We start from the raw sequence: 57,671 nt of genomic DNA, 5'->3' as shown, positions 1-57,671 counted from the left end.
GCGGATGTGTTAGATCAATTGTTAAAGCCTGAAGTACAAGAAGCTCTTACTGTTCTTGTAGATAATTTACCAAAATTATCTGAAATGGTAACGGTGCTTACAAAAACTTACGACGTTGCGCAATCATTATTAACTGACGACGTATTAAAAGAAGATCTACTTGGTGGAGTAAAAGAATTTATCGAGCCAGTAGAAGGAACAGTAAAAGGTCTTGCAGCTACTGCAATCGAAGCAAACGATCGTGCAGAAGCAAATGCTTCTAATTCAATCGGTTTATTCGGTTTATTACGCATGCTTAAAGATCCACAAGCTCAAAAACTATTCCGCTTTGCACAAGCGTATTTAGACATTACAAACGAAAAACAAAAATAATTTTCATTAAAAAGTGTGGACGGAGGATCGACTATGTCAAAACATATTTTAATTTTAGGCGGCGGTTACGGTGGTTTATTAACTGCAATGACAGCTCGCCAACACCTAAGTGCGGATGAAGCAAAAATTACAGTAGTGAACCGTTTTGCTACTCACCAAATCATTACAGAATTACACCGTCTAGCTGTAGGCGGCGTTTCTGAACAAGCGGTAGCTTTACCACTTGATAAATTACTTAAAAACTACAACGTTGATTTAAAAATTGCAACGGTAAAAGAAATCTCACCAGATCAACGTGAAGTATCTCTTGAAGATGGTACAAAATTAAGCTACGACTACCTTGTTACAGCTTTAGGTAGTGAAACTGCTTACTTCGGTATCCCTGGTTTAGAAGAGCACAGCTTCGTTCTTAAATCAGTAAATGATGCAAACCGTTTACGTGCGCACGTAGAAGCTTGTATCGCTGAATACAGCAAAACAAAAAATAAAGCTGACGGTACAATCGTAGTTGGCGGTGGCGGATTAACAGGTATCGAACTTGTTGGTGAATACGCTGACTTAATGCCAAGCCTATGTCTAAAACACGGTGTTGATCCAAAAGAAATTTCTCTATACTGTGTAGAAGCAGCTCCTACAGTTCTTCCAGGCTTCCCTGCTGAATTAGTAGAGCGCGCTCAATCAAGCTTAACAAAACGTGGCGTTACATTTGTTACTGGTACACCTGTAACAAAAATGGATGCTACAACTGTTGAACTTAAAGACGGCAGCAAAATTGAAACAAAAACAATGGTATGGACTGGCGGAGTTCAAGGTAACTCTGTAGTTGCTAACTCAGGTATCGAAGTAAACCGCGGTCGTGCACTTGTAAATGAATTCTTACAATCTACATCTCATAAAGATGTATTCCTTGCTGGTGACTCAGCGGTTGTAATGGGTCCAGAAGGTCGCCCTTACCCACCTACTGCTCAATTAGCTTGGCAAATGGGTGAAGTTGTAGGCGTGAACTTAGCAGTAGCTATTCGCGGCGGAGCAATGGAATCATTCGTTCCTGTCTTCTCTGGTACACTAGGAAGTCTTGGACGCAAAGATGCAATTGGTACAATCGGCGGAAACAAAACGCAATTAAAAGGTTTACCAGCATCACTTATGAAAGAAGCAAGTAACGTTCGTTACTTATCTCATATTAAAGGATTATTTGCATTAGCTTATTAATCCGTCTTAAAACGAAAGAGGAATTCTCCTCTTTCGTTTTTTTATTTACATAAGCCAAGAAATAAGAAGCGGCAGCGTAATCAACGACAAAATAGCACTAATGACAAAAGCAGATGCGGTTTCGTTTTCCAAACTTTCAAACCGCAAAGCAATCATCGCAGCTACAGCAGACCCAGGAAAAGCTACCAGTAAAATAGCTTTTGTCACTTCATCTGAAGACAATCCTATCCATACTGCAATTCCGAGCATAACGATGGGTTGAACCGCTACTTTTAAGACAGCGATCCCAAGCGCGCCTTTACTGAAGTTAATTTTTCCAATTCCAATCGTTACTCCTACCGCAAACAAAGCTGCTCCCGATGTGATACTTCCGATTTGATCAAGCATATCCTGTAAAAGTTTAGGTGACTGAAAGCCGCAAAGCGTTAAAATCACTCCAATTAACGGTACACATGCCAAAGGCTCAGATAGACCATGCAAAATAGAATGAACTGTTACTTTGAATAAACTTGTTTTCTCTTCCCCTTCTTTTCGCCCCCGTTGTCCAACGGTTCCTAAAATCGTTGCCAGCGGATCTAAAATCGCGTTTACCACTATTCCTGTTATAGCAATTGGAATCGCTACGGCGCCTGCACCAAACAATCCTCCGAGTACTGGAATGCCCATAAAAGCAAACGTTGGCTGAGCTGAGTTTAGGGCAAACATAGAAGAAGAAGTTAACGTATGCTTCCCTGCATACTTCACGACGAGCAATATAATGAGGTAAAACCCGACGATTCCTAAAATCAGCGCTACTAAAAACGGCCATTCGTCTATGAGTGTTTTTCTTGGCGTTGTCGTTACACCTACAAATAGGTGTGCAGGAAGCGCAAACTTCGTTACTAATGTGTTGAGCCCCTTAGACGTTTGCTTATCAAATTTTTTAAAGTGCCCTGCTAAATAACCAAGCAAAATGACAAAAAAGATAGGCGCGAGAATGAGAAAAATTTGACCTATGCTCATTTATCATTCACCTCATTCATTTTTTGCCTTAACCGGTCTATAAACAGGCTGCCATACCGCTGCTTCTACAAGTTTAGTTACATTTTGTTCGATAACAGTTGCTACGTTATCTTTTACAGCAGCATCGGCAACTGCTACAGCAACCGCCTTTGATACTTTTTGAAGATCTTTAATGTTGGGAAGAAGCGTATCTCCTTTTGTATCTGTTTCTGCTATACGCGCTACTGCATTGGCTGCTTCTGCAAACATAGATTCAGTAAACTTTTGAGCGCAAACCACAATTGTACCTAAACCAAGACCCGGAAACACAAACGCATTATTAGCCTGTCCAATTTCATAAGTGTGCCCGTTATATTCAACGGGTTCAAATGGACTCCCCGTTGCAATAAGGGCTTTTCCTTCCGTCCATTTTATAATATTTTCCGGAACAGCTTCAGCAAGTTTAGTTGGGTTTGAAAGAGGCATAATCACCGGGCGCTCTACATGTTTTGCCATTTCTTTAATAATTTCTTCGGTAAAAGCATCCGTGACGCCTGACGTTCCAATTAAAATCGTTGGCTTCACTTGCTTGACAAGCTCTAACAGTGAAATTTTATTTTCATCGTCTTTTTCCCATTCTTTAATCTCTTCATTTTGGCGAACATACGGCTGTTGAAAAGGAGCTAAATCTTCCATATCTTCGGTTAACAGACCTCTGTAATCATATGCCCAAAAACGATCATACGCTTCTTCTTCAGATAGCCCTTCAAGCATCATCGCACTATGAATACGATCAGCATTCCCAATTCCAGCAGATCCCGGTCCAAATACAACAACCCTCTGATCTTTTAGGGGCGTTCCTGTAATACGCACCGCTGTTAAAACGGCTGCAAGAGTAATTACTCCCGTTCCTTGAATATCATCATTAAACGTTAAAATTTTATCGCCGTATTCTTTCATAATGTGACGCGCGTTAATATTCCCAAGATCCTCCCAATGAAGAAGCGCTTTAGGAAACTTGGCCGTTATTTCTTTTACAAATTGAGCGATAAAACGATTATAGTCTTCTCCTTTTACTCGTTCATGACGATTTCCTAAATACAAAGGATCTTCAAGAAGCTTTTTGTTATTGGTCCCCATGTCAAGAACAACAGGCAGTACGCGGCTTGGGTCAATTCCTGCTGCAGCTGTGTAGACCGCTAACTTTCCAACTGCAATATTTATCCCTCCTACACCCCAGTCCCCGATGCCGAGAATACTTTCTGAATCCGTTACAACAAGCAAATCAATATCTTCGCCGTCGAGTCCTAAGTTTTCAATCGCATCACTTAATCGATCCGCTTCATTTACGGATAAATATAGTCCGTCAGGTCGATGGTATTCATGGCTGTATTCTTGGATGGATTGACCTACAGTAGGCGTGTAAATAATGGGAAGCATTTCACTTAAATGATCGGTTAATAAACGATAAAATAAGACAACGTTCCGGTTATGCAGATCATTCAACGAATTATTTTTTTGAAGATCATTCGGTGCTTTTTTGAACTGCTCATATGCTCTTTTTGCCTGTTCTTCTAACGTTAAAACCGTTGGAGGAAGAAGTCCCTGCAGATGAAGGTTTTCTCTTTCTTCTTCAGTAAAAGCGGAACCTTTATTTAAATAAGAAGTGGATAAAACTGATTTTCCTTTTAATGAAGTTGAAATTGACCCATCTTTTTCTACTTTATATGCTCTCATGTTTTTTTACCTCTTTTCCTAAACAATTAGATAGGGTTAGGTTCAGCAAAGAGATATATTTTTAACCATTTATTTTTAATGAAAACAAAAAAGAGATTGAGCCATAACTACATCAATCCAGTCTAAAGACGAACAAGCCGGATAAATGAAACCTGTGTTCAACCTAACAATAAAAAAATCCGAACGATTCATCGTTCGGATCTTCCTTACACGAAAATACGTTTTTCCCCGCCTCGTTTTTTATACCATGCTATAGTCTTCCTGCTCACTTTCTGAGTAATTAGGTGGCTGTATATGTGAAGGCACAAGACATTCATAGCTTTCCCCTTCTAGCCTATCCTCCAGCTCTTGTTTGGCTTGATTAATCAGCTCTTGATTTTCTATCATTTCAATCGCCGTAGCCGCGATGGCTTTTCCAGCCAATAACATCGCATCGTGGGCATACTCCGTTTTCCCTTGAGCAACAGCTTGCCATGTATGAAACGGCGTAGCATAAGCCCACGTTGCGGTCACGCACTGTGCAGTTGGAACATTCCAGCTAACGTCTGCGACATCAGTTGATCCTGTCATGAAGGAAACATTTTTAGACATAGGAGCAATTTGGTTGAAGACTGGATGATCCGCTAAAGCTCTGTCTAGCAGTGAACCCACTTGTTTTTTTGCTGCTTCTTTATCTTCAGCGGATGTAGACTCGTAAATAGCTTTGGCAAAAGCTATTTCTTCATGTTTCACTTCAGCCAAATTTATCTGCATCATTTGCTTATGCATCAGTTGCTCCATTGTTTGATTTGGAATTAGATTAGCGCAGGCTCCTTGAATTTCCTGTTCCATTTGTGTTTCAGTCATTAAAGCCGCTCCCTTTGCAATTTTCACAACCCGTTCATAAAGTTCTTTTACTTGAGATGGCTTCGGAGCACGAATTAAGTACATCACTTCCGCTTCTGCTTGAACAACATTAGGAGAGATGCCTCCGCTGTTTGTAATGGCATAGTGTACGCGTGCTTCATCTATCATATGTTCACGCATATAATTTACACCAATATTCATCAACTCTACAGCGTCTAAAGCGCTTCTGCCAAGATGAGGACTAGCAGCTGCATGACTGCTTCTTCCTTTAAATTTAAAAGTTGCTTGCATAACCGCATTCGATGACGTATGCATGACACCATTAACGGTAGCGGGATGCCATGAAAACGCGAAGTCTACATCTTGAAAAAATCCTTCTCGTACCATATATGTCTTTCCGTAACCACTTTCTTCGGCTGGACATCCATAGTATCGAACGGTCCCCGGGACATTTTTTTCTTTTAAATATTCTTTGACAGCAAGCGCAGCTGCTAGTGAGCCTGCGCCAAGTAAATTATGTCCACATCCATGGCCATTTCCATTTTTTTTGACTGGATCTGCTACTGCGCACTTATCTTTTTGACTCAGCCCGGTAAGCGCATCGTATTCACCGAGAATAGCGATGATCGGATAACCGTTCCCGTAACTTCCAATAAAACCTGTTTCAAGGTTAGCAATATGTGTACGAAGCGTAAACTCTTCTTTTTCTAACATGTCGCAAATCAGCTGTGCCGACTTATACTCTTCAAACCTCGTTTCTGCATATTCCCATATTTGATCACTGATTTGAGTTAGCTCGTTTCGCTTTTTTTCAATAAGTTGTTCGACTTCTTTAATAATATCCATGAGACACTCTCCTTTTTCTTCATTATTTAACAGCATTTTGTGCGTCCACTACCACTTTTGCAGGTCGAATCGAAAACAACGAAATAGCACAGACAAGAGCGCAAATAATTAATAAAGCAAATGCTGCATTATACGAACCGCCAAACGATTGTACTAAAAAGCCAATGAGCATCGGTGTTAATACGCCGGCTGCTTGAGCTCCTGTATTGATAAAACCATTTGCTGAACCGACCACTGATTCAGGCAGCATTTTTAAAGGAGCTGAAGCGATTAAAATCACATTAAACGAAAACAGCAAGGTGACTGCACTTTGAAAAACGATAAACATGCCTACGCTAGGTGAAATGGCCATGAAGCAAAGAAAAATACCCATCAGTAAACCAAACACCGCCGCTATCGTCTTGTCTTTTCCATCTGGAAGCTTGTCTAAAACAAAGCCGCTAACAAACATTCCTATAATGCCTACAAATGCTGGGATAGCGGAAAGAAAACCGATGTTCGTTAAATTCAAATGTCTTACTTCGGCTAAATATGTAGGCATCCACGACATGAGCCCCCAGTTAATGGCGTAGATACTGAAGTATGCAATAAATAAATTCCAAATCATCGGAGTTTTGATAATTTCTTTTAATGTCATCTGCTTAGCAGGAATAGCAGAAGCCTCTCTTTCTTCCCCCTGCTGCTTTTCTTTTAGTAAAAAAACAAACAGAACCGTAATAGCAAGCCCTATGGCCCCTATGATATAAAAAATGCTTCTCCAGCTTATCGTTTGCATCAGCTGAGTCGCTAGAATCGGGGTAATCACGCCCATGATGGTACCTGACGATAACAAAAAGGACATGGCTCTACTGCGTTCTTGCTGAGGAAACCACCCTGCGATTCCTTTTGATGCAGATGGAAAATAACTCCCTTCCCCTAAACCAAATAAAAAGCGAATGATAATAATAGAAGCAAAAGACCAGGCCATTCCGGTAAAAACCGTAAACAAAGACCATAAAAGCACGGCGATTGTAATGACTTTTTTAAATCCAAAGCGGTCTGCTAGCCACCCCCCAGGTATTTGCATCAGTGCGTATCCTGCAAAAAAGCTGCTTAAGATGATGCCTGTAGAAGAAGCATTCAGATGTAGATCTTTCGAAATATCTAAAATAGCGTAATTAATAATAAAACGATCTAAGTTTCCAAGCGACCAGCCTAAAAATAATAAAAATAAAATGACGTATTTCCAGTTCGACCTTGCTAGCATAAATGCACTCATCTCCTTTTTATTCCATTTAATGTAATGTTTTGTAACAAATCAATTTGTTATATAAATATTAAAAAATTCTGACTATTTTTTCAATGTGTATTTCTATATAATAAGAACTATAACTATGTATTTTTTTACATTAAGTAGTCTATAAGGGGTTGTTAACATGAGTGATTTATTAGCTAATATGAAAGGTTATCTTACATCTATTATCAAAAATAGTCCTTATCAGATTTGGACAAGTATTGATTCTGCAAATTTTAACGTGATTTTTTCCAGTTCTTCATGTTCATCCCTGACTTACACTCCTCCCACTAGCCTACATAACGGCAGTGATTCCTTTCAAAAGCATATGGCATATGAAGAGTTCGAGGAAATTTACTTATCCTTTCCAAATCGCTATGCGTTTGTTGTTCGCATATTTACTAAGCATGACTGGACACCCCCACAAATAAAACAGCTATCAGCTAACTTTTCTCCTTATGTGCTGCAAAAAAAGCTAGAGCGGCATGAGCACATTTTAAACGTGCTTATGAAAAGCATTAAGGAAATCTCACTTTTACAAGACTCAGATTATCTATTAACAAGAATTCTGGAAAATGCTCTTTCTGTTATTTCTGTTGCGGATATGGGCGTGCTGTGGATGTTTGATTCTTCCACTCAATTTCTTTTGCCTCGCGCCTGGTCAGGGGGTCCAAACAGTGAAATTCAAAACATGAAAATGAAAGTTGGGGAAGGAATTATCGGAAAGACATTTAAGCATAATAAAAGCTATATGTATACGAACTTAGAGGATATATTACGCGATTCTTCTACTATGACTGACGATAATATTCATTATCTTAATCAGTCCTATACGTTTACAAACATTCAATCTATCATTTCTGTCCCAATTTGTATGGAAGAACAAACGGTATGCGTACTCATTATTTATCAAAACGGCACAACCCCTCTTTTAAATGAAGAGGATAAAGAATTGTTAGAAAGCTTTTCCGATCAAGTATCGATTGCTCTCTTAAACTCAGCGCTTTTTGAAGATGTAAAAAAACAAAATGAACTTTTAATACGCCGCGATCAAATTCATCGCACCTTCATGAATGTTTCACTTCAAAGTAAAGGAATTGAACCAATACTTACCGAATTGCGCCGAATGGTTACATCTCCTGTCACCATTGTAGATTTTGTTGATAATAAGACCTATGGCTTCTTGAAATTCTTTGATATAGACACAAAAACAGCTGAATTTCACACACATTTTCTTTCACATACAAAGCCTTGTTTTTATACTATTGAGGCAAACAATGAGGCAAACAGTGTTTATATTCACCCCATACACGGCATTGACACGCTCTTAGGGTTACTTATTATGCAGGCAAATCAAGGAGATCTTTCCTCTCTAGATCAAGTGGCACTCGAACAAAGCAGCTCTGTTATTGCATTAGAAATGCTGAAAAAACAAACGTTAGTTGATTTATTTTACAAGCGAACACATGAATTATTTAGTGAATACTTATCGTGTTATGACACCACTTTGCTGTATCAAAAAGCAGCTGAGCTAAACATTGATACAAAAAAGCATATTCTAGTCGCTCTCATTACCATTCGTTCACAAGCGGACCTGCAGCTCTTAAACTTACACCTTCATCGCCTTGTATCTGACATCAAATCGGTTTTCAGCTCAAAAGCACCGGTCGTATACGGATTCGACACCAAAGTAACCATTGTATTTACGCTTGACCCTTATGAAAAACATCATGCTATTATCAAACAATTAGAAGATTTACTCTCAAAATGGCGTTACTACAATGAATGTCATGTAAAAACAGGGATTGGAAGTCGGTATTCTCATTTTACTCAAATAGGAAAAAGTTATAGTGAAGCTGAAAAAGCTATCTCTTACCTTCTGTCTCAGCAGCAAGATGGATGCATGTTGTATGAGGAAATAGGAATTAACCGGCTATTTATTAATCAATCGAAAGAAGAAGTAAAAACCTTTATTGATGAAGTATTTCTCCCTCTTAAGAACAATCATTTGAATGATGAACCTTTAGAACAAACGTTAGAAGCCTACTTCGATAATAATCGCTCTGCTTCACTTACAGCTAAGCAGCTTCATATTCACGTTAATACACTTTATCAGCGCTTAAAGAAAATCGAAGACAAAATGAACATATCATTTACAAATAGTGAGCACCTATTAAAAGTCCAGTTAGCGTGCTATTTGAAAAAATTTCACTACAGCTAAAAAACCGATTCTTATTTTTAAGAATCGGTTTTTTCAGTAGAAAGAACAGCTGCAATTGATTGCTTCCAGCGGCTTAGTACCTGTTTGGAATCATGAAGCTGAAATTGAATTCCTGATGTTAGAACAGCATATTTTGCGTAATCTTCTTTAACAGCGGCTACTTCTCCTGTAAATAACTCATAGCCTGATAACACAGGAGCTTCTTTTTTCAGCCAAAATTTAATGTAATAAGCTTTCCCTTCAACAACTAATGTAACGGTTGCCTTATGATTCTGTATCATGTTTTTTGCAGACGTTGTACCCTTCCATACTAACAGCTTGACGCGTGAAGAGCTAATAGCTACCAGCTCTCCTGCGCTAATCATTGCTACATGAGGAAAACCCTCGGATGTCACTGTAGATAGCAACATCGCATCACGCTGTTTTCTTTCTAAGTCTTTTCCATTTAAAAATACGCGCACGGCTTTTGGCAGCTCTGCTTTATTCATTTTACTTACCGCCTTTGCTTAGTAAGATCGGGGTGGCACAGGAGGCACGTGCGTTGCCAGCGGTACGTCTTTTGGATTGGCTTTAAATGGTCGAGGGTATTTTTCAGGATTGGTGATGGTCTCAGGTTCAGAAGAACGCCAGGTAAACAAACACACGTCGCATAAATAAATTTCCCAGGCTCCTTCAACTGGTGATTTAGATACTACGTTTGCTTGTTTGGTTTCACATCTTGGACAAGTATGCATGTCGATTCCTCCTTGTTTATTTTTGCATCATATTCGTTAAGATTTTTTCCCATTTTTCAGTTTCAAGTGGTGTATCTAAAGGCTGCGAATAGTGGCCTCTTGTTTCCGGTGCAACTGGTGTTGTAGCATCCAAAATCATTTTATCTGTAATACCAGCCGGCTCAGATCCTGGATCAAGTGGCAGAACTGAAAGATTAGGCACTGTTATGACATCATGTTTTGGGTGCATTTTTGTCGATAGCGCCCACATGACTTGCGGTAAATTAAACGGATCCACATCTTCGTCTACTAAAATAACTAGCTTGCAATATCCTAATCCATGCGGCGTAGTCAATGCCCTCATACCAACCGCCTTAGCAAATCCTCCGTATCGGCTTTTCGTTGAAATGATAGCAACGAGACCATGAGTATACATCGCATTCACCGCTTCAATCTCTTCAGGATATGCTTCTTTTAGCTGCTGATATAAAGGAACGCTTGTATTGATTCCAATTAAATAATCTGTTTCTGTCCAAGGCATACCGATATATAGACTTTCAAAAATAGGATCTTTGCGATGGTATACGCGATTGATTTTGATAACAGGCATGCTTCTGCCACCGGAGTAATGACCTGTAAATTCACCAAAAGGACCCTCATACTCACGTTCACCAGCTAAGATTTCTCCCTCTAAAATTACTTCTGCTCCCCAAGGTACATCTAAATCAGAAAGCTGAGACTTCACAATTCTGTATGGCTCACCTTGAATAGCTCCTGCCATTTCATACTCTGATTGATCGTAATGAAGCGGCGTAGCGGCTGCTGTGACAATCGCAGGTTCACATCCTAAAGCAATTGATACAGGGAGGTTTTCACCTTTTTCTTCGGCTTGTTTTAAGTGAATGGCAATATCATGCTGTGGCACAGGTTGAATGCCTAGACGGTCTTTCCCTTTAACCTGCATACGATATATACCTACGTTTTGCTTGCCAAAGTTCTCCTTATCATGCTGATCACGAGAAATGACGCACGCTTTATCTAGATAATAGCCGCCGTCTCCTTGATTTAAGCGAAACAATGGCAAAAGGTCGAATAAGTTGATATCATCTTTAATTTCACACTCATGAAATGGCGCTGTTTCTTCTCTTTTTACTTTGACAGGAAATTTTTCATATCTCCGAGCAAATTCAAAGAACTGTTCTTTTACAGGAGTTGATTTAGGCAGTCCCATCATTAACGCGTGATTTGACCAGGAACCCATTACGTTTAGGGCTACCTTTGCATTGTTGTACCCATAAATATTGGTAAATAATAATCCCGGCGTTTGGTCTCCTAAATTACTGATAGCTTGACCTGCTGAACCTAAATCTGGATCAGGCTGCACTTCATCTGTAATCGTCAGTAGCTGCCCTTCTTTATGTAGCGTATTAAGGAAATCTCTAAAGTCTTTATAAGCCATGTTTATTTTCCTCCTTGTGATAAATGTTTAATTCCATTCCATCTTTTTGCCTCAGGAAGCTCAATTCCTAATTGATCTAACGTTCGAACAGCAATATGAGTGACAATATCATCAATTGTCTCAGGTTTGTTATAAAATGCCGGCATAGGAGGCACAAGGATAGCGCCCATTTTTGAAAGATCCAGCATGTTTTCTAAATGAATCGTATTCAAAGGTGTTTCTCGAGGAAGTAGCACCAGTGGCTTTCTTTCTTTTAACATCACATCTGCTGTTCTCGCTATTAAGTTATCTGCTAGTCCCATTCGAATAGATGCTAATGTTTTCATGCTGCAAGGACTTACAATCATTCCGTCTATACGGAATGAACCGCTCGAAATTTTTGCTGCTTGGTCTTGATATGAATAACAATAATCTGCTAGCGCTTCTACTTGCTGAACGCTATAAGGTGTTTCCAGCTTAATTGTGGCATGAGCCCAAGGCGACATGACTAAATGCGTTTCAACAGAAGCCTTCTTCAAAAGCTCTAAAATTCGAATACCTAAAATAGCTCCCGTGGCTCCTGTGATTCCTACAGCTATTTTCATTTCTCTTCCTCCTCTCTGCTTTGGTTACACATTTAACTTTACACTCATTTTCTATACAATTAAAATATTGATAAAGTATATAATAATACCTTTAAAGTATGGAGTTGAATACAGTGGAATTAAGACAGCTTCATTATTTTATTGTCATAGCTGAAGAATTAAATGTAACTAAAGCAGCAAAGCGCCTGCATATGGCTCAGCCTCCTTTAAGCAGACAGCTAAAACAGCTCGAAAATGAGCTCGGCCTTTTGCTTTTTGAACGAAACAATAATAAGCGCTTATTGTTAACGGCAGAAGGAGAGCTTTTTTTAAACCGAGCGAAAGAAATTGTGCAAAGGGTCGAAAAATCAGTATTGGAAGTACAGGAATGTAAAAGTATAACAAATGAAAAGCTTGAAGTCGGCTGTACGATCTACTGTGCATCAACGGTTCTCGATAAGCTAACTCTTATCCAAAAACAGTATCCAAACAGTACTTTTAATATCTATGAAAACGAACCAGCTCATTTAAACGAGTTGTTGACGGATGGAAAGATTGATGTAGCAGTCACTACTACTGACTTACCTTATAAACATGTCAAAACAAAAACACTTGCACCAGATGTTTTTGTTGTAGCCGTTCCTAAAGAAAGTGGTTATGCAAAAGAAAAGATTTCAGTCGCTGAAATTGCTTCTCTCCCTCTTATTCTTCTTCGCTCAAACCGGGAAATAAGCATATACAATCGCATTATAAAGGAATTTGAAAAGATGGGTATAACACCTAACATTTTATGCGAATGCCATGATTCAGCGATGCTTCTTAATTTAGTATGTCGTGGCCTCGGTGCTGCTATTGTTCCTTATTCGATGCTATCTTCTTTTTCACTAGAACATATTAAAATTTTAAACATAGAAGATAATCCATTTGTAATAGAACCTTTAGTTACGTGGCGTACCGACAGTTATCTTCCTAAAATCGCCCAAGAATTTTTAAAGCTTTTTTAAATATAAATGCACAAAAAAAGACTTTGCTAAAATAGCAAAGCCTTTTTTGTTCTATATCCATATATGTGATTACATTAACCAAGAAATTAACAGCGGTAATGTAACAAGTGACATAATGGCACTAAGTACGAATGCTGAAGCTGTTTCACCAGCTAAGCTGTCAAAGCGAACTGAAATCATCGCTGCTACAGCTGAACCTGGGAACGCTACTAATAATACTAATTTTACGATGTCAGCTGATGATAGACCCATTGCTGTTGCAATTCCTAACATTACAAGCGGCTGAATAGCCACTTTTAAAATCGCAATACCAAATGCCGCTGGGCTAAATTGAATTTTACGGATACCAATTGTTACCCCAACTGCGAATAGTGCCGCACCAGACGTAATTGAACCGATTTGGTCTAAGCTGCTTGAAAGTAAATCTGGAGCTTGGAATCCAAATAACACTAATACTACTGCGATTAACGGAACACAGGCTAACGGCTCAGAAAGACCATGTAAAATTGATTTAATCGTTACTTTAAATAAGCTTTCTCCTGCATCATTTTCGCTTTTTTCACGTTGTCCAACCGTACCAATAATAGTTGCTAAAGGATCAAGCATCGCGTTTACTACAATACCCGTAATGGCGATTGGAATCGCTACTACATCCGCACCAAACAAGCTACCTAATACGGGAATACCCATAAACGCAAACGTTGGCTGCGTAGAGTTTAAAGAGAACATAGACGCGCCTGTTAGTGAGTATTTGAATACATATTTTGCAACAAGTAAGAAAAGAACATAAAATCCAATAATACCAAGAACTAATGCTAATAAAAACGGCCATTTTTCAATAAGCGTTTGTTTTGATGTTGTTGTAATACCAACGAATAGATGTGCAGGTAACGCAAATTTTGTTACAAGCGTATTTAACCCTTTAGATGTTGTTGCATCAAACTTTTTAAAATACCCTGCTAAATAACCTAGCAAAATAACAAAAAAGATTGGGGTTAAAATAATAAAGATTTGACTAATTTCCATTTTTGAACACTCCATTGTTTAGATTAGAATCAATCATATAAATTTGCTTTTTTAGAAAGATAATTATTTTCTAAGGCTTGTCTATGGATATTGTTTACGTCAGGCCATTCATCTCCCCTTTTGCTAAACATCTCTACAAATATGAAGTAACGTATAATGGTTCATGAAAACGCATGGACTTTGTTTTTCTGCAATCATTTATTTACTTCGAAGCTGTTCATTTATTTAACATCAAATCACACAAAACTTGTCATACAATACAGTAACTATACAACCTTAGTAAAAACTTGTCATACAATCATGTTGTTGGCTTACTTAGGCTGAAAAAAAACACCTTCAAATGAAAGATGCTTAATCTTGTGATGAAAGAAAGCTACTTCTGATTGATGAGGAAGAATCTCTAAGAGTTTGAAACTCTCAGTTAAAAAGTTCCATAATTTCACAAAGTTTTTACAAACCGTCTTACTTATTTGTATACTGCTTTCTGTGACGAATTTATGAACATGTTTTAACTTAACATTTGTAGGGCAATTATTCAATTACATTGCTTAAAATTTTAATGAAAAAAATATTTTAATCCTGCTTTTTTTACATAAAAAGGATTAATATAGTCACAAAGACCTACATATTGACGGTTAAAAAGAAGATGATTCATCTATCACCTTCTTTTGCTCACTTAATTTAATAATTACATTTCGATCATAACGTTACTTTATTTTAGCATCAATAATGGAAAAATTGTGTTCTTCTGAAAACCACGTTTTAATTTTTTCTTTTGCTTTCAGTTTAACACCTTCATCAATGTACATGGCAACTTGAATCAATGCAAGCCCTAGAGCTCCTAAATCATCTGTAAATCCAATTCCTGCTGCGAAGTCTGGAATTAAATCTAGAGGAAGAATAAAGTAACCTAACGCTCCTATAATAACTGCTTTTGCTTTTGGCGGAATATCAGGCTTTTGCAGCGTATAGTATAAAAGCAATACGGCATAAACAACGTTTGCTCCCGCTTTTTTACCAAACTTTTTAAGCTTGTCCCAAAATTTTTCTTCCGAGTAATATTTGGCTGTTTCCTCTGTACGAACGGGTACAATTTCTTGTTTCTCTTCCATATCGATCACCCTTTCATCACCATATGTACTTATTATAAACGATTATCTCTACCGAATTCCATTGAGAGCTTAAACTCCATAAACCTGCACAAAGCAGGCTTATGAACTTTTTAATGAGTAATGCTTCATAACGATGGTAACTAAGTCATTCAGCGCTGTTTCACTTTTAGAATGATTTTCAAACTGCTGAATGAGATCCATATGTTCAAGCAGCACTTCGTAATTACCCGTCATCTTTCTCAGAACTTCATATGCGGAACTATTCAAATCCACTTGTATTTTCAAATCCTCCAGCTGTACTAGATACTCATTCCAGCGCTGGTCTTGTTCTAGCAGCAGCCATACAATTTCTTTTATCGCCTTCCGCACATTGGACTCCATCTTTTCATCTCCTTTGATACACAGATATAACAAAGTCTATGAAAAAAACGAGCTTTTTCATTCCCGTATTGAGCAAAAAGAGTTCCTTTTATTTTATAACAAGTCCGCTTAAAAGCTCTTCCCATACTTTGTCGTCGCGCAGCACATCCATTGAAAAAATAGGTGCATGTAAGACACATGTATAAGGCAAGTCCCAGTTAGCTTCGGACAAAAGTTCTTTTTCACTGTTTGTCAGCAGCAGTATATAGAAATCGTTTTTGAACATTCCCTTTAAAGTATGCTCTAATTCTTTCGCTTCTTCATACGTTCCACCCATACGAATAAACAATATACAAGAACTGGTCTCCATCGACGTTAAAAATCGCTCCGTTCTCCGCTCATACTTTTCTTTGACTTCATTATACGAAAGCCAGTTATTTTCTGTATTAATAGACGACGGAAAATCATGAGCAGAATCAATTTGATACACCTTATCACGCAGCCTAAGCGTAGAACCATCTCCGAAAGAACTTATATAGGTTAAGTGTTCATACAAAAATAAGTCTTTACAGCGATTTTTCAACAGCTGATTGACATGAGAAAGAGAAATGCTAATACACCAATCAATCACGCCGGCTTGTTTTCGCAAAGAATATTTTTTCATGTATATCCCTGGAAAACAGTTATAGCCTAAGCTATATATCATATCGTACTGCTTGCTTTTTAGTTCATTTAAAGTAACCATGTTCATCATCCCTTCTACTATAAAATATGACAGCTTTTTATAGAAAGAGGCGGCTTCTGCCTTATACCGTACAAGCTTTTTGCTTCTTGGAATCTTGTGTAACTAAAGAACAATAACGTAAAGGAAAATAACCGAAGCAAAATATTTTGGAACTCGAAAGATTATTGTTAAAATACTTGTATTCCATTGAAATAACAAGGCCTATGAAGTCTTTAAAGAAAGAAGATGAAATTGATGAGTAAAGCATTAAAAGATATTCCGATTTCCGTGTTAGATCTTTCTCCTGTAGTTGAAGGAGGAACTGTATCTGACTCACTTAGAAATACATTAGATTTAGCTCAGCACGCTGAAAAATGGGGGTATAACCGCTATTGGCTAGCTGAACATCATAATATGACAGGTATCGCAAGCTCCGCTACATCTGTTGTAATTGGTCATGTCGCTGCTGGCACGTCACGCATTCGCGTAGGCTCTGGCGGCATTATGCTTCCTAACCATTCTCCGCTTGTTATTGCTGAGCATTTTGGTACGCTTGAATCACTATTTCCAGGACGTATTGATTTAGGCTTAGGAAGAGCGCCAGGGACAGATCAGCTGACAGCGCAGGCGCTGCGACGCGACCGCAGAAGCGACGGCAGTGACTTCCCAGAACAGCTAGCTGAACTGCAGGAATACTTTAAACCTGCTTCAGAAAGTCAGATGCGTGTTAAAGCTGTTCCCGGTCAAGGTTTAAATATTCCGATTTGGCTCCTTGGCTCAAGCGGTTTTAGCGCACAGCTTTCTGCACAGCTAGGCTTGCCATTTTCATTTGCAAGTCACTTTTCGCCTAATAATACAATGACAGCTCTTAACATGTACCGTCGTTATTTTAAGCCGTCCGACGTGTTAGAGAAACCATATGCAATGTTAGGTGTAAACGTAATCGCTGCTGATACAGATAGAGAAGCTGAACGCTTGGCTACTTCTATGCAACAGCAGTTTCTAAATTTAATTCGAAACACACCGGGTAAACTAAAAGCTCCTGTGGATAATATGGATGAACTATGGACTGACTTTGAAAAAGCTTCTCTTCAACAGCAGCTGGGCTCTTCTATTGTCGGAAGTCCTGAGACGATTAAAGTCAAGCTTGAACAGTTTATTGAAGAAACAGAAGCAGATGAACTGATGATTAACGCTCAAATTTACGATCACAAAGCTCGCCTTCGTTCGTACGAAATTGTTTCTCAGCTGTTCAAATAATAAAAAGGCCGGACACGTCCGGCCTTTTTATTTGCTTTCTACTGCTTCAAGAAGTAAATCTGCAAGATGAACGGCCCTTACACTTTCTTCTACTCCTTCTCTGACTACGCCTAGCTTCATTTGAATGAGACAGCCCGGGTTTGCTGTTACAATCGTATGTGCATGGGCTTCTTTTACTTTTTCCATTTTATAATCTAAAATTTGCATAGACATCTCTTGTTCCGTTAAGTTATAAATACCCGCTGAGCCGCAGCAATGATCCGCATTTTCCATTTCATTAAACACCGTTCCGTTATTAATCGCTTGGATCAGTTTTCTCGGTGCGCTGGACGTTTTCATCACGTTTCTTAAATGACACGAATCTTGATACGTAATAATTTGACTTGGAAGCGATAACTTTTGTCTTTCTACAAACTGCTGCTGCAATAAAATCTCTGAGAAATCTTTGACTTTTGCAGAAAAGACCGCTGCTCTTTCTTTCCATTCCGGCTCATCTTTTAATAGATGATCGTATTCCACTAACAGCGCACCGCAGCCGCCTGCATTAAGAACAATATCATCCGCTTGAATAGATTCAAACGCCATAATATTTTGTTTTGCTAACTTTTTTGCCTGATCTTTTTCTCCGCCGTGCGCATGCAGGGCGCCACAGCACGTCTGCACTTCTGGTATAACGACCTTACACCCCGCTTTTTGTAAAAGTGCAATCGTCGCGTTGTTTGTTTCCATAAACATCGTGTCCATTAAACACCCTGTAAAAAAAGCAACCGTACGCTCTCTTGTTCCTTCTGCTTCAAATAAAAAAGGACGTTTCTTCATTTCTTTTTTTGTTGGCACAGGTGGAAGCGTTTTTTCCATTTGTGCTAAATTACCGGGCAGGACGTTTAATATATTTGTTTTTTGAACAGCTTTTTGCAAGCCGCTTCTTTGATAGAAAGCAAGCAGAGAATGTACATTTTTTAATCGTTCTTTATGCGGAAAAAGCTGTTCAAACACCATATGCCTGAGCGCTTTTACCGGCCATTTATGTCGTTTTTTCTGCTGAATAATATCACGCGCTTCTTCTAATAAGTGTCCGTACTTCACACCCGAAGGACAAACAGGCTCACACGCTCGGCAGCCAAGGCAAAGGTTCAATTGTTTTTCAACGGATTCATCCGGTTCAATAAGCCCATCTACAACTCCTTTCATCAAAGCAATTCTTCCGCGCGGTGACGCTGCTTCATATTGATTGGTTTGGCCATACGTCGGACAGCTCGGCAAACAAAAACCGCATCTCATACAATTCATTAACTCGTCATAATCTAACCGTTCTTTAAACGCTTGCTGAATGTCTTTTGTTGCCGTCATGAACGAACCACCACTCTTTTTCTCGTGTCTTTAGCAAAAATTTTCCCTGGATTCATAATTCCTTGCGGGTCCAAAGCATACTTAATTGCTTTCATCGCAGCTACTCCTTCTCCGCCCATCTTCAATGCTAAATACGGTGCTTTCATTTCTCCGACTCCGTGTTCACCTGTAATCGTTCCTCCAAGCTCAATGGCTTTATGAAAAATTGTTTCAAAAGCTTGTTCGACTCGGTGAAGCTCCTCTTCGTCACGCGCATCTGTTAAACAAGTCGGATGCAGATTTCCGTCTCCCGCATGACCAAACGTACAGATTTTAACGTTGTATTTTACAGCAATTTCATTAATCGCTTTGACCATTTCACTAATTTTAGACCGCGGGACGGTTGCGTCTTCTAAAATCGTCGTTGGCTTCATTCGTGCTAAAGCAGAAAGAGCTGATCTTCTTGCTGTACTTAACGCTTCTGCTTCTGCTTGCGAAGCCGCTACTTTCACCGATACAGCCTTTCCTTCGCTGCAGATGCGTGAAATCATTTCAATATCGCGCTTCACCACTTCTGGCGGGCCATCTTGTTCAATCAATAAGACAGCGTTTACATCAGTTGGAAGCCCAACTTGGGCAAAATCTTCTACTACTTCACACGTCGGCTGATCTAAAAATTCAAGCGTAGCCGGAATAATCTTATTGGCGATAATTGCTGAAACCGTCTTAGCAGCTGCGTCCATGTCTTCAAACAGCGCAAGCAGAGTTTGTTTTGTTTCAGGTATTGGAATGAGCTTTAAAATCGCTTCTGTCACGACGCCCAGCGTTCCTTCAGAACCAACAAACAAGTTCGTTAAATCGTAGCCAGCTACATCTTTAGCTAACTTGCCGCCCGTCTTTATGCAGTCGCCGTTTGCAAGAACTACTTCAAGACCAAGAACATAATCTTTTGTCACGCCATATTTTAAGCCTCGTAATCCTCCTGAACATTCATTGATGTTTCCTCCAATAGTTGATATTTTCATGGAGCTTGGATCAGGAGGATAAAATAAACCTTTTGCCTCTACAGCGTTAATTAAATCTAACGTAATAACACCCGGCTGAACGGTAACCGTTAAATTTTCTTCATCAACTTCTAAAATTTTATTCATCCGGTTAAAGGTAAGAACAATTCCTCCTTGCGTGGGACACGTTCCTGCGCTTAAATTTGTACCTGAACCTCTTGGAACAATGGGCACGTGATCTTCGTTGCATATCGTTAAAATTCTTTTCACTTGTTCTTTGTTTTCAGGCATAATAACCGCATCAGGAAGCGACTGAAAGTTAGGTGTTGCGTCATAGGAATACACGAGTCTTGCTTCACTGCTATCTTGAAAATTGGCTGATCCTACAACTTCAATGAGCTTTGCTTTTGTTCGTTCATTAAGCATAACGTTCCTCCTTATATGTATCTCTTACTCTTATTATAGTTACAGAAGCAACGAGGGACTATAGATAAAGAACTAAAAAAAAGCGCTTTAAAAACTCTTTTTTTGTATGTTTATCCAACGAAGGACGCACTTCACTCTAGTAAAGATAGCGCAAGGTAAAAAAGCGTAATACCTTTTACGCTTTTAGGATCAATATCTGTGAGCTCTTTTATTTGCTTCAAGCGGTAATGAAGCGTATTAATATGAATATGTAAATCAACTGCCGTTTTTTTTAATGATTGATCATTGGCCAAATAGCACTTCAGCGTTTCAAGCAGCTCTTTTTCTTTTAAAAGAGTGGAAAGCACTCGACTCAAGAATTCCTTTTTTACAGGTTTAGAAACGTCTTCTAAAATCATGTCCATCAGCAGCTCCTCATAAAAAACAACGGTTTGACGTTTTGAAGCCACTTTAAGCGCTTTTTTCGCTTCTTCATATGAAGCATGCAAATTAAATTGCTCCGCTGGCTTTCCTACACCAATAGTGATCATAACTTGGTTGTTTGCTTGAATGTACTGCTGACATTTTTTTAATTCTTCTTTAAATCCATGCCTTGCCTTTTCACCTACCGCCTCTTTCAGTAAAAGCAAACGATCATATCCCCAGTTTGCGATATAATCTCCGTCAGCTTTATGACTTTCAAACCAGTAGCGAATTGTTTCTTGTACCTGCTGCTGCTTATTTTTCGAAAGAGATGAATCAATTTGAAACAGCGTGCAGCAATAAGCACTGTCTGCTTGTACTCCTAAAATATGGCCTCGTTCAATAAATTCTGCATCTACCTGCTGGCTATAAATCCATTCACGAAAAAAAGCTTCCACTCCTTTATTTTCCCATTCCTTTGTTTCTATGTAATATGCCTCACGAATAATTAACTCTGTTAATCTTCGAATAATATCTGCAAAAGGCTCAACGGCTTCTGGAGTACCTGTAATGCCAATAACCCCAATAATCTCTCCTTGATAACTGATAGGCAAGTTAATACCAGGCTTAACTCCTTTTAAATCCGCTGCTTCTTTTTTGGATATATATAATTTTTGCTTTCTTTGCATCACGTTCCACGCGCCTTCGTGAAAAAAACCAACCCGTTTTTCTTCTGTTGACGCAATAATAATTCCACTTGGATCTGTTACAATTACATGTTCTTTCATCACAAGCTGCACTTCTTTTATAATTTTCTTCGAAAGTTCAGACACAAGCTGCACGTTGTTTACACCTCACCTATCATCATGTAAAAGAGCTGAAAGAATTCTTTTCTCTCAGCCCGCTTTTTTATTATGCGTTCACTTTTTCAGCTTTTTTTAGCACGTTAAAAAATTCTTTCATAAATTTAGGTAAATCTGGCCAAGCTTGTCCGGTTACTAAGTTTCTGTCTACATGAAGCGTCTGTTCAACAAATACTGCACCCGCCGCTTCTACTTCCGGACGGCAAGCAGGATACGCTGTCACTTCTCTGTCTTGCAGATACTCTCTAACCGTCGTTAACACGAGCTGACCATGACAAATAACGCCTAAAGGTTTGTTTTCTTTTAAAAAATGAGCGGCAATTTCCTGAACTTTTGTGTTCATTCGAATATATTCAGGCGCTCGTCCTCCAGGAATAATAAGTCCGTCAAAATCAGCGGGATCCACTTCATCTACAGAAGCGTGAGAATCAATTTTATATCCCGTTTTTTCTGTGAATGTTTCCATTTCTGGAAGAAAATCATGAACAACCGTTTGGAGCTTCTTTTTCACTGGAGAAGTAATGGTACACTGAATATCTTCTTCTAAACAGCGATAATACGGATAAAAAACTTCTAAAGCCTCCACGGCATCTCCTGTTAAAATCAAGACACGTTTACTCATCTTTTATCACCTTTTCTTTTAATGTCGTCATTTACTTCTTCTCGCAAGCTGCTTTCCATTCCTGCTTTTCCCCTAGGAATAATAAAAAAAGCAGGGCCTTCATTCCTTATCAGGAATGTCAGCCTTGCTTTTTATCTTGTAATCTTTTTAATTCAGCTGTTAATTCAATAAACCAAGCTTCGTCTTTCGTTAGCAGCGCGAGATCAATTAATGAAAGAATTTGCTCTTCGTGCGCCGTTTTTTGAAGGGGCAGCTTTTCTATTTTTTCATCCATCATGCCAATGGTTGTGCCGACCATTTTTTCATCATCACTTTTCACAACGTTGATTAGTGCTGCTTTTTTAGATGGATTAATCGTTTTAATATATCCGTATATAAGTTCACCGTCGCGAGACTTTCCTTTGACCCAGTCGCCTACTTTTAAATTTCCTTCAAATAGCTTCACAGTCATTCTCCTTTCTTCATAAACACGCTAAAAGTTAATGTAACAGCATATAGTATTCTAGAAAGTAGTGTAATCATAATACTTACAGTTTAGAAAGTCAAAGAATCTGTTTTAGAGCAAAAATCTTGATATACAACTAAATCACTGCAGCAATAAAAAGATCCGAACAATTCATCGTTCGGATCTTTCTTCAACGAAACTACTTTTTTCTCAACGTCTTTACTGGTTATACGAGTCCAGTTAAGCTGTAGATTCCAATAATTAAGAAACATGCAAGCGTTTTTATAATAGTGATGGCAAAAATATCTCGGTAAGACTGCTTGTGGGTTAACCCGGTAATAGCAAGCAGTGTAATAACGGCTCCGTTATGAGGAAGCGTATCCATACCGCCTGATGCCATCGCTACAACTCTATGCATAACTTCAGGAGGAATGTTGTACTGATTAATAGCTTCTACATACTTATCTCCCATCGCACTAAGCGCAATTCCCATACCTCCAGAAGCAGAGCCTGTAATACCCGCTAAAATGTTTGTCGTAACGGCTCCATTGACAAGCGGATTTGTAAAGGTATGTGAAATACCATCGCGAACGGTTGCAAAGCCAGGAAGAGATGAAATAACGCCTCCAAAGCCATACTCAGCTCCCGTGTTCATCGCAGCGAGAAGCGCTCCGCCAATACTTGCGTTAAGACCCGCTTGGAAACCGGTGGTCACTCTCTTCCAGTCATACGCAATCGTTGTGATAATTCCAATAACAAGTGCCAACTCCACTGACCAAATACCAACAACTGCGGTTAAATCTACTTTTCCGAACGCTTCAAGGCCAATTTTGGCAAAATCAAAACCGTCTGGGTACCATTTTGGAATAGAAACAGTAAAAAATTTGTTTGCCACCCCTACAAGCACAAGCGGAACAAACGCTAAAATCTGTCTTGCTACGCTAGGTTCATATTTAGGTTCTGTAGAAGGTACAGACTCTTTTTCTAGCTCTGCAGCAGCTGCTAGTTCATTATTAAACCCGTAGTAGCCTTCTCCAGCTTTTCTTGCTTTTTTGCTTCGGCTTTCTAAATACCAAAGACCTAAGCTAAAGACAATAACCGATCCGATAATCCCTAGTGTCGGAGCAGCATAGATGTCTGTTTTAAAAAAAGTCGTTGGAATAACGTTTTGAATCTGCGGTGTACCCGGAAGTGCATCCATGGTAAACGAAATAGCTCCTAATGCAATCGTTCCCGGTACTAATCGTTTTGGAATATTCGCTTCGCGGAATAAGTTAGCTGCAAACGGATAAACTGCAAACGCAACAACGAATAAACTTACGCCGCTGTAGGTTAAGATTGCTCCCATTAAAACAATCGCCAAGATCGCACGTTTAGCCCCTACGACTTTAACAATTGTTTTCGCAATCGACTCAGCGACTCCAGACATTTCAACCATCTTCCCGAAAACCGCTCCTAATAGAAAGACAGGGAAGTAGTTTTTAATAAACCCAACCATTTTCTCCATAAAAACGTTTGAGAAAAACGGGAGTGCATAGCTTGGTTCCGTTAAAATAACGGCTAGCAGCGCACAAAGTGGAGCAAACAAAATAACTGAAAATCCGCGGTAAGCAACCAGCATCAAAAGCCCCAGAGACAGCAAAATAATCAGCAAATCCATAACGTTTCCCCTTTCATCCCTTATTCAATTTGTCTTATTTTTTATAAAGTGCAGACTCAAACTCATATTCATAGCACGTGTAATAAAGCTGAATAACTTCTTCTGCCGTCGGTACGATCGGATGATTAGCAGGACTTCCGCTTTGAATCGCATCCGCTGCCATTTTCTCAACCGCCGCGTAAAACAGCTGTCGATCAATGCCCCACGATTGAAGATTAGGAATCTCTAAGTCGATACAAAGCTGCTTAATGGCTTCAATTAACACATCTGCTCCTTCTTTTTTTGTATATGATACGTTCGGAAAAAGAGCTTGTCCTATTTCACCTAAACGATCGATTGAAGCCTCTTTTGTATAGTCCAAAACCGCAGGCAGGAGCATCGCATTAGAAATACCGTGCGGCACATGGAATAACGCGCCAATAGGTCTTGACATACCGTGCACTAGCGCAACGGATGAATTTGAAAACGCCATCCCCGCAAGCATAGAAGCATAGGCCATTTCGTTCCTTGCTTGAACATTTTCTCCATTTCTGTACACAAGACGGATATTTTTCATGATTAACTCAATTGCTTGAAGCGCAAGTGAATCTGTAAAAGGATGTGCTTTTTTAGACAAATACGCTTCCACTGCATGACTGAGTGCATCAATTCCTGTAGCTGCCGTTACGTGTTTTGGACATGATAGAGTTAATAACGGATCAACAATGGCTGTATCAGGCAATAATTGAGGCCTTGCGAGCATCATTTTTACATCGTACGCCGTGTCTGTAATAACTGTCGCTTTCGTCACTTCTGAGCCGGTTCCGGCAGTCGTAGGCACCGCAATCAAAGGAAGAGGGCTACCTTGAAAATCTTGTTGATTTTGAAAATACGTTCGTAAATGCCCTTCATTAGTCATCATCACGGCAACCGCTTTCCCAGTATCGATACAGCTGCCTCCCCCTAAAGCAATAACCACATCGCACTGCTCCGTTTTGCATACGGCAAGCGCTTCATCTAGATGAATATCCGTTGGCTCTGAATTTACGCCTGTATACACGGCACAGTCCATGCCAGCTTCTGCTAAGTAACGACGGCAAGCTTCTACATTGCCTGCTTTCAGCATAACGTCATCACTTATAAGCAATGCCTTTGTCCCAAGCAGTGCAGCCTGTTCTCCAATTTTAGAAAATGATCCTTCTCCATATAAAACCGTGCGTGGTACAAGTAATTCATAAATTGCCACTGTTTTTTCCCCCTTTGTTATCTCGCTGACAATCTCTCCTTCCGTCTTTTCATGCTGACTTATGTAAGCGATTTCATTTATTTGTGCAAAAAACCAACATGAACTTCGTTTTTCTCCCCTATTTATTCTCTTTTTGTATACCCCTTTCCTCTTTCATTCTAAAATTTCATCTTATATTTTTCAATCTTTTTTTGTAACTTTTTAAAAATTACAAAAAAAGCCAGAGGTATTCTCTGACTTTACCATTTAAATAAACTTTTGAACAGTATTATTTCGATTTAATTTATAAATCGATAGCAGGAAAAAAACAAGTGCAAAAGCTAGTAAAATGCTGATATTTAACCATAGACTGCTTAAAGCGGCTCCTTGTTGAACACTTTTCAACGTGCTTAATACCCACGTTTGAGGAAGAAAATCAGCTATTTTCTGCATCACATCCGGCATAAATTCAGGAGGGAAAAAGCACCCTGACAGTAAACAAGTTGGCGTGATGATAAGCGTCTGAAGACCATTCGCTGCTTTTGAACTTTCTGTAAAAGCGATAATTACAAGCGACAAGCCGATGGCTACTAGCCCAAACAGAACTAAAATGAAAAACAGCTGCCACACGGGAATGTTCATATCTACGTGAAAAAGAGTTGTAATACAAACAAGTGTAATCATTACTTGCAAAGTTAATAAAATCATATTTGTCATAACATTAGATATCACGTATTGCCTTGCGCTAACTGGCGAAGCTAGCAGTCTAAAATACGTGCGCTGCTCTTTTTCTTTTGTGATAAGAGCCGATAGATTTACGGCAGAAAAAAGCATAAACATAATTAAATACCCAATTGTCTGCTTGACAATATTTTGATCGGTTCCTTTGTCTTCAAGGGCGTGCGTAGAGACGTGGAATGGCGCTTTTTGATAATTCTCATACATTTGTTTAAACGCAGCATCGTCGCCGCCTGCTGCTTGATTAAGCGCAGAAACATTATCAATATATTGATACAAATAAGACTTAATAAAGCCAGTTACTTCTGCTCCTTTTATTGAAGTAATCGTAATATGACCTGGTTTGTTCGCTTTGACGCTTTCAGAAAACCCTTTTTCAAAGGTAATAACAGCATCAACTTTCTTTGACGTAATTTCATGGTCCACTTCTTTGTCAGTGAGCATTTTAACATTTGTTTTATGCAGCCCTTTTAAAAACTGAACGGTGTCTTTTGTGATATCCGTTGAGTCGTGATTGACAACTCCAATATTCACCGAAGTCCCTCCTGTGTTTCCATAAATAAGAACGGACATCAAAATACCTGCAATAGGCAAACCAATAACAAGCACAAGCGTCCTTTTGTTTCTAAGCAGCATATTTCTCAGCATATTTGTGACAAGCCACATGATATTTTTCATGTTATAACCCCTCTCTTTTTCTCAAAAGCACAATGGCTGTGCCCAAGAATAAAATAGAGAAGCCTACATTCAACCCGATCACTGAAAGAGAAGCGCCGATATCATTTGTATAAATCAATTTAATAAGTCCATTATTCATCCAAGTTAAAGGTGATACATTGACGAAGCCCTCTCCAGATCCATTTTGAAAATAGGTTCCTCCTACAATACACGACACTTGAATAACAACCATAATAATTGCTCTTGACGCCGCTTCTGTCTTCGTAAGGTAGCTAACTCCTAGTCCAAAGCTAATAGCAAAAAGAATTTGAGATACTAACATTACGAGTACTAAGAGTAAATGATCTCCCCAATTCGCATCAAAAAAGTATTTAGTCGACATAATGACGACTAATACACAAATAGTGTGAACCAAAACAGTACCTAAAATTTTCCCGACAAAAATTTCAGCGGTTTTAATCGGAGCGGCTACTAATCGATTGGCCGTATTTCGCATACGCTCTCCTCTAATTAAATAACTCGCTGAGATAGATCCGTACAAAACAATCATGGTTGTCATTGAAATAGCGTAATAGTCTATTGAATTTGGCTGTTTTTGAGAATGAAGGGATGTTTCTTGAATATAGTCATGCTTAGACGCACGCAGCAGATTCTCCACTTGCTGAGGATTTACTTTTGCCACTTCCATAGCCACGTTATACTTATCCGTAAACGTGCTTAACATACCTTGCACCATGTTAAATTCAATGCTGTTTTCTTCATTTCCGTAGAGATCAATGCCTCCGTCTTTCACTTCTACATAAGCTGTATAACGCTGCTCTTTTACTTCTTTTTTTCCATCCTGATCTTTTTTCAACGCTTTAAAGTGAATGCCGGATTTTTCTGCGTTTGCAGCAAACTGCTTAAATGCGGCAGATTGTTCATTGCTCGTGTCGATTTTATAGAGAACATAGCTATCGTCTATCGTCATGTCGTTATTAAAAGCTTGAGACAAAGCTGTTCCTAAAATAAGGACAAGAGCTAGCGGAAAGAGAATCATAAAAATAAATGCACGCTTATCTCGTAGATCACTTTTCATTTCTTTCAAAGCAATTGCAATAATATTCATTCGTTATTCCTCCTTTCTTTTATAGATCTCTTAAACTGCGCCCTGTCAGCGTGAGAAAGACTGTCTCTAAATTAGGGGCTTGTTCTTTAACTGCTTTAATTTCGATATGATGCGTCATTAAATAATGAATGACTTTGTTCAAGTTATTTACTTCGGCGCTTGAATTAATTTTAATGATTCCATCTTCATACGTAACGGCTGTTACGCCTGGAATTTCTTTTAGACCGCTGCAATCTATGTCGTCTGCTTCTTTTACTTCAATCCAAATATCTTTTGTATCGGTGATAATCGCTTTCAGCTGCTCTTTTGTTCCTTCAGCAATAATTTTGCCGTGATCAATAATCGCAATCTTTGTACATACCTCTTCTACTTCTTCCATATAGTGACTCGTATAAATGATTGTGCTTCCCATTTCATTTAGCTTTTTTACAGATGTTAAAATATAGTTTCGCGACTGAGGATCAATGCCCACCGTCGGTTCATCCATTATAATAAGCTTTGGGCGATGAGCAATTGCGCATGCGATATTTAGCCTTCTTTTCATTCCTCCTGAAAAACTTTTCGGATACGCCTTTTGTTTATCCAAAAGCCCTACAAATGCTAAAGCTTCTTCCACTCGTTCGTTAAGCAGTGAGCCTCTTAATCCGTAGAGTCCTGCAAAAAACTTCACATTTTCATAGGCTGTCAAATCTTCATAAATCGCTAAGTCCTGCGGAACAATTCCGATGTTCATCTTTGCGAAATTTCGGTGTTTCTTTATATTTTTCCCAAGTACTTCAATATCGCCGCTGTTGCTTTGAAGAAGACTAGCTACCATATGAATCGTTGTGCTTTTTCCTGCTCCGTTTGTTCCTAAAAATCCAAATATATCTCCTTCTTCTACTTGTAAAGATAAATTATCTACCGCAATAAAATCTCCAAATTTCTTTGTTAATTTTTGAATGGATAATACGTTCATCATTTCACCTCTAGTGTGTTGGTATATCCTTATTTTATGAAAAAAAGGCAAACTTACGTCAGTGCATAAGTTCACCTTTTCCCCATGAGAAATCTCATTATTTACGTATGAAGTTTCTCACCTATCGGCAGCAGTGTGGTAACAGAAAATCCGTTTGTACCGTCGACAATCACCGTTCCGTTAATGGAAGCAGCGCGCTCTTCCATTCCTGCTATGCCAAGTCCTTTTTGAAACAAGTGAGCGCCTTTTCCATTGTCTTTCACTTCTACTTTAACCATTTTATTTAGTACGTGAAGCTCAATGGCAATCATCGTTGCTTCTGCATATTTCAAAGCATTCGTAATAGCTTCTGTTATATTTTCATGGATAATTTTCCACTGAAGAGGCGTGATAAGATCTAAATTCCCTTTGTATACAAGAGGCATTGCGATACTATGCTTAGCCTCAAATTCACCAATAAATAATTTAAGACGGCTGATTCCTATTTGCTCAGCGGGAGGCTTTATACTTTTTAACGTTAACCTAATTTCTTCAATGCCTTCTTTCGAAATCGTAATCGCATTTTGAAGAAGAGACAGCGCTTTTTCCTCGTCTTGCTTCATTACGTGCTTTGCTGCCTCCATTTGAATAAGCGCTCCTGTCATTGAATGACCAATCTTATCATGAATTTCCTGCGATAGTCGATTTCGCTCTTCTAATTTTGAAGCATATTGAGACTGTCTCACATACTCTTTATTTTCATTCACGTGCTTTTGCAGCTTTTGCATACTTACTCTCATTTCATCAAGCTTTTGTTCATAATTGATTGTCCGCTTTTGATAGATAGCTGCTCCTGTATAAATAAAGAAAGTAAACGCAGCAACTAACACATACAGAGCGCTACTATCAGAGGGAACAAGCATCACTGGAAGCAAAACAACAAGGAGCAGCATCCATTTTTTTATGACTAATTCTCCAATAAGCTCACAAAGGTTTAGCGGCAAAAGAAGAAAAAACAAAGGATGAAGTTCATACGCACAATATAGAATAAGGACAATTGAAAAAGCAATAAGCATGCGCTTGAACGCGCTCTTTTTCACAATAGACGCGGCGATATTAACACAGCTGTAAAGAAGCAGTGCTAACACAATAGCTGAAATCGAGTGTACATAATTAAACTGAATGTACGTAATAGCCAAAAACAGCATGAGGATGAGCTTGGTCATCATTAATCCGACTTCCATAGTCCTACTTCCCTTTACCGGTTAAATAGTAAATAGCAATTTGAGTACGGTGCTCAAGTCCCGTTTTACTTAAAATCGAACTAATATAGTTTGCTACGGTACCTTCTGAAATAAAAAGCGTTTTAGAAATTTCTTTATTTGAAAGCCCCTTGGCAATCAGCGTTATAATGCTCGTTTCACGCTCGGTAAACTGTGTCATATCCGCTTTGGACTCGCGCTCAGTTGCAGCGTTTAAACTTGATTTAATTTTATCAAGCACAACATCTTGCAGCACCGTATGTCCGTTGAACACGCTTTTGATTGCGTCTCGAATGCGCTCTGGCTCTGTATTTTTTAACAAGTAGCCTTTAGCTCCGTTTTTTACAGCATCAATAATATATTCATCGTCATCAAACGTAGTTAAAATAAGCGGCTTTGCTTTCGTTGACTCTGAAATAAGCTTTGTAGCCTCTACACCGTCCATAACAGGCATTCTTACATCTAACAGTGCAATATCGACGGAATGATTCTTGCAATATTGAACGGCTTCCTGACCATCTTTTAAAGTAGCGACAACGTCGAATTCCTCGTATGTATTTAATATAATTTTCATTCCTTCTCGAATAAACGAATTATCATCTGCAATAATAATAGTAATTTTCATTTCTTTAAGTGAGAACATCTCACTTTTTTTCACATCCTTTTTTCACACCCATCCGGATGCTTCTCATTTATTGTATCCATAATAAACCAAAAGTTCAATGTGATAGTTCGCAGTCTTTCTAAGCACTAAAAAAGAGCAAACCTCTAAGGTTTACTCTTTGGTCCTGTTACTTCTGAACTAACTTAATCACCGTCTCTAACAGTACATTTACACCTTTTTCGCATTCTTCCCAAGGAGTGAACTCTTCTTCACAGTGACTTTTTCCGTTTACGCTCGGAATAAAAATCATAGCCGTCGGAATATAGCTAGCTAAAAACTGTGCGTCATGTCCAGCTCCGCTGACCATTCGCTTGTAGGAATACCCAAGCGAACGAACAGATTCTTCCACTTCATCGCAAACGGTTTTATCAAACCACACGGTATCGCGTCCCCAAAGCTTGGTCACCCGCACTTCGCAGCCTTCTAACAGCTCCGCTTGATCAGGCAGTGACTGAATGATCTTTTCCACGGATGCAATGACGTCTTCATCGGTATGTCTCGCTTCAAGTGAAAAAATAACTTTATTTGGAATAACAGTATGAATATTAGGCAGTACGTTCATACGCCCCATTGTATAGACTAAATTTGAATCTAATCTGCCGAGCTCGTGACGAGCTTCGGCAATTAAATTATTAGTTGCAAAAAGCGCGTCTTTTCGCATATCCATCGGCGTCGTGCCGGCATGATCTGACTCACCGGTAACTTCAATTTCATAGCATACCATTCCTAGCACGCACTCGACTACACCGATTGATTTCGCTTCTCGTTCTAGAATAGGCCCTTGCTCAATATGTAATTCCACAAATGCAGAAGCGTCCGTCAGACGGTTCCTCGTATCACCTTCATATCCGCATGCTTGGAGCGCTTGCTCAAACGTCACGCCGTCAACATCCGTCTTCTTCATCATAACGTCTTTTTGAAATTTCCCCGATAAAATACCTGAAGCCATCATAGAAGGCTCAAAACGTGCTCCTTCTTCATTGGTGAAGTTAACAATCGTAATCGGTACCTTCGGTTTAATATTATGTTCAACTAGCGTTCTTACTAATTCTAACCCTGCAACTACACCGAGGATTCCATCAAACCTTCCGCCTTTTTTTACACTGTCCATGTGTGAGCCAATCACAACAGGCGGCTTATCTTCTAGTCCTTCAAGCGTAGCGTAAATACATCCAAGATCGTCGATTTTAATATCCATTCCAAGGTCACGGCAACATGAACAAAAATAGTCTCGTGCTAAGCGGTCTTCTTCTGACAGCGCTAAGCGGGTTACACCGTTATTAGGTGTTCGTCCATAATCGGCAAATCGTTCAAGCGTATTTTTTAACCTTTCTCCATTCACTGCTACTTTTTGTCGTTGCAACTCAACCACTCTCCTCATTATTTGGTTATAAAGTGCGTCTAAGATGCTGTGTTAATGAATATCATTCATTATGACATAAAATAGGCGATATCACTTGAAGTCTGTTAGAACCCCTTCCATTGTTTTTGTAATGAAAGTGCGCAGCTTGCCTTATGTATCTATTAGCTTCAAAACGTAAATTTCCTGCTTTTTTCTATGAATAATGCACGCGTTATTTATGCATTTTTATTATAAAAATAATAATAGGTTTTTTTCAAAAAAAAGAGAATTAGTTATTATACTAACTCTCCTCTACACACTTACTTTTTATTTGCTTTCTTCGCAATTGCAATCATTGTAGCCAAAACACCAACTGTAATAATTACAATAGCAATTACGGCAGTGGTAATAATAATTCCTGATGTCACTTCTGAAACACCCATTAGTTTACGTTCTCCTTTTGTGCCTGACCTATTTATCTAAATCAGCATATTGATCGATTTATTCCTATTATATACGAACTTGTAAAGCGACGAAATATGTGACACATAATTGACATACTGTTTATATGTTTTCTTTTAATTCTACGTTTTATTTAAGAAAATACGGGAATAATTCAAACATATATAAGAAATACTCTTTATTTCTTTAAAGAAGTATTGTAATATAAATGTAACAATTGTAATATTAACAGCATGAATGTTACATATATTTCAATGAATGAGTAGGAGGGAAATGGAAATGAAAAAATTTGGAATAATCTTAGCATCACTTGCTCTTTTCTTTTCACTAAGCACAGGAGTTACAGCTCAAGCAGCATCACAAAATCTATCAACGACTAATGCGGTAAAAATTGCAGCAAACGCAAGCAACCATTTCTGGAATGCACTTCATGGATCTAAAGGTAATTTATGTACTCAAAAAACATTTAATTATAAAGGCACTCAGTACTCATATCTTTGTCAGGATTTTAATACAAAAAGCAAACTAGTAAGCTACTTATCTGAAACGTTTACAAACAGTGCTATTCAAAAAGGATTAACAAATTATCGCTACATCACATATAACGGAAAGCTTGCTCGTCCTGTCGGTGACGGATTCAGCATGCTAGAGTGGAACAAAGCAAAAGCAAAACTAACTTATCAACGTGCCGATGTTCGCTCTTATCAATTTACGGTTCCAACAGTTGACGGAGGAAGTGTAAAACGCACCGTTACATTTTATAAATCTGGTTCACAGTGGAAAGTAAATAAGTTTGATGCTGTACTATAAGCAGTACCAAAAGCGAGGTCTACCAAGACCTTGCTTTTTTATGTGCTCATTAGCTCTTTATTAACGAAGTTTCACTTTATTTTCACTAACTCCCCTTATAGTATGGATACACACTACTACTTATTCGATACATTGTCATCGGAGGATTTTATATGAACATACTACAAAAAAGAACGGCTTTTATCGTAACGGCTGCTTTTCTTTTAGCATTGGTTTTCAGTATCGTTTCACTATCACACTACAAAGGAGAAGAACATTTATTTTCGATTCAAGAAAGTCATCAGTTAAAAAAGATTACGAATGGTATATCTGCTTCTGATAATAATTCGTGGGATCATCGTCTTCCTTCAGGAAACGGTCCCGCTTCACCCAGCAATTCCGGAGAACACGTAACGCCTTTTCATAATCTATCTATGGATAACGGTGCCGGAAGTCAAGGAGCTAATAAAGACTATGAAGCGCCGCTCGCTCTTTATACGGTGGGCTTTTTTATAGCAGCAGCTTTCGTTTACGGGTTATCAAAGAAAAAGAAATGGCATCATTCGATAGGGCATTCTCGCGTTATTTTATGGTCATTACTTGGCACTGGACTATTTATCCGGATTGCACTGATTCCGTGGGTAGGCTCTCATATGGATGCATCTCTTTTCAAAAACTGGGCATCGGTTGCGGCTAATCATTTTTCAAATTTCTATGCTAAAAGCGGAAGCGATTATCCGCCGTTTTATATTTATATCTTGTTTATCGTTGGGAAAGTTGGCAGTTTACCGGATTTTCAGCAGTATTTTTCGCTGTTGATTAAAATCCCGCCTATTTTAGCAGATGTCGTCACATCTTATTTACTCTATCGTTTAGCTCGTAAATACTTGGCACCTTCTTTTGCATATCTGTTAGCAATTGGGTATTTATTTAATCCGGCCATTTTAGTTAATTCAACGTTTTGGGGACAAGTCGATTCATTTTTCACTTTGCTTATTGTCCTAGCGATTGTAATGATTACGGAAAAAAGAATTTACGCGTCGGCCGTTATTTTTACAGCAGCGGTCTTAATGAAGCCGCAGGCGATTATTATCCTGCCCATTTTGTTTTTCGAACTCATTCGCCTAAAGCAAGTGAAACATTTCTTCGGCATTGCTTTAACGGCGGCTTTCACTGCTGCGGTGATTTTACTGCCTTTTTCAGTTGGAAAAAATCCAACGTGGATTATCGATTTATTTTCATCCACCATTGGAGAGTACCCGTATGCCTCTGTTAACGCCTATAACTTTTTTAGTTTAATAGGCGCAAACTATAAAGACAGCTCTGCAACGCTGCTGTTTTTCAGCTATCATACGTGGGGACTTATTTTTATCGTCGCGACAACTATTTTTTCTTGGCTTATTTATATAAAAGGACGGAGCTTTAAATACGCCGCTCTTGCAGCGCTTATTCAAATTTCCGGAGTATTTACGTTTTCTTCAAGCATGCATGAACGCTACTTATTTCCAGCAGCAGCGCTTGCTTTGCTCGCTTATATTTATTTAAAAGACAAAAACTTGCTTTACTTATCTCTTGGATTTAGCATCAGTATTTTTATGAACACTTTTTTTGTTTTATACGGTGACAGCAGCATGCAAAACAGTACGTCCTATCCGTTTTCTATGTTTGCTACGTCGATGCTAAACGTTTTGCTTGTTGTTTATTTAGTAAAAGTTGCTTGGAATTTAGTCCAAAAAAGTACGGTTTTAAAAACGGCATAATACAAAAAGCTCAGTGAGTATGATTGATCACTGAGCTTTTTTACATAACAAGCGACATGCCTGGCGCGTCTTCTTCTCTTTCTTGAAACCCTAATTTTTTATAAAAATGATGCTTTCCTTTTGCTGCAAATAGCTGAATCGATTCAATTCCGCTTTCTTGGCATTTCGTCAACAGCTCTTGAATAATTTGCTTTCCAAGCCCTTTGTTTTGATATGTGGGATCAACCATCACGTCGCAAATAAGCGCTTGATAAATTCCATCTGAAATCATACGGCCAAATGCAATTAATCGTTCATTGTCATAAATACCGACTCTAAACCAGCTGTTGGCTGCGGCTTCAAACAGCTGCTCTTTTGTATAATTTCCTTTTTTACTTTTATGTAATCCGCTCGCTTCATGCAGATCAGCAAACTGCTCAAATGGCGGAACCTCTTTTTTTATTACGTAGGACACGTTCATTCTCCTCTCAATACCGTTGCTTTCTATATTATATTTATACATCAAAAAGAATAATAATTCAACATTTTTATCTAGTTATCTTGTTACCCTTTCTCCAAATAAAAAAACTGCCAAACGGCAGTTTTTTAGGCTTGTACTGATTCTTTTCGTTTTTTAAGATCAATTCCTGCAATGATAAGCAAAATGACTCCAAGAACAATCATGATTTTACTCACTGTTTCTAGCCACTCCGGTGCGCTTCCAGCAAGTAAAAGTGAAAACCCAATGATATAAAGCGGAAACCCCGCGAGAGCCCAAGGGGATTTCACCTTCTTTTTCTTCATATATAGGATCTCCTCCTTCTTTACAGATTCTATGTAGGCTGTATATGATGAGTTTATCAGAAAAAATTGGAAACAACAAAGGAGACAAACGCATGTATACGCTGCCTCAAACGTTTTGTGATACGATTACTCACCTTCACTCTCATAAAGGCCAAAAGTGGTTAGCTGACTTTCCTCAGCTGATTCGCTACTGTGAAGAGCGCTGGCGTATCAACATTTACAGTCACTTTCCCCTTTCTTACCACTTTGTTGCTCCTGCGCATAAAGCAGATGGAAGCGAACTAGTTGTAAAACTCTTTGTAGAGCCTTCAGAGCTGCTTCATGAGCAAGAAGCACTGACAGCACTAGCCGGTGAGAACACGGTAAAAATAGTGGACAGCGATGCTGAAAAAGGCATTTTACTGCTCGAAAAGCTGTCTCCCGGATGCCCGCTTTCCTTTTTATCAACTAAAGCCGGAGCTACGTTAATCGCTGCTAGGCTTATGAAATCTCTATGGCGCATGCCTCACTCGGACTCCACTATCGAAACAGCCATTAAAAGAGAGAAACAGCTTCGAGAGTATACACAAATGTATCCAAGCGGTATTGATTTTCTTTCTTCTGAAACGCTTCAACACGCACTATCCGTTTTCTCTGAATTAAACCGGACTTCTCAGCAGCTTTTTTTGCTTCACGGCGATTTGCATCATGATAACATCTTACAGTCTGGTGAAGCGTGGAAAATAATTGATCCAAAAGGGTTGATTGGAGAAAAAGAGTACGAAATTATCCCTTTTCTTTTAAATCATCTGCCTAAGACAAACGTGGCAGAGACAATTGACCATCGAATCAATATATTTGTCGAAGAATTAAACCTAAGTAAAAAACGAATCTTACTGTGGGGATACGCTCATTCTGTACTAGCCACGTGCTGGTTAATAGAGGACCACCACCAAGACGCCGCTTCTTTTTCACGTGCTATAGAAGCATTTCAGCACTTATTTGAGTACTATTACGGGCATAAAAAATAAGAGCCGACATTTGGCTCTTATTTTTTGCATTTCTCTGCGACAAGCTCATATGATTTTAATCGGTCAGCCGGATCGTGTGTAATAGTGACAAGCATGAGTTCATCCACTCCGTAGCGTGCTTGAACTTCTTGAAGACGGACGTGTACTTCTTCCGGGTTTCCGATAATCATGGCTTCTTTCATCTTCTTCATTTTTTTCTCTTCTTCTTCTGTCAGTGGATAGCTGGCCGCTTCTTTAATAGAAGGCACACCTTTTGCTTCCATTTTATCCTGCTGAATTTTCCATACGAGTGAGCTCGTTGCGATGCGATGGGCTTGCTCCGTTGTTTCAGCGCAAATGACCGATACAGTGACAATCGCATAGGGCTGATCACCGGTCCGTCTTGGCTGAAATGCCTGTTTGTATTGATCAATAATAGCTGAACCATCTTGTTCACTCATAAACTGTCCAAACGTATAGGCTATTCCGTTTCTAGCGGCGAGCTCGGCACTTTTTTTACTTGTGCCAAGCAGCCAAGGTTCCGGAGAGACAGGCGGCAGCGGCGAAGCTGAAAGCTTTGCGTACTCATGTTCAGCCGGAAATTTATCGTCTAAAAACTGCAGAAGCTCTTTAACAAGTTCAGGCATTTTAAATACTTGCTGTAAAAAATTATTCGACAGCGCATTTGTTGCTTCAGCCGATCCACCCGGTGCGCGCCCAATCCCTAAATCAACGCGCCTTGGAAACAGCGTTGCGAGCATGTTATACGTTTCAGCTACTTTATACGGCTTGTAGTGAGGCAGCAGCACCGCTCCCGATCCAATTCGAATTCTATTAGTTTGTGCGCCGATATAGCCAAGCATCACTTCAGGAGCCGAACAGGCAAGTCCAGACAAATCATGGTGCTCTGCAATCCAGTAGCGCTCATAGCCAAGCTTGTCACCCGCTTTGGCCAGCTGCATCGATGCTTCTAACGCTTCCGCTGGGGTCTGATGGGATGAAACGGGCGATTGGTCGAGTATACTTACTTTCATCACGCATCTGCTCCTTATTCGTTCACTTCAATTAAACTTAATGAAAAATCCCCTACCTGGCCTTTTTCATATAAATTTGTAAAAGACGTAGAGTACTGATGAATCGTTCCTTGAAAATCGAGATCTTCTTCCGGGACATTTACATGAAAAGTACCTTTATATAAAAGTGTAGTAATATCATGATATTCCTCACTTGTTACTTTAAAATCAACTGAAACTTTTGTTTTGCCTTTTACAATCTCTTGTTCATAGCTGTAAATTTGAATAGGCATATCATTTAATACAATTTCTTGTACCACGTTAAATCGTCTCCTTTTTTAGTGCGTATGAAAAATAATAGCACTTGAAGAAGTCATGAGCAAATAAAAGAGCTTCTGATTACGCATGCAAAAAAAGCATGGCTTTTTGCCATGCTTTTAGTCCAAAAACGATCTTATACGCGCTTTGTACGCGTGCGTTTGAATACGAAATAAAGAACAATAATCACAAATGCCGCAACCACAAACGGAAGCGTATATTTGCTTGCTACGTCTTCAATGTTCGCCCAGTTCTCGCCTAGCTTTCCGCCTAAGTAAATAAATAAAATCGACCAAGGAATCATCGCTAACACGGTTAAAGACGTAAACTTCCAAAACGGCATTTTAGCAATACCTGCAGGGATCGAAATCGCATGTCGAACAACCGGGACAAAACGAGCGGAGAAAACCACACCCGCGCCGTATTTATTAAACCAGTTTTCCGCAAGATCAATATGCTTATCATGAATGAATAAGTACTTGCCGTATTTTTGAAGAAACGGACGTCCTCCGTAGGCTCCAATCCAATATAAAAACCACTGTGCAATCGTTCCGCCAATAATTCCGGCAATGACTGCTCCTGGAAAACTAATCATGCCTTGAGAAATCATATACCCCCCGTAGGCTAGTACAATTTCACTTGGAATGATTTCAATCATTAAGCCGAGCGCAATACCTAAATAGCCAAGGCTCGTTAAAAAATCCAATATACTCGCAACAAATGAACTCACCTTTAATCACCTTACTCATTCTTTAATAATTTTACACTACTACTATATTCCAACCATCAGTATAAAAGGAAACTATGAACTCATTATGAACAGCTTACTTCCCTGTTGACTGGCGGTACCTTTTCCTCAGCTCATGCGTATGCAGATCTGCTAGGCGGACTGGAATCGGAAGCTTACTTTCTTTTGAAATAAAATGCATCATGAGCTGATACGACATGTCCAAATCAATATAGTTTCCGCACGACAGAAAAATAGGCTTTACCCCTTTGGCTGTCCTTACTACTCTACCATAAACTTCGCCATCAATCACAATATCTTCATAAGCGCCCTCTGTATCTTCAGGCATAACGTAATCATGTCCTTTGATCTTTAAATAGCTTTTCCCAATTCCAACGGTAGGTTTATTGAGAAAAAACGAAGCATGTGTGGCTACTCCCATGTGCTCATAGTACAAATATCCGTTGCCATCAAATAAAAACACATCGGGCTCTATTTGAAGTTTTTTAACCGCTTCAAGAATTAAAGGAAGCTCTCGAAAAGCTAGAAACCCAGGAAGATAAGGAACCGTTACTTCTCCTACACTGTGCACTTTTTCCACAATGCTTTTCGTCTGATAATCAACCACTACAATGCTGCAAGCTCCGTAAGATATGCCGTTTTCTTCCCAATACGCAACATCAACACCAGCACAGTTATGTATATGCGTCATTTTGACGCCTGATGTTAAATCAATTTGTGCTTTTAGCTTTTGCTGAAGCGTCCGGCACTCCTCTTTTGTTTGCATCGTAAACGTATGTATGTACTGAATATCCATGTTCCATTCCTTTCATTGACTGACTCACCTATTATACAACTATTTTCTAAGAAATTCCTATTCTTTTTTTCACACCTTTTATTATAGCGCTGTTTCCTTAACGTTTGATTAAAATTCCTATTCGTTTACGCATTTTTTGTAAACATCGCCATGAAAAAATCCCTATTTTTCTTTACGAAATGTCAACGCTTTCTACACACTTTCTCTATATCAGCATCACATTTTTTCGTTACGCTATTTCTATACCAACGCATAGGAGAGAAATGTGATGAAAAAATATTTAGCTGGTCTAAGCGCAGTCGCCTTGTTATGCTGTTCAATTGCCTCTTCTGCTTTTGCACGCACGGAAGAAAAACTTACGAACATCGCGCACCGAGGAGCCTCCGCTTACGCACCTGAAAATACAATGGCTGCTTTTCACCAAGCGCTAGAAATGAATGCAGATTACATTGAACTTGACGTGCAGCAAAGCAAAGACGGTGTACTCGTTATTATGCATGACCGTACCGTAGACCGAACAACAAACGGAAGCGGACACATTCGAGAGTTAACGTACGCGGAGCTTCAGCGCTTGGACGCAGGAAGCTGGAAAGGGGATTCTTTTGCGAATGAAAAAGTCCCGACTCTTTCGCAAGTGTTAGATGAATTTCAAGGAAAAATCGGTATATTAATAGAGTTAAAAGCCCCAGAACTTTATCCCGGAATTGAAAAAAAAGTAGCTTTTGAAATCAACAAGCGACAGGTCAATCACGTTATCATTCAGTCTTTTAACGTTTCATCCATGAAAAAAATGCATGAGCTTCTCCCAAATGTTCCTATAGGCATACTAACTTCTTCACAGCGAGATACAAACCCAAACTCAATTCAGCAATTCGCCGCTTTTGCCACTTACTTTAACCCGTCTTATGACATACTAACGCCCACTCTCATCCACCAAGTCCATTCTGCCGGAATGAAAATATCGCCGTGGTCTGGAACCAAGCGGCTTCCTGCTTCATTTTTGTGGAAAACAAAAAGCGACGGAGTCATTACAAATTATCCGGATGAAGTGAATTGGGTGCAAACATCAAGTACTATCGGACAACAGCTCGAAAAAGGAAGCGCACGCCGAGTAATTACACTTGCCGTCACAATGTGGCCATAGTCCCTGTAGTCTTTTACTAGTAACCTCGTCTTCCTTACTGCCTTTTTAACGCTTTAATACGTTTAATTTCACTGAAATACTGAAAGTTCCCTTTAAAACATCTCTCCATGGTTTTAAAAAACTGCTCCGCTCCTCCTAACACCATCATAAAAAAGTCTTGTTTCGGAAGCACTGCTTTTACGGGAGGAGATGTATGCAAGGTATATAGTATAAACTGTTCAGAAGCCGATTTTAAGGTTAATACTAACGCTTGATTTGGAAAATCCATCTCTCCATACCCGGTCTCTTTTAAATTCTCCATTGCATTCAACAAATAAAGCCACATCCCATCTATAACATCCCATGCAGATACATCAAGAAGCGACTCACCGTAGTAGTCAAGCTTAATAGCTCCTTCAAGATAAGTAAAATCAAGCTGATTACCGTAACGAATGAGTTCTTCTTCGTTCGATATCTCGATAAAATAGTGCGATTCCTTTTCATATAGAGATGATAAATCGGTAATCAAAATATCTGGACGCTTAATGAATGTTTGAACACGAAACATCGTTATCCCTCCATGCCCTGTTTGCTTTCACAGCTCAAATAAATTTTCTCCGTCCTTATTTACCCAATACTTTTCTGTTTCTGGAATCAAACCTGTAAAGTCTTTATACGTTCCTTTCCAATCACTTGGAACATATTCTTCAAATGAAGCCGGTTCAGGAAACAGTGAGTAGAACGTTTTTTGATCAAAGTCCACTAAAAACGAAGGGCTAAAGTCTAATACATCTTCTTCATCTACGCTTTCTATTTTATTTTCAAACAGCTTTAAAAGAGTAGCTGTGTCTGCTTGATACGACTCTATACGTTGTAAAAAAAGCTCAGCATTTTCACTGCTAAGAACTTCGATCCCTTTTCGTTCAGGTTCAATGTACTCGTCAACGGCTGAATCACCTTCATTTTCAAAAGCTTGTGCAAACTTCACATAATCCAAATACCATAGCTCTCGGTCGGTCACATACCATTGAAACTGCTTTTTATGTATCACTCCGACAATTACGTTTTCAGCATATATGGGTTCTAGCATGAGGTGGACCTCCTTGCTTTTATTAGTCTTCAAGCACTCTCTTTTGTACTTTTCCATTGAGCTGTCGTTTTAAATATTCAGCAATTTCTATTTGTCCTCGTTCAATCGCAAATTCATGGGCATCCATCTCTTTCATATTTTCACCAGAGTATGTAATCGATATATTAATATGATTCTCAACTAACAGTTTAACCATCTCAAAATGACCGTTATATATGGCAGCAAACAGCGGATTTCTATCTGGTTCACTGATATCAATTTCAATATTATGGTTAATAAGATACTTAGCAATATCTATATGTCCTTTTGCAGCCGCTCTTTCTAAGGCATTGGTAGAAAAAGTTCCTCCTTGTGCATTCACATCTATTCCAGCACGAATAAGGTATTGTACAATTTCTAAATGACCATGAGCTGCCGCTACATGTAGCCATGTGCCAAAAGGTGTGATCCATGTTAACATTTCTGGATTTTTCTCAAATAAGTCTCTTACTTTATTTAAGTGACCACCTTTTATAGCACCTCTAATAGCTTTTGTCATTTGAGTTATTTCCATTTTTCGTTTTCCCTCTACTTTCTACCTTGTAGAATTCTCTCCAAGGTATATCGTCTCTTTGCTTGGTGTAATGCGCTGTAGTGTGGGGAGCTTATTGTCTATAGCAAGACTCGATTCGTTGCTTCTTTATATACTCCTACTAGTCTTCATTACTATAATTTTGCTTAATTTTATGTAAAAGAGCCATCACTTTTTCTTTATCATGGGCATGATCTTCAATATATACGCGGCAGATTTTGTTCAAGTAAGTTAAAAACGTTTCATAATCGACAATAACACTTTTGTCAGTGTCACCCGTACCGTCTAGAAATTCAATTCCGTTTTCAACATAACCCTCTTCCCACGGCTCTAAGTCACCTGAAAATGTACAAATGTGGTACTCATTTCCATAACCAGTTTCCTCTGAAAAATAGTGTAAGACTTTTAAAAATTTTTGATCTGATAAAGCGCTATAAAAACTTATCATGGGAGACAACGTACAATCTATATCATGAAATAATTCTACGATCTTCTTCATTCGTATCCCCTTTTTATAATTAATTGAATCAACATTTACCATTTGATCACGACTACTTCTATGAGAGCCTCAAAAAATCCACAATTATTTTCATGCCCTACTTTAGCTGCGGGTTAATGAAGCATAGCTAAAAATTCTTTGAATGTATCTGCAACAGGGTATGTGTTCGGCTCAAGCTCAGCAGAATTTTCATGATCCCATACACAAACGCTAGGGTTATCTCTTGAATTTCTATAATCTAAACACACAAAATCTCCTGCAAATAAAGTCGCGATTGGTAATAAAGCTACTCCCAATAAATCTCCATCATCTGTAAGCCGATCCTCTAATTGAGTCCATGTTACATCAATATCAAACGTACCAGCTTCATTGTTCTCTGGGGCTTCAAGAATACATAAAAACTTTATTAATACATAGCTATGACTCTTCACTTTAAAAGCTTTTGCTTCTGGAGAAGCCCCGTTATTTCTTTTTATCATTTGTTTATAGTCTGGAGGTAATTTCACTCTCCAAAACGCTTCCTTTTCAGCTAGTAAATTATCCGATGGTAATGGATAAATGATTGAATCTTTTTTTATTTCCATTGAATGTACTCCTTCTCCGTAGTATTCTTTCATTCCCTATTGAAATATGTATATTTAACATAATGAATTACACTATAAGCTGTTCATTTTTTATCTATCTTTTACAGCCTCGAGATATCTCTTTAGATGCTTTTGTCCTAGCTTACTTTTGGCAAGATACCAAGGTATTCATATTTCCATATTGTCTTCCTAGCATGGGAATCTGCGGCTGAAAGATCATCATAATTAAATTGAATCGTAAACGTTTCTTTGTGATTAAAAATTAAAGTGAAGTTGGTCCATGGCTCTTGGTTCTCACTTCCGGTAAACACTTTCCACAATTCTTGGATGCAGTCTAATAATTTGTTCCCTTGTTTAACATAGTCTTCTTCACTTACAGCAAAAATTTCAGGAATGTCATGACTGTATATAATTTCATCACTGTTATTAGGATAATAATAGAAGTACGCTGTTTGGGCACCATCAACAACTTCACCATAAAGATAAACTTTAGAACACGCTTCCCTCTATTGGCTCACCTAGATACTTACTGTAATGATCGTAATAAAGCTCTCCGTAGTTAATCATTTTTTGACCTCTCCTCTACATTTCCTATTTACGTCTCTTGCTCTCAAGCTAGGTGTTCTAGTTGATTACAATTTAAGGCACTTGAAATGATATGTTCTTAGACAAATAAAAGCATTTAATACTCATATAGAATATCAAATGCTTTCTATTCATATGTTATAAACATTTCATTTTTTAGTCATTTAGGTTCATATAAACCATTTAAAAATTCAGTAAAGTTATCTGCCACATTATATGTAACAGGCTCAAACTCACCGGATTCTTCATGAGACCATATACAAACAGATGGATTATTTTTATCTGTTCTAAAATCTAAGCATACAAAGTCACCCGCAAATACACTAGCTATTGGCAATACCTCTGCTCCTAATAAGTCTTCGTTATCAGTTAACCTTTCACCTATTTGTGAAAATACAACATCTATGTCATAAATCACTTTTGGATGATTCTCGATATCATCTACTATACACAAAAATCTTTCTACAGCATAACCACGGTTGTTACACTCAAATGTCGCGCCCTCAACCTTTACTCCATTATTTTCTTTGATAAAATTTAAAAAAGAATTTGGTAATGTAAGCCTCCAAAATTTTTCATGTTTTTTTATTAATTCCGCTGAAGGTAACGGCTTGACTACAGTGTCTCGTTTAATTTTCACTTTTTTCCCCTTTCGCCAAAAATACGCTATCTCAGATTATCCAATTATGAATAGTTTTATTAAAAACTACTTTTTTCATATCCTCAGTTCCACGTTCTTCAATTACTTGTTTTAATGAACAACCAAATTTATTGGAATCATTAAAATTCGGTCGTTTTTCTAAGCAATGTACAACTAAATGATTTCCATCCTGTGTCCGTTCTTTTAATACTTCTTGACATAGAGACAATATTGCAGAATTAGCAAATTTTTTATCTTTTAAATTTAAATCCACGCCCATTTCAACCAACCTATAAGCTACATCAACAGCACCTATACAATTAATATTTGCTGCTACATAGTGCAATTCATTACGTCCTTCATTTGAAATAACATTAACCTGTGCATTGTTGTCTAGTAAAAATTTTGCTGTATCAAACTTTCTACTAATCAATGATGTCTCAAGTAAGCTTGTACCATTTTTATCCACAAAGTTCACTACTTCTTCCATACATTTATTTTTAATATTCAATTTCTTTAAAAAATCTTCAAGATTTCCAAATTTTATAACAGTCCCAAAATCGGCTTTATTAAGATCCATTTAATCACTACCTCCCCCGTTTATACTTATGACCTCAAACGGTATTTAATAGCTCATCATTTGGCAAAGGTAAAACAATGGTATTACTATCTACTTTCCTATTTTTTCACTACTTATTACTTTCTTGCTCTACGCTTGTATACTTATTCAAATCCTATAACCATCCATTCATCTACTACATTCCAAAAGTTTAGATTATACTCTGGCTCTTCTTTTGAAGACCACAAAGTAGCGTTGTCACCCAAACTGTTTTTATAATCCACTACTACATAAGTTCCCATTCCATTACTAAAAAATCCATATGAAGATGCGAAGTCAATTTTTAAATTATGTTCTCCAATTTCATCAACAATGTCCCATTCATAATCGTCTAAATACGTAATGTTTTCTGGGGACTCTAACCCCATTGACTTACTTGGATAGTAGTAAAACCCACTATGAACGTTTTCATAAAAGCTTCTAATTTTATCTGGAATTTTCCTCCAATCTTCTTCAAGCTGTTCGTTATTAAAGTACTCTTTAGGGTTTCGACCTTCATAATATAAAATTTTCCTTCTGGCATTTTTCACCGAATATAATATCGAATATCGATCACCAATAGCCATTAATTCAACATCTATCAAACATTCCTTTAAAAAAGATATGGTGTTGCTCATTTCATTACTTACATATCTTTTCCATATATTTAATACCCTACTTATCTTACTAGATTTATTTTTCTCTTTAAAAATTTCTCTCCATTCATCAGGAATTAAATCCTTTTTTATATGATCGATGTTAGTAGACTCTATTAAGCTTACAGATAGTTCTTCACTTAATGTATATTTATTTAAGAAATTCAACTTATCTTGAAGCATCATTCCTACCCACTCCCTATTCTTCTAAAGTCCAGCTATTAAGTCCTGTATGTTCAATTTATGTTTACTGCCTCCTTCATTTGTATAGCCTTAATCAGTATTTAAATGGGATTACTGGGATACTCTTTTAAATATTGATCTATTAAATTCTTAGTTTTTTCATCTGTTGGTGCTTCATCTAAATATTTATACTTCCAAATCTTTTTCTGTGCTACAAATCCGTAATCTGTATTCAACCAATCTGTATAATCAAATGATACAGAGAACTTCCCTGTTTGCTCTAACATTAGCGTAAAAGAATACCATAGTTCCTGGTTATTTTCTTTAAAGATTTCTCTGAGCTGTTCACTAAGATCAAAAAGCTTATCTTCTTCATTATTAAATTCTAGTTCCGATATGTTAAATTGTTTTGGTATATCTAGACTATACGTGTAGCTATTATCTCTAATTGATTTATAAAAAAAGTAAACTCGCCCCCCTGATTCATCAATCTGTGCATAAAAATAAAATTTCTCCCATTCTTCTGGAATCATATTATTAACCATTTCTGCTATTTCTTGATACAATTCCTGTAACTGGCTTTCCATTTGCATAAAATTTATCCTCCTGACTGGTTTTCAACTGTTGCTATCCCTAGTTCTTCATCTTCAATTTGGTATGTTATCCTAACTGTTTATCTTTAACTTTTTTATATTTCTTCAAATCCATGTCAAACAACTAAAAAAAGACACTATGATACTTATATATCGTAGCAACTATTAAGCTGACACATCTTATGAACTCTAGCTTCACAAAAGAATTAGCGCTCTTCTTTGCACAAATATAAGTATTGGCCAAATTCAGGAAACACATCCCAGTTTTTTTCAAGGGTATTGTTTGCTTCGCGCTCCTCGACTGAACCATTTTTTAAATCACGCTTTTCCATTGCTATGTAACCATCTTCTCGGAAATTCAAAATCAAACTACTTACTTCTGTATTAGTTTTATCATCATATTCCCAATACATGGCTGTTCTTAAAAAAAGCTTACCTTCACTCATAACTTCGAAATCATAATTTAAATATTTACGAATTAGTTCATCATAAAACCCTACCGAAACCCATTCATTTGTAATATTTATAATATACTTGTGCTTCTCATCTTCCCTTAGTACGACCGTATAGGGTTTATGTTTTTGGTGGTATGTGTATGCAGTATGCTCATCAAGAATGTTCCAAGGCTTCTTTTTGATATCTGACCATTCGTCACAATAATACATTTCCATAGTCACTTGTACACCTTCCCATAATATTTCTACTAACAGTGCTGTTTTTTTTCACAAATTCTTTATACGTTTCTGGTAAATTCATTCTCCATTTACCTTCCTTTTCAGAAAGCACAGTATCGTCCAGCAAGGGATAAATGATTGACCATCCTTACATTCCATTTGTATACCTCTTTAACATTGTGATGAAGTGTAATATTAAAAGGCGATATATCCATTTGGCTTCTGATCATCGTCCTTCTCATAAAATTCAAATATTAACTTGATATTCCTTGATGATGCTACCTTCATGAATCATGAACTTTAATAAAGCATCATTCAAGTATACAAAATGTAAATATCTCAAAAAAACAACCAAAAGCAGCTGTCATCTAAAAGTCTCATCTGCTTATCGTTGAAGTTAAAATCTGCTTTTAAAAGTATAGCTAAATAATTACACATTTTTAGAAGTTTCTTAGTTATCTATTTCTCAATAGACTCATCAATAAAAGTCTTTATTGAAATTAAATCTACCCTTTTATCAGCATTCTTTGGATAGTTTTCTTCAAGAAAGTGTAATAGCTTATCTGAGATACTATTATTCTCATATACCTTTTCAAAATTTGTTATGAAGCTTTCAACAGTCTGATAATCAACACTTTCAATAGTCTGGGGAAGATACTTTTCTTTTTCATATTGATACGCCTCCCAGATTGTATATGCCAGAGCATTTCCAATACATATCCATACTTTTTCATTATCTTTATCATCGGCCAGTTGCATATAAGTCATGATATCTGTTTCATCTATGTTTTCTAAATATACATACAGGCTATCTGCGTCAAAATCCTTTAATTTTAGCCATTCCCAAGCTTTTTCTAATGACTCAACCGCTACTTCAAATCCTTTAGATTCAGAAATCTTGTTGATAATTAAATTAGATAGCGACAATAGATATACGACTTTAGCATCCTTGCTCAAATTATTAAATCGATTCATTTGATTTGGTGATCCTCCTTCATACATGGTTACCTTTTGAGTAATTTTATATATTTCGTGTCTTTCCCTTCAAATAACCTTCCTTCTGATTTTCGATTAGCTATATCAAAAAACTCTTTGGCAATTAAAAGGGATCCCAACTCATAATAAATAACGCCTGAAATAAACTCTTTTTCACCATCATCAAATCGTTTAAAGCCTGATGAGTATAGATGAGTTAGCCAATATTGGGCACTTTCATAGTCATTCATTATGATAAAGGTATCAATGATATCTTTTACCACCTCATAAGTATCACTATATAACCCTTTTGGAAGCGGAATCTCTTCCCACCCTTTGATTAATACATCAACAGATTGTTGATAATTTTTCTGTTCAAATAACTGATCACTTTTCACTCTATATTCTCCAACTCTTTGTTGGATATTTAATTCCATTTTCATTTACATTCTCCTTAATAAAATGGGATGACTTGTTAAGACTAAAGATACATTACTATTTAATAGTTTTGCACTTATAAAATTTGACTAGACCTATTGATTCCTATCCTAAAACATAAAAAGCGCCTTTTTCTTTCCTTTAACAATTACGTGCTGTTAAAAATAATGCATTTAACTGCTTTTTGAGGTGTGCTTACTGTTATTCTAATTATTTGCTGTAGTGGTCTACACTTACTCATTCGTTCTCTTTATTTAATAGGTTCCATACACTGAGTTAAAATAATTTCATAAAGTCTTCTCTTTTTATTGGGGTTTCATTGCTTGTACACTCATAATCATAAAGAACTAATTCCATTCTTTCAATTTCCTCTACTGTGATAAAACCGGTTTCAACTGCGCTATTCAAAAAGACAGTGATACTATCTGCACCGATACCTTCCAGTGCTTGCGGTACATATTTTACTTTTTCGTTTTTATAAGCTTCCCAAGATGTATAAGCGACGGCATCCACTAGTAGTGACCATAGCCTAGCCATATTCAAGTCTTCTTCTTCCTCAGCAAATTCTGAGATCCCTGTATAGTCTGCATTATCAATAAGCTCATAGAGTTCATCTCCAGTTACAGTATGAGATTCACCCCATAACCAACATTTGTCTAACGCTTCTCTACCTGCTGGATATCTTTCATCACCTTTACTTATTACAGAAAATACTCTTTCAGCAACAATTAAAACAGCCCCAACTTTTCGTTCACTTTGTAAATTAATAATAGATTTATTTTCCACAAAATCCTCCTTATGTTTATTTAATAATCTTTCCATTTTTTTAACGTACACGTAATTCATTTTTGAACTTTTCTATGATTGTACTGATTGTCCATAAAAGAAAGCACCTGCTTCCCTTTATGGACAATCAAGTGCTATATGCTATATAAACTTAGTTTATTTACACATTATTTTTTAATTATCTTGTAACCCTATTAAAATCCATTCATCTACAATATCCCAGAAATCAACATTATATTCAGGCTGGTCATTGGTGAACCACAGTGTTGCTCTGTTATCCGTACAATTGTTCAAATCTACCGCAACGTATCCACCCATACCATTCTCAAAAAATCCATAAGTGGTATCAAGATTGATTTCTAATGGATGCTCTAAATCATCAAGAATCCCCCATTCATCTTCTTTAAAATAAGTTACTCTCTCTAACGGTACTAGACCCATTGCTCGACTTGGCATATAATAAAAGCCATTATGTAACTTTCCGTAAAATTTAACAATAGATTGCGGAACACTTGACCAGGCTTGTTGCATGCCTAAATTGTAAATTGATTTGTTTGGTATTCCCCCTTCATAATAAAGAATTTCGTCATTTTCACTCTTCACGCTATATAGACTGGCGTACTGTCCATTATCTATAATGAGTTCAACATCTACTAAATTCTCTTTTAAATATGAAATCGTATGACTTAATTCTTTTTCACATATCAGATTCCATAAAGCAATTAGTTTATCTTTCCTCTCAGTCTTGTCAGTTTCTATAAATACTTCCAGCCATTCTTTCGGGATGTTCTCTTTCTTAATATTTAGTAAGTCTTCATTAGATACAAACTCAATACTTTTTCTGTATTGTTGTAGAAAAGATAACTTATTCACTTAGAATCACTCCTATTTATCCTCTTACATTCATTTATTAAACTATATTTATTTGCTTCTGGTAGACTATTGTAGAAACCAATAGGTGATTTCCAGTATTCATCAGTTTTCGGGTCTATTTAAGCTAGTCAGTATATTTAAAATCATGAGTTTTCGACTTTTCACCTGTCATATTACTTCAATAAATTTCGTTTTCGTATCGACCAATGGTCTTTAATGATTTTTTGTGGAACTGGCTTTGTTTGAACACTAAATTCCAAAATTAATTCTCCCTCTACTCGACCACCTTTTAAAGAATTTAGGTTAAATTTACCAGAAAAAATTTTTTTAGTAAACTCACTTAAATAACTCAATGTGGTCTTTTCTTGTACTTCAGTCAGTTGAGTGAATTTCCTCGAGACAATTTCCCCACCTGGGATATAAGAATCAACAACATATTTCTTCCCGTTGTTTTTTCACAAAATTGGGTATTGATTTCTTTTTAGATACTGCTTTACCGTTCTCTTTAGCATACTTATAAAATTATCATGTTCATTTCACCTTTCATACTGAAATACAAAAAGCACTCATCGTCTCTCTTAGACAATTAAGTGCTTTAAGTTAACATGTTTTTAAGTAACCTTAAATTTGTAAGTTTTATTTTAGCAATATGTCACCTTTTATATCTCGTGACAACTACTACATTAAAACTTACAAGTTTGTTTGGGCGAGCCCATTAGTTTAATATACATTCATTGCACTTAGATTCATCTTCAGTAAAGTGCTACATCGCCTAATCTTATACTGCTTTTCTATCTTATCACTGCACACAGTACACTATGATGATACGACCATCATAAGTCTTTACTATTTAACAGCCGATTTTAAATTGCAACATCCTGATAACCTACTTCAATTATTTTTTCGTTTAATAAACGAACCCCTAATCCATTTTCTATATCCCATGTACAGCTAAATGTAATTCCGATATCTCGCCCTTCAAAAATATCCGCATATGGAACAATAATTCCATCTAAAGTTATCATTTCTAGTATTTGATCAGGTGTTTCAATTAATGGATAATTTTCATTTAACCCAATGTCATAACCTAGTTCATGTCGCTTCTGCTTATAGTAGTCCAATATTGATTGCAATAGACTCGGCTGTAAACCCTCCCAATTTTGCATTAATGCTTGATATGCCTTATACTGCTCTTCATCAAACTCTCCGTCTTCTTCACCATCTATCATCAAAGATATCTCAGTTTCTTTTCCAAAAAAACGAATAATAGTATCCTTAGTCCAACCATACTCATACTCAAGTTCACCAAAAATTGGATCGTTTATAGTCATTTTAAAATCTCCTCTTTTTGTTTATTAGCAAACCCTCCAGGATTAAAAGCTCCTGCGTTTATTTCTCCTACACCACCAAGGTGTCCAAATTCACTATTTATTTTTGTTGGCACAAGTTGCATTGTTTTAACATCATTTAATTCATGCCATGTTAATTTATTTATTTCTCTATATTTTTTTATATCTCTTGCACTGATTTTACCAGATTCCATCCCAAATTGACTTGCTATTTCAGGGGAACCATTAATTTGGTCAGCTAATTTTTGATCTGATTGAACAAAATTAGCTCGTCTGGCTTTCCCTCCGTAAATTCCTTTTCCTCCAAGCATATAATCTATTTCAACTTGTGCTTTTGCTGTTGGGGAAAAGTCAGGAACTGCATTTTTATATTGAATACCCTCCACCCCAGCTTCATCTAAAAGTTGTTTTAAATGATGGTCTGGTGGTGGTTTAAGCATGCACTTAGATTCACCCCTTATTCCCTCAAATTCAACCTTTGGATTCTCTAATGCAGGGGTCTGATTAAGCCTTGCTTCATAAGAGCTAGCAAAATCAGCTTGCCTAAAAGCAGGGGGAATCTCATCCCCTCTATTGCCCGTACCTTTAGCACCTTTTTGAATTGGACGTTCACTCAAATGCTCTACTTTTACAGGTTCATCGACCTTTTGAATTGGACGCTCTACTTTTACAGGCTCATCAACTTTCTTGACTGTCTCTACCTTAAGCGAATCACCCATCTTCTCCACATCACGCTTGGACATAAATCTTCCATCAGCTCTGCGATAGCGATTATGAACAGGATCGTAGGTTACCTTACCAATCATCTGCATCGTCTGCTGCTTCACATTCTGCAAGGTCTCCCTCACCGTCTGCTGGGCAAGTGCTGGACCAGCCGGCACAAGTTCTGGCATGAGTCTTGGCATGCTGCTGTCTAGGATGTTGTTATACGTTTTATGTAGCGACTGTGTCCAAGAGGCCGGTGCATTTTTGACGCTTTGGTAGGCTTGCTTTGTGACGTTGGCAACGGCGCTTGTGCGAAGCGTGTTGCGCATGTTGTTGAGCTTTTCGGTTCCTTTGGTCGCAAGGCTTTGTCCCATTTTCCCCGCTACCTTCGTAGAAAGCGCCCCAGCTCCAGCAATTCCTAAGGCTTGCAGAAGACTTGCTTTACGCTGCTCTTCACTGATTTTATTCCCGAACATGTCGCGTCCGGTCATGTATTCTCCTAGCCCGTTTGCAGCCACAAGACCGTAGAGGCCTTTTTCGGTTTGCTCCAGGACTTTGAAGGATTTGGCGGATTTGTAGGCGTCTAAGGCGTGATCCGCTGTTCTTAGGCCTTTAGCCGTTTTATAAATTGCTTTTCCGCCTTTTGCGGCTCTTCCTACCCAGCCGACAACCGGAATGAAGCCGGCTGCTGCCATGGCTCCTGCTGCGACGCGCTGTGAGGTAGAAAGTTTTTCACCCGTAACAGGGTCCACGCCTTCTGCTGCTCGTTTATAATCATAATATCCGCTGACCTCTCCTGTAAAGGTAGAAACCGCGTCCCACGTTTTTTCATACCACGGCTTGTTTGCTTCTTCTTCTTGCTTTTTTTCCAGCTCGTATACTTCTTCTTGCTGCTTGTTGTAATCAACATATGAAGTGGCATAGTCGTTTAGCTTTGTTTGAACTTTATACAGCTCGCTGTCGTGATAGGCTTTTTCGTCAAAGGCAAGCTGATAGACACTTCCTCCTTGACTCGTAGCAAGCTCTAAGCCGCTTACTAGCGTATCCACTACCGCATAGAAGTCGTCCATTTCGCTGTATTCTTTTGACCATTCAGCGTCAAGCTGGTTCACTGCTTCAATTGTATCGGTGCGTTTTTTCTCTGCTTCTTCTATTTTATCGTTAAACTCACTCGTTGAAAACGCTGAAATAGAGACGATATCATCGATGCCGTTTAAAATACTCTGCAGATCGTCGTGCTGCTGCGCAACCATTTCTTTAGCATTGCTATTGGCGTTTTTTAGCTCTGTTTCTAAAAATGATTCAGTTACAATCGTGCTTCCTGATAGCTTTGCTTTTTCAGCTTTAACGTGAAGCGTTGAAAAATAGCTTTGCTGCATTTTAATTAAGTTTTCCCACTGTCCGGCCGTATCGACGTGCTGCTTATAAAAAGATTTTATATTGTCAGCGCCTTTTCCTTCTAAGCTGCCTTCTAAGTCTGCTACGCCCTGCAGCGCTTTTTTCAATTCACCCAGCTGGCTGAGTAACTCATCGTAGGCTTTTTCCCTGTCTTTTGCTACATCAAACAGCGCTTTTGCATCGTATACCTTTCCCACAGTCATCCCCCTTTGCTGCTACGAATGGATAATAGATTCGTCTTGTTCTTTTAGTAAGTCTACATTAGATTTTGTATCTTTTACGTTTTTGTTTAGTGCTTTTATATAAGTAGAAATAAGCGTTTGAATTTCTTCTTCGCGCGCTTCCCATTTCTCTGTAGTATCAAGACTGTTTTTTCCAAGGTCAGGCATTTTGCTAATGGATAAATTTCCAATCGCTGTGCTGACTGCTTCAAGCTTTTTGATAACGTCAGCGTGATCAAGCTTAATTGTCATGAAAACAGCCCCCTTCTAATTTCACTAATCTTGTTTTCTACTGCGTCATAGGCTTCTTCACCTTTAGCTAATAAAGAATCCGCTTCTCCAATAACGGCGTTCAAGCCACTCAAAGCTCCTTTTTCAGCTTCTAGCGCCCATATCTTTGTTTCAATTTCACGAATGTATCCATCGTAATCACCGTCTAAAATGCCTTTTATGTTGTCGTAGGCCGCCGTACGTTTTTCGTCAAAATCATCCGATAACGTACCCGTCCATTTGTCTCCCAGCTCAGGCTTTTTGATGTGTTCAATTTCTTTTAATGAAACAGCTTGTTCATGCTCAATTTTACTTTTAGCCGTTCTTAGCTTAGAAATTTTCCCTTCTACATCTGAGACTCTTCCAGATACTTCACCCAGCAGTCCGTCTAATACGCTTCCTAACCCCATATCGTTCCTCCTGTTCCGCACATTTCGAGTTTAATCCAATAATTATAAGTATAAAATTTGTCTCATTATAGCTAAATAGGAAAAAACTCTCTTTTTTATGCTTCTAGTTTCATGAATTGAGATAAAAATGGAAAATCAGAGAAAAAAGACTCATGTCTAAATACGTCATCCAACCATATACCGTTATCTAAAACAAAGAATAAGTAGAATAAAACCATTCCTTTGTACCCATACCCGTTTTTTCCCACAAATTAAAGCTTTTTGCGTAAAAAGACCAGCTTCACTTCGTTTTTTTACACAGCAAAAAACCTCTGCACATCCTGCAGAGGTTTTGTTTTATACTTGAACCGGCGTTGGTTCTTCAGCTGTTTGTTCGTGCTGTATAAGCCCGTAGTTTTCCCATGCTCGGCTTTTCCAACGGAAAAACATAATAACTGCGCGCATCCATTCATCGGCTGCGATGGCAAGCCAAATGCCAGCGAGCCCCATGTCTAAATGGAAAACGAAGAAATAACCGAGCGGCAAGCTCATCATGACCATCGACATCGCACCAATTAACACCGGATATTTGGCATCTCCCGCTGCCCGCAGCGAGTTAATCAACACAATGTTCATCGTTCTTCCCGTTTCAAGCACAATGCTCAGAAGCAACACCGTCGCCCCAAGCTCAATGATATGCGGATTGTCTGTAAACACGCTGATCAGCTGTGTTCTGAATGTCATCACAAGAACAACCATCATCATCGTTACGGCACTGGCCCATTTGACGCTTTTCCATACGCGATGGTACGCTTCATCTTTTTCGTTTCCGCCTACTAAACGGCCGACAATAATCGCTGTACCCATTCCAATTGCAATGGCAAATAAGTAAATGAACATTGAAATATTCATCGCGTACTGTCTCGCAGCAAGTGATTCTGCTCCTAGGTAGGTTGCATAGTATAAAAAGACAATTTGACAGCCTTGATACATCACTTGTTCAAAAGCCGACGGAATACCAATTTTTAAAATTTTACCGATATATTCTTTTGAAAGCGTAATGTAGTATTGAAATTTCACTCTATATTCCATCACTTGATACAGCAGCCAAAAGAACACTATAAGGGCAACGAATCGGCTGAACGCAGATGAAATCGCTGCTCCTTGCACGCCCATTTCCGGAAAGCCGAACTTTCCGAAGATTAAAGCATAGTTTCCTGCAATATGAAAAATGTTCATTCCAAGTGAAACAAACATTGCCTGCTTCGTAAAACCATGTACGCGAATAATCGCTGCAAGAGAGTTAATAATCGCTTGAAGAAAAATAGCTCCTCCGACGATGGATAAATAGCTTTGTGCATACATCAGCACGTCACCTTGTAAGTTCATCGCTTCCATCATATGTCTTGAAAACAAAAGAAAACCCGCGCTAATGACTAGCCCGACTCCTAAATTTAACGTAACGGCCAAAGCAGAAATCTTTGACGCTTCCATATACCGTTTTGATCCTAAATACTGAGACACAACAATTGCCGCTCCGTTACCAATGACCTCTAACACCAAAATCGCAATGTGAAGGTATTGATTGGCTGCTCCGACTCCTGATACGGCATCATCCGACAGCGCACTTAGCATAAAGGTATCAGCAATCCCCATTAACATAAAAAGAAACACTTCTAAAAAGATCGGCCACGTTAAGAAAAACAAATTCAGCTTTTCTTTTGGCCCTTTTTTTGTTTCGACCGCGGTCATCCCATCACCTTCTTTACCGATATCCAATTTCAAACAAGAAGTATCTTACCACACATTTCCTTTGTATACATCCCCTTTTTAGCACATTTTTTATTTTATTTGTTTAGGCATAAAAAAAGCCGCTCCCTTAGAGGAAGCAGCTTTTTTTCCGTTATTAAATTGAAATTTTCACTTCTGCGTTCATACCTGGAAGAACTTTATCTGATGCATCATCAATTGAAATTTTCACCGGTACTTTTTGCGTTACTTTTGTATAGTTTCCTGTATTTTGAGCAGGAAGCATAGAAGACACTGAGTTTGTTGCGCGGCCGATTGCTTCAACATGACCTTTGAAAACTTTACCTGAGTCTCCGTCCACTGTAATATCGACGCTGTCTCCTTCTTCTAAGTCACCTAGGTCTGTTTCTTTAATGTTTGCATTGATATAGATTTTAGATAAATCAGCTGTTTGTGCTAACACATCGCCAGCTTTTACTAATTGATTTTGAGATGCGTTGTTTTTAATAATTGTTCCGTCAATCATAGACGTTACGTCTGTTGATTTTTCGCCTTCTTTTAAGCTTCCAACAGAATCACCTTGAGAAACGCTATCTCCTTCTTTTACATTCCATTCGCTTAACTGACCGTTAGCTGAAGCGATGACTTGTGAAAGCGGTGCTTCTACCTGC

60 protein-coding genes and 2 pseudogenes (2 of these 62 only partly in view) are annotated in these 57,671 nt (G+C 38.1%); 9 read left to right on the top strand and 53 right to left on the bottom strand.

Features of this window, described 5'->3' with window-relative positions; translation table 11 throughout:
• On the top strand, window positions 1-372 hold the 3' portion of the coding sequence (locus tag MMB69_RS11425) for a DUF1641 domain-containing protein (protein WP_013057327.1). The gene continues 81 nt to the left of window position 1, outside the view; 372 of the gene's 453 nt are visible here — the last part of the coding sequence; the start codon falls outside the window, past its left edge; it ends in the stop codon at window positions 370-372.
• Between the two features lie 33 nt (window positions 373-405).
• The gene (locus tag MMB69_RS11420; protein ID WP_013057328.1) at window positions 406-1,584 is read left to right on the top strand and encodes an NAD(P)/FAD-dependent oxidoreductase; all 1,179 of its coding nucleotides are present in this window, start codon (window positions 406-408) and stop codon (window positions 1,582-1,584) included.
• Window positions 1,585-1,629: 45 nt separating this feature from the next.
• Here MMB69_RS11420 and MMB69_RS11415 read toward each other — a convergent pair whose 3' ends face one another.
• The 4 genes from MMB69_RS11415 to MMB69_RS11400 form a co-directional block, all read right to left on the bottom strand.
• On the bottom strand, window positions 1,630-2,586 hold the full coding sequence (locus tag MMB69_RS11415; RefSeq protein ID WP_063247862.1) for an AEC family transporter: 957 nt from the start codon (window positions 2,584-2,586) through the stop codon (window positions 1,630-1,632).
• A 12-nt stretch (window positions 2,587-2,598) separates the two neighbouring features.
• Window positions 2,599-4,302: an NAD-dependent malic enzyme gene (locus tag MMB69_RS11410; RefSeq protein ID WP_277447748.1), complete on the bottom strand. Its 1,704-nt coding sequence runs from the start codon at window positions 4,300-4,302 to the stop codon at window positions 2,599-2,601.
• Window positions 4,303-4,542: 240 nt separating this feature from the next.
• Complete coding sequence (locus tag MMB69_RS11405; protein WP_221785013.1) at window positions 4,543-5,994, bottom strand: M20 family metallopeptidase; 1,452 nt, start codon at window positions 5,992-5,994, stop codon at window positions 4,543-4,545.
• Between the two features lie 22 nt (window positions 5,995-6,016).
• Window positions 6,017-7,240 (bottom strand): MFS transporter, encoded by a 1,224-nt coding sequence (locus MMB69_RS11400; RefSeq protein ID WP_221785012.1) that lies wholly within the window; start codon window positions 7,238-7,240, stop codon window positions 6,017-6,019.
• A 169-nt stretch (window positions 7,241-7,409) separates the two neighbouring features.
• Between MMB69_RS11400 and MMB69_RS11395 the strand changes: the two genes are divergently transcribed.
• The gene (locus MMB69_RS11395) at window positions 7,410-9,488 is read left to right on the top strand and encodes a helix-turn-helix domain-containing protein (protein WP_277447747.1); all 2,079 of its coding nucleotides are present in this window, start codon (window positions 7,410-7,412) and stop codon (window positions 9,486-9,488) included.
• A gap of 17 nt (window positions 9,489-9,505) precedes the next feature.
• Here MMB69_RS11395 and MMB69_RS11390 read toward each other — a convergent pair whose 3' ends face one another.
• The 4 genes from MMB69_RS11390 to MMB69_RS11375 are packed head-to-tail and all read right to left on the bottom strand — an operon-like array spanning window position 9,506 to window position 12,244.
• Window positions 9,506-9,976, bottom strand: a complete 471-nt coding sequence (locus MMB69_RS11390) for a pyridoxamine 5'-phosphate oxidase family protein (RefSeq protein WP_028413105.1) — start codon at window positions 9,974-9,976, stop codon at window positions 9,506-9,508.
• Between the two features lie 18 nt (window positions 9,977-9,994).
• On the bottom strand, window positions 9,995-10,222 hold the full coding sequence (locus MMB69_RS11385; RefSeq protein ID WP_277447746.1) for a non-oxidative hydroxyarylic acid decarboxylases subunit D: 228 nt from the start codon (window positions 10,220-10,222) through the stop codon (window positions 9,995-9,997).
• A 16-nt stretch (window positions 10,223-10,238) separates the two neighbouring features.
• Entirely contained in the window at window positions 10,239-11,660 is a 1,422-nt protein-coding gene (locus MMB69_RS11380) for a non-oxidative hydroxyarylic acid decarboxylases subunit C (protein WP_221785009.1), read from the bottom strand.
• 2 nt (window positions 11,661-11,662) lie between these two features.
• Window positions 11,663-12,244: a non-oxidative hydroxyarylic acid decarboxylases subunit B gene (locus tag MMB69_RS11375; RefSeq protein WP_074896569.1), complete on the bottom strand. Its 582-nt coding sequence runs from the start codon at window positions 12,242-12,244 to the stop codon at window positions 11,663-11,665.
• 113 nt (window positions 12,245-12,357) lie between these two features.
• Here MMB69_RS11375 and MMB69_RS11370 point away from each other — a divergent pair, with 113 nt between their 5' ends.
• Window positions 12,358-13,227 (top strand): LysR family transcriptional regulator, encoded by an 870-nt coding sequence (locus MMB69_RS11370; protein ID WP_264407618.1) that lies wholly within the window; start codon window positions 12,358-12,360, stop codon window positions 13,225-13,227.
• A 69-nt stretch (window positions 13,228-13,296) separates the two neighbouring features.
• On the opposite strand, the gene MMB69_RS11365 is transcribed toward MMB69_RS11370, so the two are convergent.
• From MMB69_RS11365 to MMB69_RS11350, 4 genes are all read right to left on the bottom strand, one after another.
• The gene (locus MMB69_RS11365; RefSeq protein WP_257041942.1) at window positions 13,297-14,253 is read right to left on the bottom strand and encodes an AEC family transporter; all 957 of its coding nucleotides are present in this window, start codon (window positions 14,251-14,253) and stop codon (window positions 13,297-13,299) included.
• Between the two features lie 707 nt (window positions 14,254-14,960).
• Window positions 14,961-15,365 carry a YkvA family protein gene (locus MMB69_RS11360; protein ID WP_063247858.1) on the bottom strand — a complete coding sequence of 135 codons (405 nt, stop codon included), beginning with the start codon at window positions 15,363-15,365 and terminating at the stop codon, window positions 14,961-14,963.
• A gap of 99 nt (window positions 15,366-15,464) precedes the next feature.
• On the bottom strand, window positions 15,465-15,746 hold the full coding sequence (locus MMB69_RS11355; protein WP_013057341.1) for a hypothetical protein: 282 nt from the start codon (window positions 15,744-15,746) through the stop codon (window positions 15,465-15,467).
• 88 nt (window positions 15,747-15,834) lie between these two features.
• Window positions 15,835-16,470, bottom strand: coding sequence for a DUF1796 family putative cysteine peptidase (locus MMB69_RS11350; RefSeq protein ID WP_277447745.1), 636 nt, complete (start codon window positions 16,468-16,470; stop codon window positions 15,835-15,837).
• 234 nt (window positions 16,471-16,704) lie between these two features.
• Between MMB69_RS11350 and MMB69_RS11345 the strand changes: the two genes are divergently transcribed.
• Window positions 16,705-17,709, top strand: a complete 1,005-nt coding sequence (locus MMB69_RS11345; protein WP_074680799.1) for an LLM class flavin-dependent oxidoreductase — start codon at window positions 16,705-16,707, stop codon at window positions 17,707-17,709.
• Between the two features lie 27 nt (window positions 17,710-17,736).
• On the opposite strand, the gene MMB69_RS11340 is transcribed toward MMB69_RS11345, so the two are convergent.
• From MMB69_RS11340 to MMB69_RS11280, 13 genes are all read right to left on the bottom strand, one after another.
• Complete coding sequence (locus MMB69_RS11340) at window positions 17,737-19,059, bottom strand: (Fe-S)-binding protein (RefSeq protein WP_277447744.1); 1,323 nt, start codon at window positions 19,057-19,059, stop codon at window positions 17,737-17,739.
• A complete protein-coding gene (gene glcD / locus MMB69_RS11335; RefSeq protein ID WP_277447743.1) occupies window positions 19,056-20,468 on the bottom strand; it encodes a glycolate oxidase subunit GlcD in 1,413 nt (470 codons plus the stop codon). Before glcD ends, MMB69_RS11340 begins: the two co-directional genes overlap by 4 nt.
• 131 nt (window positions 20,469-20,599) lie before the next feature.
• Entirely contained in the window at window positions 20,600-21,712 is a 1,113-nt protein-coding gene (locus MMB69_RS11330) for a CdaR family transcriptional regulator (RefSeq protein ID WP_208733432.1), read from the bottom strand.
• 70 nt (window positions 21,713-21,782) lie between these two features.
• The gene (locus tag MMB69_RS11325; RefSeq protein ID WP_277447742.1) at window positions 21,783-22,355 is read right to left on the bottom strand and encodes a DJ-1/PfpI family protein; all 573 of its coding nucleotides are present in this window, start codon (window positions 22,353-22,355) and stop codon (window positions 21,783-21,785) included.
• 118 nt (window positions 22,356-22,473) lie between these two features.
• The gene (locus MMB69_RS11320) at window positions 22,474-22,806 is read right to left on the bottom strand and encodes an IDEAL domain-containing protein (protein ID WP_155660365.1); all 333 of its coding nucleotides are present in this window, start codon (window positions 22,804-22,806) and stop codon (window positions 22,474-22,476) included.
• Between the two features lie 220 nt (window positions 22,807-23,026).
• Window positions 23,027-24,460: a GntP family permease gene (locus tag MMB69_RS11315; RefSeq protein ID WP_277447741.1), complete on the bottom strand. Its 1,434-nt coding sequence runs from the start codon at window positions 24,458-24,460 to the stop codon at window positions 23,027-23,029.
• 34 nt (window positions 24,461-24,494) lie between these two features.
• Window positions 24,495-25,685: an iron-containing alcohol dehydrogenase gene (locus MMB69_RS11310; protein ID WP_277447740.1), complete on the bottom strand. Its 1,191-nt coding sequence runs from the start codon at window positions 25,683-25,685 to the stop codon at window positions 24,495-24,497.
• Window positions 25,686-25,931: 246 nt separating this feature from the next.
• Window positions 25,932-27,080: an ABC transporter permease gene (locus MMB69_RS11305; protein WP_277447739.1), complete on the bottom strand. Its 1,149-nt coding sequence runs from the start codon at window positions 27,078-27,080 to the stop codon at window positions 25,932-25,934.
• Window position 27,081: 1 nt separating this feature from the next.
• On the bottom strand, window positions 27,082-28,188 hold the full coding sequence (locus MMB69_RS11300; RefSeq protein WP_182421586.1) for an ABC transporter permease: 1,107 nt from the start codon (window positions 28,186-28,188) through the stop codon (window positions 27,082-27,084).
• A gap of 19 nt (window positions 28,189-28,207) precedes the next feature.
• A complete protein-coding gene (locus tag MMB69_RS11295) occupies window positions 28,208-29,146 on the bottom strand; it encodes an ABC transporter ATP-binding protein (RefSeq protein WP_043982960.1) in 939 nt (312 codons plus the stop codon).
• A 101-nt stretch (window positions 29,147-29,247) separates the two neighbouring features.
• Window positions 29,248-30,369, bottom strand: coding sequence for a sensor histidine kinase (locus tag MMB69_RS11290; protein WP_277447738.1), 1,122 nt, complete (start codon window positions 30,367-30,369; stop codon window positions 29,248-29,250).
• Window positions 30,370-30,373: 4 nt separating this feature from the next.
• On the bottom strand, window positions 30,374-31,012 hold the full coding sequence (locus MMB69_RS11285) for a response regulator (RefSeq protein WP_277448053.1): 639 nt from the start codon (window positions 31,010-31,012) through the stop codon (window positions 30,374-30,376).
• A 166-nt stretch (window positions 31,013-31,178) separates the two neighbouring features.
• Window positions 31,179-32,414 (bottom strand): Zn-dependent hydrolase, encoded by a 1,236-nt coding sequence (locus MMB69_RS11280; protein WP_277447737.1) that lies wholly within the window; start codon window positions 32,412-32,414, stop codon window positions 31,179-31,181.
• Window positions 32,415-33,128: 714 nt separating this feature from the next.
• Between MMB69_RS11280 and MMB69_RS11275 the strand changes: the two genes are divergently transcribed.
• Window positions 33,129-33,665, top strand: a complete 537-nt coding sequence (locus MMB69_RS11275; protein ID WP_014459798.1) for an IseA DL-endopeptidase inhibitor family protein — start codon at window positions 33,129-33,131, stop codon at window positions 33,663-33,665.
• 152 nt (window positions 33,666-33,817) lie between these two features.
• Window positions 33,818-35,404 carry an MptA/MptB family glycosyltransferase gene (locus MMB69_RS11270; protein ID WP_277447736.1) on the top strand — a complete coding sequence of 529 codons (1,587 nt, stop codon included), beginning with the start codon at window positions 33,818-33,820 and terminating at the stop codon, window positions 35,402-35,404.
• A gap of 40 nt (window positions 35,405-35,444) precedes the next feature.
• Here the strand turns inward: MMB69_RS11270 and MMB69_RS11265 are convergent, their stop codons facing one another.
• A complete protein-coding gene (locus MMB69_RS11265; protein ID WP_217916018.1) occupies window positions 35,445-35,864 on the bottom strand; it encodes a GNAT family N-acetyltransferase in 420 nt (139 codons plus the stop codon).
• A 125-nt stretch (window positions 35,865-35,989) separates the two neighbouring features.
• A complete protein-coding gene (locus tag MMB69_RS11260; protein ID WP_277447735.1) occupies window positions 35,990-36,187 on the bottom strand; it encodes a hypothetical protein in 198 nt (65 codons plus the stop codon).
• 44 nt (window positions 36,188-36,231) lie between these two features.
• Here MMB69_RS11260 and MMB69_RS11255 point away from each other — a divergent pair, with 44 nt between their 5' ends.
• Window positions 36,232-37,197 carry an aminoglycoside phosphotransferase family protein gene (locus MMB69_RS11255; protein ID WP_277447734.1) on the top strand — a complete coding sequence of 322 codons (966 nt, stop codon included), beginning with the start codon at window positions 36,232-36,234 and terminating at the stop codon, window positions 37,195-37,197.
• Window positions 37,198-37,214: 17 nt separating this feature from the next.
• Here the strand turns inward: MMB69_RS11255 and MMB69_RS11250 are convergent, their stop codons facing one another.
• From MMB69_RS11250 to MMB69_RS11235, 4 genes are all read right to left on the bottom strand, one after another.
• Complete coding sequence (locus MMB69_RS11250; RefSeq protein ID WP_277447733.1) at window positions 37,215-38,210, bottom strand: LLM class flavin-dependent oxidoreductase; 996 nt, start codon at window positions 38,208-38,210, stop codon at window positions 37,215-37,217.
• A 14-nt stretch (window positions 38,211-38,224) separates the two neighbouring features.
• Window positions 38,225-38,509, bottom strand: a complete 285-nt coding sequence (locus tag MMB69_RS11245; RefSeq protein ID WP_063247850.1) for a DUF3219 family protein — start codon at window positions 38,507-38,509, stop codon at window positions 38,225-38,227.
• A 134-nt stretch (window positions 38,510-38,643) separates the two neighbouring features.
• Complete coding sequence (gene uptA, locus MMB69_RS11240; protein WP_013057365.1) at window positions 38,644-39,237, bottom strand: undecaprenyl phosphate transporter UptA; 594 nt, start codon at window positions 39,235-39,237, stop codon at window positions 38,644-38,646.
• A 94-nt stretch (window positions 39,238-39,331) separates the two neighbouring features.
• Window positions 39,332-40,051 carry an endonuclease V gene (locus tag MMB69_RS11235; protein ID WP_277447732.1) on the bottom strand — a complete coding sequence of 240 codons (720 nt, stop codon included), beginning with the start codon at window positions 40,049-40,051 and terminating at the stop codon, window positions 39,332-39,334.
• 268 nt (window positions 40,052-40,319) lie between these two features.
• On the opposite strand from MMB69_RS11235, the gene MMB69_RS11230 reads away from it, so the two are divergent.
• Window positions 40,320-41,195, top strand: coding sequence for a glycerophosphodiester phosphodiesterase (locus MMB69_RS11230; RefSeq protein ID WP_264407642.1), 876 nt, complete (start codon window positions 40,320-40,322; stop codon window positions 41,193-41,195).
• A 34-nt stretch (window positions 41,196-41,229) separates the two neighbouring features.
• Here MMB69_RS11230 and MMB69_RS11225 read toward each other — a convergent pair whose 3' ends face one another.
• The 22 genes and pseudogenes from MMB69_RS11225 to MMB69_RS11125 all read right to left on the bottom strand — a co-directional run.
• The gene (locus tag MMB69_RS11225) at window positions 41,230-41,742 is read right to left on the bottom strand and encodes a hypothetical protein (RefSeq protein WP_264407643.1); all 513 of its coding nucleotides are present in this window, start codon (window positions 41,740-41,742) and stop codon (window positions 41,230-41,232) included.
• Window positions 41,743-41,769: 27 nt separating this feature from the next.
• Window positions 41,770-42,264 carry a hypothetical protein gene (locus tag MMB69_RS11220; protein ID WP_264407644.1) on the bottom strand — a complete coding sequence of 165 codons (495 nt, stop codon included), beginning with the start codon at window positions 42,262-42,264 and terminating at the stop codon, window positions 41,770-41,772.
• Between the two features lie 22 nt (window positions 42,265-42,286).
• Window positions 42,287-42,817: an ankyrin repeat domain-containing protein gene (locus MMB69_RS11215; RefSeq protein WP_264407646.1), complete on the bottom strand. Its 531-nt coding sequence runs from the start codon at window positions 42,815-42,817 to the stop codon at window positions 42,287-42,289.
• A 139-nt stretch (window positions 42,818-42,956) separates the two neighbouring features.
• Window positions 42,957-43,334, bottom strand: coding sequence for a ribonuclease toxin immunity protein CdiI (gene cdiI / locus MMB69_RS11210; RefSeq protein ID WP_264407647.1), 378 nt, complete (start codon window positions 43,332-43,334; stop codon window positions 42,957-42,959).
• Between the two features lie 113 nt (window positions 43,335-43,447).
• The gene (locus MMB69_RS11205) at window positions 43,448-43,918 is read right to left on the bottom strand and encodes an SMI1/KNR4 family protein (protein ID WP_264407648.1); all 471 of its coding nucleotides are present in this window, start codon (window positions 43,916-43,918) and stop codon (window positions 43,448-43,450) included.
• Window positions 43,919-44,055: 137 nt separating this feature from the next.
• Window positions 44,056-44,352: pseudogene (locus tag MMB69_RS11200) on the bottom strand (immunity protein YezG family protein); the annotation flags it as partial.
• A gap of 311 nt (window positions 44,353-44,663) precedes the next feature.
• Complete coding sequence (locus MMB69_RS11195) at window positions 44,664-45,143, bottom strand: SMI1/KNR4 family protein (protein WP_264407650.1); 480 nt, start codon at window positions 45,141-45,143, stop codon at window positions 44,664-44,666.
• 31 nt (window positions 45,144-45,174) lie between these two features.
• Entirely contained in the window at window positions 45,175-45,723 is a 549-nt protein-coding gene (locus tag MMB69_RS11190; protein WP_269870822.1) for an ankyrin repeat domain-containing protein, read from the bottom strand.
• Between the two features lie 143 nt (window positions 45,724-45,866).
• Window positions 45,867-46,583, bottom strand: a complete 717-nt coding sequence (locus tag MMB69_RS11185) for an SMI1/KNR4 family protein (protein WP_264407653.1) — start codon at window positions 46,581-46,583, stop codon at window positions 45,867-45,869.
• 98 nt (window positions 46,584-46,681) lie between these two features.
• Entirely contained in the window at window positions 46,682-47,167 is a 486-nt protein-coding gene (locus MMB69_RS11180) for an antitoxin YezG family protein (protein WP_264409252.1), read from the bottom strand.
• Between the two features lie 212 nt (window positions 47,168-47,379).
• Window positions 47,380-47,844: a hypothetical protein gene (locus MMB69_RS11175; RefSeq protein WP_195696836.1), complete on the bottom strand. Its 465-nt coding sequence runs from the start codon at window positions 47,842-47,844 to the stop codon at window positions 47,380-47,382.
• 462 nt (window positions 47,845-48,306) lie between these two features.
• A complete protein-coding gene (locus tag MMB69_RS11170) occupies window positions 48,307-48,822 on the bottom strand; it encodes an Imm6 family immunity protein (RefSeq protein ID WP_025751639.1) in 516 nt (171 codons plus the stop codon).
• 29 nt (window positions 48,823-48,851) lie between these two features.
• Window positions 48,852-49,265, bottom strand: coding sequence for a hypothetical protein (locus MMB69_RS11165; RefSeq protein WP_028413068.1), 414 nt, complete (start codon window positions 49,263-49,265; stop codon window positions 48,852-48,854).
• Between the two features lie 271 nt (window positions 49,266-49,536).
• On the bottom strand, window positions 49,537-50,046 hold the full coding sequence (locus MMB69_RS11160; RefSeq protein ID WP_264407659.1) for an Imm6 family immunity protein: 510 nt from the start codon (window positions 50,044-50,046) through the stop codon (window positions 49,537-49,539).
• A 174-nt stretch (window positions 50,047-50,220) separates the two neighbouring features.
• Window positions 50,221-50,919, bottom strand: a complete 699-nt coding sequence (locus MMB69_RS11155; protein ID WP_264407661.1) for an SMI1/KNR4 family protein — start codon at window positions 50,917-50,919, stop codon at window positions 50,221-50,223.
• An 863-nt stretch (window positions 50,920-51,782) separates the two neighbouring features.
• The gene (locus tag MMB69_RS11150) at window positions 51,783-52,250 is read right to left on the bottom strand and encodes a DUF2004 domain-containing protein (RefSeq protein ID WP_221784969.1); all 468 of its coding nucleotides are present in this window, start codon (window positions 52,248-52,250) and stop codon (window positions 51,783-51,785) included.
• Window positions 52,247-52,885 (bottom strand): HNH endonuclease, encoded by a 639-nt coding sequence (locus MMB69_RS27265; RefSeq protein WP_308123258.1) that lies wholly within the window; start codon window positions 52,883-52,885, stop codon window positions 52,247-52,249. The genes MMB69_RS11150 and MMB69_RS27265 overlap by 4 nt, the downstream gene beginning before the upstream one ends.
• A gap of 714 nt (window positions 52,886-53,599) precedes the next feature.
• Window positions 53,600-54,574: pseudogene (locus MMB69_RS27260) on the bottom strand (ribonuclease YeeF family protein); the annotation flags it as partial.
• 12 nt (window positions 54,575-54,586) lie between these two features.
• Window positions 54,587-54,844 carry a YwqI/YxiC family protein gene (locus tag MMB69_RS11140; RefSeq protein WP_013083474.1) on the bottom strand — a complete coding sequence of 86 codons (258 nt, stop codon included), beginning with the start codon at window positions 54,842-54,844 and terminating at the stop codon, window positions 54,587-54,589.
• On the bottom strand, window positions 54,841-55,272 hold the full coding sequence (locus MMB69_RS11135) for a YwqH-like family protein (protein ID WP_013057382.1): 432 nt from the start codon (window positions 55,270-55,272) through the stop codon (window positions 54,841-54,843). Before MMB69_RS11135 ends, MMB69_RS11140 begins: the two co-directional genes overlap by 4 nt.
• Window positions 55,273-55,608: 336 nt before the next feature.
• A complete protein-coding gene (locus MMB69_RS11130) occupies window positions 55,609-57,003 on the bottom strand; it encodes an MATE family efflux transporter (RefSeq protein WP_264407665.1) in 1,395 nt (464 codons plus the stop codon).
• Window positions 57,004-57,157: 154 nt separating this feature from the next.
• Window positions 57,158-57,671, bottom strand: partial view of an HlyD family secretion protein gene (locus tag MMB69_RS11125; protein ID WP_025751627.1) — the 3' portion only. 119 nt of this gene lie beyond the right edge of the window; the window shows 514 of its 633 coding nt (coding positions 120-633); the start codon falls outside the window, past its right edge; the stop codon is at window positions 57,158-57,160.

Source organism: Priestia sp. P5 (genome assembly GCF_029522155.1).
Taxonomy (GTDB): domain Bacteria; phylum Bacillota; class Bacilli; order Bacillales; family Bacillaceae_H; genus Priestia; species Priestia megaterium_E.
The sequence above is the reverse complement of the archived record's forward strand: the minus strand, read 5'-3'. Positions and strand labels throughout refer to the sequence as shown.

Coding starts and splice junctions, on each gene's coding strand:
- MMB69_RS11390 (WP_028413105.1), bottom strand. CDS start 9,976: ATGAATAAAGCAGAGCTGCCAAAAGCCGTGCGCGTATTTTTAAATGGA.
- MMB69_RS11260 (WP_277447735.1), bottom strand. CDS start 36,187: ATGAAGAAAAAGAAGGTGAAATCCCCTTGGGCTCTCGCGGGGTTTCCG.
- MMB69_RS11350 (WP_277447745.1), bottom strand. CDS start 16,470: ATGGTTACTTTAAATGAACTAAAAAGCAAGCAGTACGATATGATATAT.
- MMB69_RS11405 (WP_221785013.1), bottom strand. CDS start 5,994: ATGGATATTATTAAAGAAGTCGAACAACTTATTGAAAAAAAGCGAAAC.
- MMB69_RS11220 (WP_264407644.1), bottom strand. CDS start 42,264: ATGCTAGAACCCATATATGCTGAAAACGTAATTGTCGGAGTGATACAT.
- MMB69_RS11190 (WP_269870822.1), bottom strand. CDS start 45,723: ATGGATCTTAATAAAGCCGATTTTGGGACTGTTATAAAATTTGGAAAT.
- MMB69_RS11150 (WP_221784969.1), bottom strand. CDS start 52,250: ATGACTATAAACGATCCAATTTTTGGTGAACTTGAGTATGAGTATGGT.
- MMB69_RS11290 (WP_277447738.1), bottom strand. CDS start 30,369: ATGGAAGTCGGATTAATGATGACCAAGCTCATCCTCATGCTGTTTTTG.
- cdiI (WP_264407647.1), bottom strand. CDS start 43,334: ATGAAGAAGATCGTAGAATTATTTCATGATATAGATTGTACGTTGTCT.
- MMB69_RS11320 (WP_155660365.1), bottom strand. CDS start 22,806: ATGACTGTGAAGCTATTTGAAGGAAATTTAAAAGTAGGCGACTGGGTC.
- MMB69_RS11285 (WP_277448053.1), bottom strand. CDS start 31,012: ATGAAAATTACTATTATTATTGCAGATGATAATTCGTTTATTCGAGAA.
- MMB69_RS11140 (WP_013083474.1), bottom strand. CDS start 54,844: ATGACAATTAAGCTTGATCACGCTGACGTTATCAAAAAGCTTGAAGCA.
- MMB69_RS11400 (WP_221785012.1), bottom strand. CDS start 7,240: ATGCTAGCAAGGTCGAACTGGAAATACGTCATTTTATTTTTATTATTT.
- MMB69_RS11275 (WP_014459798.1), top strand. CDS start 33,129: ATGGAAATGAAAAAATTTGGAATAATCTTAGCATCACTTGCTCTTTTC.
- MMB69_RS11300 (WP_182421586.1), bottom strand. CDS start 28,188: ATGAATATTATTGCAATTGCTTTGAAAGAAATGAAAAGTGATCTACGA.
- MMB69_RS11375 (WP_074896569.1), bottom strand. CDS start 12,244: ATGAAAATAGCTGTAGGAATCACAGGAGCCACGGGAGCTATTTTAGGT.
- MMB69_RS11355 (WP_013057341.1), bottom strand. CDS start 15,746: ATGGAGTCCAATGTGCGGAAGGCGATAAAAGAAATTGTATGGCTGCTG.
- MMB69_RS11380 (WP_221785009.1), bottom strand. CDS start 11,660: ATGGCTTATAAAGACTTTAGAGATTTCCTTAATACGCTACATAAAGAA.
- MMB69_RS11250 (WP_277447733.1), bottom strand. CDS start 38,210: ATGAAAGTAAGTATACTCGACCAATCGCCCGTTTCATCCCATCAGACC.
- glcD (WP_277447743.1), bottom strand. CDS start 20,468: ATGCTTAATGAACGAACAAAAGCAAAGCTCATTGAAGTTGTAGGATCA.
- MMB69_RS11175 (WP_195696836.1), bottom strand. CDS start 47,844: ATGGAAATGTATTATTGTGACGAATGGTCAGATATCAAAAAGAAGCCT.
- MMB69_RS11235 (WP_277447732.1), bottom strand. CDS start 40,051: ATGGATATTCAGTACATACATACGTTTACGATGCAAACAAAAGAGGAG.
- MMB69_RS11170 (WP_025751639.1), bottom strand. CDS start 48,822: ATGAATCGATTTAATAATTTGAGCAAGGATGCTAAAGTCGTATATCTA.
- MMB69_RS11395 (WP_277447747.1), top strand. CDS start 7,410: ATGAGTGATTTATTAGCTAATATGAAAGGTTATCTTACATCTATTATC.
- MMB69_RS11325 (WP_277447742.1), bottom strand. CDS start 22,355: ATGAGTAAACGTGTCTTGATTTTAACAGGAGATGCCGTGGAGGCTTTA.
- MMB69_RS11185 (WP_264407653.1), bottom strand. CDS start 46,583: ATGATGCTTCAAGATAAGTTGAATTTCTTAAATAAATATACATTAAGT.
- MMB69_RS11360 (WP_063247858.1), bottom strand. CDS start 15,365: ATGGAAGAGAAACAAGAAATTGTACCCGTTCGTACAGAGGAAACAGCC.
- MMB69_RS11265 (WP_217916018.1), bottom strand. CDS start 35,864: ATGAACGTGTCCTACGTAATAAAAAAAGAGGTTCCGCCATTTGAGCAG.
- MMB69_RS11180 (WP_264409252.1), bottom strand. CDS start 47,167: ATGGAAAGCCAGTTACAGGAATTGTATCAAGAAATAGCAGAAATGGTT.
- MMB69_RS11255 (WP_277447734.1), top strand. CDS start 36,232: ATGATGAGTTTATCAGAAAAAATTGGAAACAACAAAGGAGACAAACGC.
- MMB69_RS11215 (WP_264407646.1), bottom strand. CDS start 42,817: ATGGAAATAACTCAAATGACAAAAGCTATTAGAGGTGCTATAAAAGGT.
- MMB69_RS11130 (WP_264407665.1), bottom strand. CDS start 57,003: ATGACCGCGGTCGAAACAAAAAAAGGGCCAAAAGAAAAGCTGAATTTG.
- MMB69_RS11345 (WP_074680799.1), top strand. CDS start 16,705: ATGAGTAAAGCATTAAAAGATATTCCGATTTCCGTGTTAGATCTTTCT.
- MMB69_RS11225 (WP_264407643.1), bottom strand. CDS start 41,742: ATGTTTCGTGTTCAAACATTCATTAAGCGTCCAGATATTTTGATTACC.
- MMB69_RS11340 (WP_277447744.1), bottom strand. CDS start 19,059: ATGACGGCAACAAAAGACATTCAGCAAGCGTTTAAAGAACGGTTAGAT.
- MMB69_RS11420 (WP_013057328.1), top strand. CDS start 406: ATGTCAAAACATATTTTAATTTTAGGCGGCGGTTACGGTGGTTTATTA.
- MMB69_RS11270 (WP_277447736.1), top strand. CDS start 33,818: ATGAACATACTACAAAAAAGAACGGCTTTTATCGTAACGGCTGCTTTT.
- MMB69_RS11415 (WP_063247862.1), bottom strand. CDS start 2,586: ATGAGCATAGGTCAAATTTTTCTCATTCTCGCGCCTATCTTTTTTGTC.
- MMB69_RS11205 (WP_264407648.1), bottom strand. CDS start 43,918: ATGGAAATAAAAAAAGATTCAATCATTTATCCATTACCATCGGATAAT.
- MMB69_RS11305 (WP_277447739.1), bottom strand. CDS start 27,080: ATGAAAAATATCATGTGGCTTGTCACAAATATGCTGAGAAATATGCTG.
- MMB69_RS11365 (WP_257041942.1), bottom strand. CDS start 14,253: ATGGAAATTAGTCAAATCTTTATTATTTTAACCCCAATCTTTTTTGTT.
- MMB69_RS11315 (WP_277447741.1), bottom strand. CDS start 24,460: ATGGATTTGCTGATTATTTTGCTGTCTCTGGGGCTTTTGATGCTGGTT.
- MMB69_RS11410 (WP_277447748.1), bottom strand. CDS start 4,302: ATGAGAGCATATAAAGTAGAAAAAGATGGGTCAATTTCAACTTCATTA.
- MMB69_RS11295 (WP_043982960.1), bottom strand. CDS start 29,146: ATGAACGTATTATCCATTCAAAAATTAACAAAGAAATTTGGAGATTTT.
- MMB69_RS11230 (WP_264407642.1), top strand. CDS start 40,320: ATGAAAAAATATTTAGCTGGTCTAAGCGCAGTCGCCTTGTTATGCTGT.
- MMB69_RS11165 (WP_028413068.1), bottom strand. CDS start 49,265: ATGAAAATGGAATTAAATATCCAACAAAGAGTTGGAGAATATAGAGTG.
- MMB69_RS11135 (WP_013057382.1), bottom strand. CDS start 55,272: ATGGGGTTAGGAAGCGTATTAGACGGACTGCTGGGTGAAGTATCTGGA.
- MMB69_RS11385 (WP_277447746.1), bottom strand. CDS start 10,222: ATGCATACTTGTCCAAGATGTGAAACCAAACAAGCAAACGTAGTATCT.